The sequence below is a fragment of the Vibrio fluvialis genome (assembly GCF_900460245.1).
In the GTDB taxonomy this organism is placed as follows: Bacteria; Pseudomonadota; Gammaproteobacteria; order Enterobacterales; family Vibrionaceae; genus Vibrio; species Vibrio fluvialis.
In genome coordinates this window covers 2,649,991-2,707,661 of record NZ_UHIP01000001.1, presented here as the reverse complement: position 1 = coordinate 2,707,661, position 57,671 = coordinate 2,649,991, and the positions used below count along the sequence as shown (strand labels likewise).

The window sequence follows — 57,671 nt, the reverse complement described above, 5'->3', positions numbered from 1 at the left end:
AGGCGATGTTCAGTGGTGAAGCGATCAACCAGACTGAAGGCCGTTCTGTGCTGCACACCGCGTTGCGTAATCGCAGCAATACGCCAGTGATGGTGAAAGGCGAAGATGTCATGCCAGCAGTGAATGCTGTGCTTGAGAAAATGAAATCTTTCTCTGAACGTATCATTGGCGGTGAGTGGAAAGGCTTTACTGGCAAAGCGATCACTGACGTTGTCAACATCGGTATCGGTGGCTCTGACCTCGGTCCCTACATGGTGACTGAAGCGCTGACACCATACAAAAACCACCTGACCATGCACTTTGTGTCTAACGTCGATGGTACGCACATTGCAGAAACGCTGAAGAAAGTGAATCCGGAAACGACGCTGTTCCTGGTCGCTTCAAAAACCTTCACCACGCAAGAAACCATGACCAATGCGCACTCTGCGCGTGACTGGTTCCTGGCAACCGCTGGCGATGACGCACACGTAGCAAAACACTTCGCGGCGCTGTCAACCAACGCACAAGCGGTAGCGGAATTTGGTATTGATACCGACAACATGTTCGAGTTCTGGGACTGGGTTGGTGGTCGTTACTCTCTGTGGTCTGCAATCGGCCTGTCTATCATTCTGTCGATCGGTTTTGACAACTTCGTTGAGCTGCTGACGGGCGCGCATGAAATGGATAAGCATTTCGTTGAAACTCCGTTCGAAAGCAACATCCCAATGATCCTGGCGTTGATTGGTATTTGGTACAACAACTTCCACGGTGCCGAATCAGAAGCGATTCTGCCATACGATCAGTACATGCACCGCTTTGCAGCTTACTTCCAGCAAGGCAACATGGAATCTAATGGCAAGTTCGTTGACCGCGACGGCAACCCGGTGACTTACCAGACGGGACCAATCATTTGGGGTGAACCAGGCACGAACGGTCAGCACGCGTTCTACCAGCTGATTCATCAAGGCACGAAGCTGATCCCTTGTGACTTCATCGCACCAGCTCTGACTCACAATGCCGTCAGCGATCACCATCAGAAACTGATGTCGAACTTCTTCGCGCAAACAGAAGCGTTGGCATTCGGTAAATCAGCAGAAGTGGTGAAAGCAGAATTCATCAAAGCGGGTAAAACAGAAGAAGAAGTAGCGGCACTGATTCCATTCAAAGTGTTTGAAGGTAACCGTCCGACGAACTCTATTCTGGTGAAACAAATTACCCCACGTTCGCTGGGTAACCTGATCGCAATGTACGAACACAAAATCTTCGTTCAGGGCGTGATTTGGAACATCTTCACCTTTGACCAATGGGGTGTGGAACTGGGCAAACAGCTGGCAAACCAAATCCTGCCTGAACTGGCAGATGGCGCGCAAATCAGCTCTCACGACAGTTCAACGAATGGCCTGATCAACGCATTTAAAGCGTTTCGTGGCTAATTAGGCGATTCCGGGTCTAGGCCCGGAGTCACAGATAAAAAAAGCGGATGCCTTGGCATCCGCTTTTTATTGGAATTGAATCAGAAAGGTTATTCGAAACAGATTTCGATGAAGGCATTTCCCCACTGCGAGGCAAATGGCATGATGATGATCGAACCTTCACATTTGTGACGAATGGTGTGTCCCTTGCCGGAAACAACAACCGGGGTTGCCATATCAAAATCAAACCCACTTTCGGCCAGAATACGTTTCGCGCCGCCAGTGACCATGTTGGTGATTTCACCCACCATGTCCGTCACTTCTTCATTTAACCCGTTCGGTCGCTCGCCCAGCATATTCTGCATAATTTCCAGAGCCAGACTTTCATCGAAAGTGATCGACATGGAGCCGCGAGTTTGCTGCCCAACCATACCAATCAGGCCGGACACATCACCTCGGGCAATTTCGTCTTTTTTCAGACGAGGTTTCTGAGGCTTCAGTTCGAGAGAAGCCATCGTTTTTAACACGTTCAGCAGAGACGCTAAAAACGGGTTTACAAATTCAGCGCGCATAACCTTCTTCTATTGTTTCATTCTTTACTTCGAGGAACACGATTGGCATACACCATGAGACTCAATCACATGATTGACGATTTTAAAGCCGTGTTTCTCCGCGTTGTTTGCCAGCAAGGCTATCAGACTATCATCTTGCAATTCAATAACGTTGCCGCACTGGTCACAAATCAATAGCTGAGAAAAGTGCTTATGGGCATTACAGGAGCAGCAGGATATAAAGCTGTTGGTTGATTCCACCCGGTGTATGAAGCCTTGTTCCATCAGAAAATCCAGCGCCCGGTATACCGTGGGTGGTTTCGCCTGAGGTTCACTCTGCTTCAGATCTTCCAGCAATTCATAAGCACTGGAGGCTTTTTTGCTGGCACAGATGAGCTCAAATACCCGTTTTCGCTGAGAAGTCAGCCTGACACCTCGTGCCGCACATATTTCTTCAATCTGTTTGGTAAGCTTATTGTCCAAATCTATCACCATAACCGTCGGACTTTAGTAATCATATACTATTTCCGGATGAATATCGTTTTGCTCATCAATAAATCTGGCTTGATTCAAACACTAACAACGATATTCCCATAGATAAGCGCTAAGTTACCTTATCTTGCCGTAAAACGATACTACCGAAGAACTGTTGGCGATATAAACAGAAGCGATTACAATGCCAAACTTTCTTTTTGGTCACCCGGTGGCCGAATGCTTGTTGATTGAAATGGGGATGTTGAACCAATGACTCACTCATGTCGGCTTTCTGTGGCGCCAATGTTGGATTGGACTGACCGCCACTGCCGCTATTTCCATCGTTTGCTGTCATCGCAAACCTTGCTTTATACCGAAATGGTAACCACAGGTGCGATCATCCATGGAAAGGGTGACTTCTTGGCGTACAATGAGGAGGAACACCCGGTTGCGTTGCAGCTTGGTGGTTCGAACCCAGCGGATCTGGCGCGTTGTGCCAAACTGGCGCAGGAACGCGGTTACGATGAAATTAACCTCAATGTCGGCTGTCCGTCAGATCGCGTACAGAACGGCCGCTTTGGTGCTTGCTTGATGGCGGAACCTGATTTGGTTGCGCAGTGTGTCGCGGCGATGAAAGAGGTGGTGGATATTCCGGTAACGGTGAAAACCCGTATCGGTATCGACGATCAGGACTCGTATGAGTTTCTGACTAACTTCGTTACGTTGGTGTCTGAAAAAGGTGGCTGCGAGCAGTTCACCATTCATGCACGCAAAGCGTGGTTGAGCGGTTTGAGCCCGAAAGAGAACCGCGAGATCCCGCCGCTGGATTACCCTCGCGCGTATCAGCTTAAGCAGGATTTTCCACATCTGACCATCGCTGTTAATGGTGGGGTGAAGACGTTGGCTGAAGCCAAAGAACATCTCCAACATTTGGATGGCGTCATGATCGGCCGTGAAGCGTACCAAAGCCCATACTTGCTGGCAGAAGTGGATCAGCAAATCTTTGGTCTGGATACGCCGGTGAAGAAGCGTTCGCAGGTGGTGCAAGAAATGTATCCGTACATTGAGCAGCAACTGGCACAGGGGAGCTATCTGGGCCACATTACTCGTCATATGCTGGGCTTGTTCCAGAATATGCCGGGCGCGCGTCAGTGGCGTCGCCATATCAGTGAAAACGCACACAAAGCGGGCGCTGGTATTGAAGTGGTCGAGCAGGCGCTGGCCAAAATTCCTTATCAGGAGTTGGATGTGTAAATTTCGCCAATTTATGGTGACTTTAACCAATTAATAGAGGCCGTGGAAGTAGTGTTTTCACGGCCTTTTTATTTTTTCCTTTTTAGAACAGTCAATTACCGTGCTTGTTTTGCTTGGCGCGAAACGTGCAGTGTTGGAGTAAAAAGGAGAGCAATGATGATTGAGCTGATTTTTATTCTGGTCTTTGTGGCCAGTCTGTTGGTCACCGGACTCACGGTGTTTGGGGCGCTGATTGCTGCCGCTGTTGCCTTTGTGGTGCTGATGTTACTGAGCATGTTAGGGTTTGCAATTAAGTTGCTCCCTTGGATTATCGTGATTGCACTTGGTGTCTGGGTGTACCGCCACTATCAGCAAATTCCGCGTTAAGAATAGCGTCCTGTCCTTAACTAAGCTGGCTTGTGTGCTAATATGCCGATATTGAATATGGCTGAAAATGTGTACTTGGACAGGAGCGACAACAATGAATAAGCCAGCTATGGCGATAGTAACAACGGCGTTTTTATCGCTTTCTTCCACGGCATGGTGTGAGGATTCTTCGTACACTGTGAACGTGGGTGCTGAGATGTGGCGAGGAAGTACTAAGATTGACGAAATTCGCCGTGATACGGATTACGCTCCTTCTTTCCATGCTGCGGTCGAAAGTGATATCCGTTACCTGCCCAACGTCAGTGTGCGTTATACCAGTGTTGATGCAGACTATGCGTCTTATGACAAATGGGACTACACCTTCTATTACACGCTGCTTCATCATGAGCTGATGAACTTCGATGCCGGCGTAACGCTTACTCGCTACAGCAATACCGACTACCAAGCGCTGGATACCAGAACTTACGATTTTGATGAAACCACTTTTAACTGGTACGCGTCAGCGGCGCTGTCGATCCCGGATACCAATTTTGATGTTATCGGTCAGTTCGATGTTGGTAACAGCAGCGGGATTAAGAGTTCTGACGTGACGGCTGGGATTCAGTATCGACTGCCAATCCAAGAGGGCTTATGGACCATCAAAGGTGGCTACCGCGTCATCGATTTGGAATTTGAAGATCTCGCCAAGCAATCTCCAGATACCGAAACGTCCTACGTCTTTGTTGACGGTTGGTTTCTGGGTGCAGAGTTCCGCTTCTGAACCTCTTTCTCTTACTTTAAACGCCACCGCTTTCCGGTGGCGTTTTTGTTCTGTTAACGACAATCTCATCAGCAGAATTCGCAATCTTCCCGAAATAGACCATGCTTAATGTGATGGATCGGCAATATGAGTGAGAGTGGCGATGACTATCACGGAACTGAGAAACCTTTACCGCGAGAACCAACTTGTAGAAGCCATAATTGAACCCTCTTCAGAAGAAGGCGCGTGGATTGTGGAATTTCGTCACCAACGGGGAGGATTTGTGCTGCTGACTGGCACGAATGGCGAGGAGTGCCATTACATCGATCTTGACCAGGCTTCTAAATCGGCGATGGCGGTGGGATTTAAGCAGGTGAGAGTGGAATCTAAGTAAGGTGAAATGTTACCCGCCTTACTTCCAAAAAGTTATAAAACATGCTCATCTATTCTTTCTTGTTATTAAGAGGAGTGGTTAATCTATCGTCACGCAATGAATAAGGAAGTCGTGACAATGTCTTCAGGAAACACCATACCAAAAGAGCTAGCTGGGCTTGCAAGCCCACTCAACGACTCGCAGCTAAACCAGCTGCAACAAACGATTTCACAACTCTCACCTCAGCAAATGGCTTGGGTGAGCGGTTATTTCTGGGGGCTAAGCCAGTCTCAGACTCTGGGCGCTTCAGCACCTTTGACTCAGGCGGCTGCTCTGACCTCCGCAAAACCTGCAGGTAAGCTGACCATTATCTTTGCTTCGCAAACCGGTAACGCTAAAGGTGTGGCCGAAGCATTAGAACAGGAAGCTCAGGCTGCTGGTATCACGGTACAATTATTTGATGCCAGTGATTACAAAGGCAAAGATCTGGCGAAAGAAACGCATGTGATCTTTGTGGCTTCAACCAATGGTGAAGGCGAAGCGCCGGACAACGCGCTGGAGCTGCATGAATTCCTGCAATCGAAAAAAGCTCCGAAACTGCCAAACCTGCAATACGGTGTGATTGGCTTGGGTGACTCGAGCTATGAGTTTTTCTGCCAAACTGGTAAAGACTTCGATGCTTTCCTTGAAAAACTGGGCGCGAAACGCTTTATCGATCGCGTTGATTGTGATGTGGACTATGACGCTCCTGCTGCCGAATGGCGTGCTAAAGCACTAGAAAGTGTTAAAGAAGCGTTGGCGGGTAGCCAGGCGGAAGTGGTTCAGTTGCCCGTTGGCCAAGCCACGACTTCTCACTCTCAGTACAACAAACAAAATCCTTACACCGCGACATTGCTGACCAGCCAGAAAATCACTGGCCGCGATTCGGGCAAAGACGTGCGTCACATCGAAATCGATTTGGCAGACTCGGGTCTGACTTATCAACCGGGTGATGCGTTGGGCGTATGGTATGAAAACAGTGCAGAACTGGCGAATGCTGTGTTGGCGGCGGCAGGTTTGTCTGGTGTTGAAAGTGTCGAAGTTGATGGTGAGAGTTTATCGCTGCACAGCGCACTGGTCAGCAAATACGAAATCACGGGTTCGAATCCGCAGTTCGTCACTAAGTTTGCTGAGCTGTCTGGCAGTAAGAAACTGCAAAAGCTGGTGGAAGATAAAGACAAGCTACGTGAATACGCGGTAAACACTCAAATTGTCGATGTACTAAAAGAAAAGAAAACCAAGCTCTCAGCTGAACAATTGATTTCTCTGCTACGTCGCCTCACGCCACGTCTGTACTCTATCGCATCCAGCCAATCGGAAGTGGATGAAGAAGTGCACTTGACGGTGGGCATCGTGGAATACGATGTGGATGGCGAAGTTCGTCAAGGCGGCGCGTCCAGCTTTTTGGGGCAGCGTTTGGAGGAAGGTGAGTCGGTGAAAGTGTTCATCGAGCACAACAACAACTTCAAACTGCCGCAAGATGATTCAACGCCAGTGATCATGATTGGCCCGGGTACTGGTATTGCGCCGTTCCGCAGCTTTATCCAAGAGCGTGATAACCGCGGAGCGGATGGTAAGAGCTGGTTGTTCTTTGGCGATCGCACCTTCACCCAAGATTTCCTTTACCAAGTGGAATGGCAGAAATACCTGAAGTCGGGCGCGCTCACGCGCTTGGACGTCGCCTTCAGCCGTGACCAACATGAAAAAGTGTACGTGCAACACCGTGTGTTGGAGCAAGCTGAGCAGGTATGGCAATGGCTGCAAGATGGCGCCTACGTTTATATCTGTGGTGATGCCACACGCATGGCGAAAGATGTCCATGAAGCGCTGATCGTCGTCGCGCAGCAACAGGGTGGCCTGTCACGTGAAAAAGCAGAAGAATATTTCAATGAGCTTCGTAAAGCGAAACGTTACCAGAGGGATGTGTACTAATGAGCACCAAGATTGAAAACAACGTACAGGAAGTTCTTGGCGAAGTGCTCGGCTCGCTTTCTGATAATGAACGTCTCAAGCGCGAAAGTAATTTCCTACGCGGCACGATCGAACAAGATCTGCAAGATCGCATTACGGGCGGATTTACCGCTGATAACTTCCAGTTGATCCGCTTCCACGGCATGTATCAGCAGGATGACCGTGACATTCGCAACGAACGTACCAAACAAAAACTGGAGCCGCTGCACAATGTGATGCTGCGTGCTCGTATGCCGGGCGGCATCATCCAGCCAAAACAGTGGCTGGCGATCGATAAGTTTGCAACCGAACACTCTCTGTATGGCAGTATCCGTCTGACGACCCGCCAGACCTTTCAGTTCCATGGCGTTCTGAAACCGAACATTAAATTGATGCACCAGACACTCAACAGCATCGGAATCGATTCGATTGCGACCGCGGGTGACGTAAACCGTAACGTACTATGTACCTCAAACCCGGTGGAATCTGAGCTGCACCAAGAAGCGTACGAATGGGCATCGAGAATCAGTGAGCATCTGCTGCCAAAAACGCGCGCTTATGCCGAAATCTGGTTGGATGGTGAGAAAGTGGAAGCCACCGATGAGGAACCGATTCTGGGCAGTAACTACTTACCGCGTAAATTCAAAACGACCGTGGTGATCCCGCCACAAAATGACGTGGACGTGCACGCTAACGATCTTAACTTCGTGGCGATTGCGGACAACGGCAAGCTGGTTGGCTTTAACGTGTTGGTGGGCGGTGGTCTGGCGATGACGCATGGCGACACCTCGACTTATCCTCGTCGCGCTGATGACTTCGGCTTTATTCCACTGGATAAAACGTTAGACGTTGCTGCTGCCGTGGTCACAACACAACGCGATTGGGGTAACCGTTCAAACCGTAAGAACGCGAAAACCAAATACACGCTGGATCGTGTTGGCGTTGATGTCTTTAAAGCGGAAGTGGAAAAACGTGCGGGCGTGATGTTTGGCGATAGCCGTCCATACGAGTTCACTGAACGCGGGGATCGTATCGGTTGGGTAGAAGGCATCGATGGCAAGCATCACCTGACGCTGTTCATTGAAAACGGACGTTTGTTAGATTTCCCTGGCAAGCCACTTAAAACCGGTGTGGCGGAAATTGCGAAGATTCACCAAGGCGATTTCCGTATGACGGCAAACCAAAACTTGATCATCGCTGGTGTCCCGGCTGATCAAAAAGCCGCGATCGAAGCATTGGCAGTGTCACATGGCTTAATGGACAGCAGTGTCAGCGAGCAGCGTAAGAATTCGATGGCGTGTGTGGCGTTCCCAACCTGTCCGTTGGCGATGGCTGAAGCTGAACGCTTCCTGCCGGAGTTTGTCACTCAGGTCGAAGGTATTCTGGAAAAACACGCGCTGCCAAAAGAAGACAACATCATTCTGCGTGTCACTGGTTGTCCGAACGGTTGTGGCCGCGCGATGCTGGCTGAAATCGGTTTGGTGGGTAAAGCGCCTGGCCGTTACAATTTGCACCTCGGTGGCAACCGCGCGGGAACCCGTGTGCCGAAGATGTATAAAGAGAACATCACCGACAAACAGATCCTGGAAGAAATTGATACGCTGGTGGGCCGTTGGGCGAAAGAGCGTGAGGTGGGTGAAGGGTTTGGTGATTTCACGATTCGTACCGGCATCATCCAAGAAGTGATCGTGTCTAAGAGGGACTTTTATGCCTGAGATCGTCGCGACTCCTAATTTGACGGAGTTGTTAACGCTCACCAAGGCGGAGCAGGCGCTCCACTTGGCCGAAGTTAACGCGTATTTAGAAACGCTCACGGCGCAGGAACGTGTCGTTTGGGCTCTGGAAAACTTACCGGGTACTCATGCGGTCTCTTCCAGCTTTGGAATTCAGGCTGCAGTGATGCTGCATTTGGTGACGTCAGTCAACAAGGATGTCCCTGTGGTTTTGACCGACACGGGCTATTTGTTTCCGGAAACCTACCAGTTTATTGATCAACTGACGGAGCGTTTGAATCTGAATCTCAAGATTTACACCGCAGAGATGTCGTCCGCGTGGCAGGAAGCTCGCTTTGGTAAATTGTGGGAACAGGGCGTGACGGGGATTGAGCAATACAATCGCATCAATAAAGTGGAACCGATGCGCCGTGCGCTGCATGAACTTGAAGTTGGTACTTGGTTCTCGGGCTTGCGCCGTGAGCAATCGAAGTCACGGGCGACCTTACCGATTCTTGCGGTTCAAAATGGTGTCTTCAAATTCCTTCCGGTGATCGATTGGACCAATAAAGATGTCCACTATTACCTGAAAGACAACGATCTGCCGTATCACCCGCTTTGGGATGAGGGCTACCTGTCGGTTGGTGATACACATACCACGCGTAAGTGGGAACCGGGAATGAGCGAAGAAGAAACGCGATTCTTTGGTTTGAAGCGAGAATGTGGGCTGCATGAAGAGTCTCCTGAGCAAGATGGGTCAGGTATCTAATGTGTCTAATATAGAAAAAGCCGCGCTAGCGGCTTTTTCTATATATAAGAGGTGTGGGCTAACCGCGATCCAAGTGCTAAATAGAATAACTCTGTGGATAAGTTGTACGTATCATTGGGGTAAAGTTGGATAAATAAGGCTTTGAGCGTTAATTCATCACTTAAGTGTTATTTTTGCATTTTTTCAGAAAAAGTACTTGCCAGTGTGATTCGGATCTCTATAATGCCACCTCGTCGACAGGGCAAGGGCTCACAAGGGTTCAAGGCTAGTCAGACAGGCCAGAAAGAAAAACGAAATGATTTGAAAAAAGTGTTTGACACTGATGATTATCTCGCTAGAATGGCCGCCTCTTCCACGGTGACTCAGTCGCTGAAGTAGGAAGAAAGCTCTTTAACAATATAAACCTATCAATCTGTGTGGGCACTCGTTGATGATAATTGCAAAAGATTTATCAATGAACTGAGTGACCAATTTGATACTTCGGTATCGAGCACAGTCAATTCAACATTACATAGTAATGTTATCAGTATTCATTGAGCCAAAACTTTAATTGAAGAGTTTGATCATGGCTCAGATTGAACGCTGGCGGCAGGCCTAACACATGCAAGTCGAGCGGCAGCGACAACATTGAACCTTCGGGGGATTTGTTGGGCGGCGAGCGGCGGACGGGTGAGTAATGCCTGGGAAATTGCCCTGATGTGGGGGATAACCATTGGAAACGATGGCTAATACCGCATGATAGCTTCGGCTCAAAGAGGGGGACCTTCGGGCCTCTCGCGTCAGGATATGCCCAGGTGGGATTAGCTAGTTGGTGAGGTAAGGGCTCACCAAGGCGACGATCCCTAGCTGGTCTGAGAGGATGATCAGCCACACTGGAACTGAGACACGGTCCAGACTCCTACGGGAGGCAGCAGTGGGGAATATTGCACAATGGGCGCAAGCCTGATGCAGCCATGCCGCGTGTATGAAGAAGGCCTTCGGGTTGTAAAGTACTTTCAGCAGTGAGGAAGGAGGTATCGTTAATAGCGGTATCTTTTGACGTTAGCTGCAGAAGAAGCACCGGCTAACTCCGTGCCAGCAGCCGCGGTAATACGGAGGGTGCGAGCGTTAATCGGAATTACTGGGCGTAAAGCGCATGCAGGTGGTTTGTTAAGTCAGATGTGAAAGCCCGGGGCTCAACCTCGGAATTGCATTTGAAACTGGCAGGCTAGAGTACTGTAGAGGGGGGTAGAATTTCAGGTGTAGCGGTGAAATGCGTAGAGATCTGAAGGAATACCGGTGGCGAAGGCGGCCCCCTGGACAGATACTGACACTCAGATGCGAAAGCGTGGGGAGCAAACAGGATTAGATACCCTGGTAGTCCACGCCGTAAACGATGTCTACTTGGAGGTTGTGGCCTTGAGCCGTGGCTTTCGGAGCTAACGCGTTAAGTAGACCGCCTGGGGAGTACGGTCGCAAGATTAAAACTCAAATGAATTGACGGGGGCCCGCACAAGCGGTGGAGCATGTGGTTTAATTCGATGCAACGCGAAGAACCTTACCTACTCTTGACATCCAGAGAACTTAGCAGAGATGCTTTGGTGCCTTCGGGAACTCTGAGACAGGTGCTGCATGGCTGTCGTCAGCTCGTGTTGTGAAATGTTGGGTTAAGTCCCGCAACGAGCGCAACCCTTATCCTTGTTTGCCAGCGAGTAATGTCGGGAACTCCAGGGAGACTGCCGGTGATAAACCGGAGGAAGGTGGGGACGACGTCAAGTCATCATGGCCCTTACGAGTAGGGCTACACACGTGCTACAATGGCGCATACAGAGGGCGGCCAACTTGCGAAAGTGAGCGAATCCCAAAAAGTGCGTCGTAGTCCGGATTGGAGTCTGCAACTCGACTCCATGAAGTCGGAATCGCTAGTAATCGTGAATCAGAATGTCACGGTGAATACGTTCCCGGGCCTTGTACACACCGCCCGTCACACCATGGGAGTGGGCTGCAAAAGAAGCAGGTAGTTTAACCTTCGGGAGGACGCTTGCCACTTTGTGGTTCATGACTGGGGTGAAGTCGTAACAAGGTAGCGCTAGGGGAACCTGGCGCTGGATCACCTCCTTATACGAATGATTATTGCGATGAGTGTTCACACAGATTGATGGTTTATACGTTTTAGAGACGATACTGGGTCTGTAGCTCAGGTGGTTAGAGCGTTCGCCTGATAAGCGAGAGGTCGGTGGTTCGAGTCCACTCAGACCCACCAATCTTCCTCCCAGAGGATTGGCACACAGTATCAACACCTGATGGGGCTATAGCTCAGCTGGGAGAGCGCCTGCCTTGCACGCAGGAGGTCAGCAGTTCGATCCTGCTTAGCTCCACCATCTTTAAGCACATTTGCTTAAGTGTTCTTAAACATGGTTTTCAGTAGAAAATCTGCTCTTTAACAATTTGGAAAGCTGACAAAACAATCTTTTAAAAGATTGTTTGTAAAGTTCTCAATGTATTCCTTAACGGAATACACCAACAAACACATTCAAGTGTGCTTGGTATCGAAGCTTACTGTTTCAGTAAGTCTTCAAATTGAGTCCGGCAAAATCAGTCACACACTCATGAAAAATAAATGTGTGACACCTAGGTTGTTTAACAACAACCCGAAACTCCTTCGGGTTGTATGGTTAAGTGACTAAGCGTACACGGTGGATGCCTTGGCAGTCAGAGGCGATGAAGGACGTAGTAACTTGCGATAAGCTCAGATTAGGCAGTAACAGCCACTTGAGTCTGAGATTTCCGAATGGGGAAACCCAACTGCATAAGCAGTTATCATTAACTGAATACATAGGTTAATGAAGCGAACCGGGGGAACTGAAACATCTAAGTACCCCGAGGAGAAGAAATCAACCGAGATTCCGATAGTAGCGGCGAGCGAAATTGGATTAGCCCTTAAGCTTTACATGCGTCAGGTGAAGGTTCTGGAAAGGACCGCGAAACAGGGTGATAGCCCCGTAGCCGACAGCGCATGTTCAGTGAAATCGAGTAGGGCGGGACACGTGTTATCCTGTCTGAATATGGGGGGACCATCCTCCAAGGCTAAATACTCCTGACTGACCGATAGTGAACCAGTACCGTGAGGGAAAGGCGAAAAGAACCCCTGTGAGGGGAGTGAAATAGAACCTGAAACCGTGTACGTACAAGCAGTAGGAGCCTCTTCGTGGGGTGACTGCGTACCTTTTGTATAATGGGTCAGCGACTTATATTCAGTGGCAAGGTTAACCATTTAGGGGAGCCGTAGGGAAACCGAGTCTTAACTGGGCGTTCAGTCTCTGGATATAGACCCGAAACCGGGTGATCTAGCCATGGGCAGGTTGAAGGTTGAGTAACATCAACTGGAGGACCGAACCGACTAATGTTGAAAAATTAGCGGATGACTTGTGGCTAGGGGTGAAAGGCCAATCAAACTCGGAGATAGCTGGTTCTCCCCGAAAGCTATTTAGGTAGCGCCTCGGACGAATACTACTGGGGGTAGAGCACTGTTAAGGCTAGGGGGTCATCCCGACTTACCAACCCTTTGCAAACTCCGAATACCAGTAAGTACTATCCGGGAGACACACGGCGGGTGCTAACGTCCGTCGTGGAGAGGGAAACAACCCAGACCGCCAGCTAAGGTCCCAAATTACAGCTAAGTGGGAAACGATGTGGGAAGGCTCAGACAGCTAGGATGTTGGCTTAGAAGCAGCCATCATTTAAAGAAAGCGTAATAGCTCACTAGTCGAGTCGGCCTGCGCGGAAGATGTAACGGGGCTAAGCTGTAAACCGAAGCTGCGGCAATGCGATTTATCGTATTGGGTAGGGGAGCGTTCTGTAAGCCGTTGAAGGTGTGTTGTAAAGCATGCTGGAGGTATCAGAAGTGCGAATGCTGACATGAGTAACGACAAGGGGGGTGAAAAACCTCCCCGCCGGAAGACCAAGGGTTCCTGTCCAACGTTAATCGGGGCAGGGTAAGTCGACCCCTAAGGCGAGGCCGAAAGGCGTAGTCGATGGGAAACGGGTTAATATTCCCGTACTTCTTACAATTGCGATGGGGGGACGGAGAAGGCTAGGTGGGCCTGGCGACGGTTGTCCAGGTTCAAGTGCGTAGGCTTGAGGGTTAGGTAAATCCGGCTCTCTCTAAGGCTGAGACACGACGTCGAGCTACTACGGTAGTGAAGTCATTGATGCCATGCTTCCAGGAAAAGCCTCTAAGCTTCAGATTGTAAGGAATCGTACCCCAAACCGACACAGGTGGTCGGGTAGAGAATACCAAGGCGCTTGAGAGAACTCGGGTGAAGGAACTAGGCAAAATGGTACCGTAACTTCGGGAGAAGGTACGCTCTTGATGGTGAAGTCCCTCGCGGATGGAGCTGATGAGAGTCGCAGATACCAGGTGGCTGCAACTGTTTATTAAAAACACAGCACTGTGCAAAATCGTAAGATGACGTATACGGTGTGACGCCTGCCCGGTGCCGGAAGGTTAATTGATGGGGTTAGCGTAAGCGAAGCTCTTGATCGAAGCCCCGGTAAACGGCGGCCGTAACTATAACGGTCCTAAGGTAGCGAAATTCCTTGTCGGGTAAGTTCCGACCTGCACGAATGGCGTAATGATGGCCACGCTGTCTCCACCCGAGACTCAGTGAAATTGAAATCGCTGTGAAGATGCAGTGTACCCGCGGCTAGACGGAAAGACCCCGTGAACCTTTACTACAGCTTGGCACTGAACATTGAACCTACATGTGTAGGATAGGTGGGAGGCTTTGAAGACGTGACGCTAGTTGCGTTGGAGCCGTCCTTGAAATACCACCCTTGTATGTTTGATGTTCTAACTTAGCCCCGTTATCCGGGGTGAGGACAGTGCCTGGTGGGTAGTTTGACTGGGGCGGTCTCCTCCCAAAGAGTAACGGAGGAGCACGAAGGTGGGCTAATCACGGTTGGACATCGTGAGGTTAGTGCAATGGCATAAGCCCGCTTAACTGCGAGAATGACGGTTCGAGCAGGTGCGAAAGCAGGTCATAGTGATCCGGTGGTTCTGTATGGAAGGGCCATCGCTCAACGGATAAAAGGTACTCCGGGGATAACAGGCTGATACCGCCCAAGAGTTCATATCGACGGCGGTGTTTGGCACCTCGATGTCGGCTCATCACATCCTGGGGCTGAAGTCGGTCCCAAGGGTATGGCTGTTCGCCATTTAAAGTGGTACGCGAGCTGGGTTTAGAACGTCGTGAGACAGTTCGGTCCCTATCTGCCGTGGGCGTTGGAAGATTGAAGGGGGCTGCTCCTAGTACGAGAGGACCGGAGTGGACGAACCTCTGGTGTTCGGGTTGTGTCGCCAGACGCATTGCCCGGTAGCTAAGTTCGGAATCGATAACCGCTGAAAGCATCTAAGCGGGAAGCGAGCCCTGAGATGAGTCTTCCCTGATACTTTAAGTATCCTAAAGGGTTGTTCGAGACTAGAACGTTGATAGGCAGGGTGTGTAAGCGTTGTGAGGCGTTGAGCTAACCTGTACTAATTGCCCGTGAGGCTTAACCATACAACACCCAAGGGGTTTTGTAGTGGACTCAAAGCTAAGCGCATAAGAATGTGTTGAGAGAACGAAAAACAGCTTTCCGAATTTTAAGAATTTGCTTGGCGACCATAGCGTTTTGGACCCACCTGATCCCATTCCGAACTCAGAAGTGAAACGAAACAGCGTCGATGGTAGTGTGGGGTCTCCCCATGTGAGAGTAGAACATCGCCAGGCTTTAAATTGCACTTGCTTAACTTTTAAGCAAGTCACCATAGGGCTCTAAAAAACTTAGAGTTTTATGTTGACTTTCACGGTGTGAAGCGTAATATACGCGTCCTGCCTACGTGCTAACGCACTGAAAGCAAAGCTCTTTAACAATATAAACCTATCAATCTGTGTGGGCACTCGTTGATGATAATCGCAAAAGATTTATCAATGAACTGAGTGACCAATTTGATACTTCGGTATCGAGCACAGTCAATTCAACATTACATAGTAATGTTATCAGTATTCATTGAGCCAAAACTTTAATTGAAGAGTTTGATCATGGCTCAGATTGAACGCTGGCGGCAGGCCTAACACATGCAAGTCGAGCGGCAGCGACAACATTGAACCTTCGGGGGATTTGTTGGGCGGCGAGCGGCGGACGGGTGAGTAATGCCTGGGAAATTGCCCTGATGTGGGGGATAACCATTGGAAACGATGGCTAATACCGCATGATAGCTTCGGCTCAAAGAGGGGGACCTTCGGGCCTCTCGCGTCAGGATATGCCCAGGTGGGATTAGCTAGTTGGTGAGGTAAGGGCTCACCAAGGCGACGATCCCTAGCTGGTCTGAGAGGATGATCAGCCACACTGGAACTGAGACACGGTCCAGACTCCTACGGGAGGCAGCAGTGGGGAATATTGCACAATGGGCGCAAGCCTGATGCAGCCATGCCGCGTGTATGAAGAAGGCCTTCGGGTTGTAAAGTACTTTCAGCAGTGAGGAAGGAGGTATCGTTAATAGCGGTATCTTTTGACGTTAGCTGCAGAAGAAGCACCGGCTAACTCCGTGCCAGCAGCCGCGGTAATACGGAGGGTGCGAGCGTTAATCGGAATTACTGGGCGTAAAGCGCATGCAGGTGGTTTGTTAAGTCAGATGTGAAAGCCCGGGGCTCAACCTCGGAATTGCATTTGAAACTGGCAGGCTAGAGTACTGTAGAGGGGGGTAGAATTTCAGGTGTAGCGGTGAAATGCGTAGAGATCTGAAGGAATACCGGTGGCGAAGGCGGCCCCCTGGACAGATACTGACACTCAGATGCGAAAGCGTGGGGAGCAAACAGGATTAGATACCCTGGTAGTCCACGCCGTAAACGATGTCTACTTGGAGGTTGTGGCCTTGAGCCGTGGCTTTCGGAGCTAACGCGTTAAGTAGACCGCCTGGGGAGTACGGTCGCAAGATTAAAACTCAAATGAATTGACGGGGGCCCGCACAAGCGGTGGAGCATGTGGTTTAATTCGATGCAACGCGAAGAACCTTACCTACTCTTGACATCCAGAGAACTTAGCAGAGATGCTTTGGTGCCTTCGGGAACTCTGAGACAGGTGCTGCATGGCTGTCGTCAGCTCGTGTTGTGAAATGTTGGGTTAAGTCCCGCAACGAGCGCAACCCTTATCCTTGTTTGCCAGCGAGTAATGTCGGGAACTCCAGGGAGACTGCCGGTGATAAACCGGAGGAAGGTGGGGACGACGTCAAGTCATCATGGCCCTTACGAGTAGGGCTACACACGTGCTACAATGGCGCATACAGAGGGCGGCCAACTTGCGAAAGTGAGCGAATCCCAAAAAGTGCGTCGTAGTCCGGATTGGAGTCTGCAACTCGACTCCATGAAGTCGGAATCGCTAGTAATCGTGAATCAGAATGTCACGGTGAATACGTTCCCGGGCCTTGTACACACCGCCCGTCACACCATGGGAGTGGGCTGCAAAAGAAGCAGGTAGTTTAACCTTCGGGAGGACGCTTGCCACTTTGTGGTTCATGACTGGGGTGAAGTCGTAACAAGGTAGCGCTAGGGGAACCTGGCGCTGGATCACCTCCTTATACGAATGATTATTGCGATGAGTGTTCACACAGATTGATACGGTTTAAATGTGAAGAGTATCTTAGTGTCCCGTTCGTCTAGAGGCCTAGGACACCGCCCTTTCACGGCGGTAACAGGGGTTCGACTCCCCTACGGGATACCACGGGTCGTTAGCTCAGTTGGTAGAGCAGTTGACTTTTAATCAATTGGTCGCAGGTTCGAATCCTGCACGACCCACCATTTCCTGCCACAGGAAATCAAATAATGTGGGCGATTAGCTCAGTTGGGAGAGCACCTGCCTTACAAGCAGGGGGTCACTGGTTCGAACCCGGTATCGCCCACCACTCTCTAAGAATTTTTGGATAGGATAGCCAAACCACTTCAGTAAAACGGGTGTGGTTCGGATTTCTGACGCTGAGAATCCTTAGAAAGTGTTTCTTTCGATAGAAAGTGGCATAGCTCTTTAACAATTTGGAAAGCTGACAAAACAACAATTTATTGTTGTTTGTAAAGTTCTCAATGTATTCCTGAATGGAATACACCAACAAACACATTCAAGTGTGCTTGGTATCGAAGCTTACTGATTCAGTAAGTCTTCAAATTGAGTCCGGCAAAATCAGTCACACACTCATGAAAAATAAATGTGTGACACCTAGGTTGTTTAACAGCAACCCGAAACTCCTTCGGGTTGTATGGTTAAGTGACTAAGCGTACACGGTGGATGCCTTGGCAGTCAGAGGCGATGAAGGACGTAGTAACTTGCGATAAGCTCAGATTAGGCAGTAACAGCCACTTGAGTCTGAGATTTCCGAATGGGGAAACCCAACTGCATAAGCAGTTATCATTAACTGAATACATAGGTTAATGAAGCGAACCGGGGGAACTGAAACATCTAAGTACCCCGAGGAGAAGAAATCAACCGAGATTCCGATAGTAGCGGCGAGCGAAATTGGATTAGCCCTTAAGCTTTACATGCGTCAGGTGAAGGTTCTGGAAAGGACCGCGAAACAGGGTGATAGCCCCGTAGCCGACAGCGCATGTTCAGTGAAATCGAGTAGGGCGGGACACGTGTTATCCTGTCTGAATATGGGGGGACCATCCTCCAAGGCTAAATACTCCTGACTGACCGATAGTGAACCAGTACCGTGAGGGAAAGGCGAAAAGAACCCCTGTGAGGGGAGTGAAATAGAACCTGAAACCGTGTACGTACAAGCAGTAGGAGCCTCTTCGTGGGGTGACTGCGTACCTTTTGTATAATGGGTCAGCGACTTATATTCAGTGGCAAGGTTAACCATTTAGGGGAGCCGTAGGGAAACCGAGTCTTAACTGGGCGTTCAGTCTCTGGATATAGACCCGAAACCGGGTGATCTAGCCATGGGCAGGTTGAAGGTTGAGTAACATCAACTGGAGGACCGAACCGACTAATGTTGAAAAATTAGCGGATGACTTGTGGCTAGGGGTGAAAGGCCAATCAAACTCGGAGATAGCTGGTTCTCCCCGAAAGCTATTTAGGTAGCGCCTCGGACGAATACTACTGGGGGTAGAGCACTGTTAAGGCTAGGGGGTCATCCCGACTTACCAACCCTTTGCAAACTCCGAATACCAGTAAGTACTATCCGGGAGACACACGGCGGGTGCTAACGTCCGTCGTGGAGAGGGAAACAACCCAGACCGCCAGCTAAGGTCCCAAATTACAGCTAAGTGGGAAACGATGTGGGAAGGCTCAGACAGCTAGGATGTTGGCTTAGAAGCAGCCATCATTTAAAGAAAGCGTAATAGCTCACTAGTCGAGTCGGTCTGCGCGGAAGATGTAACGGGGCTAAGCTGTAAACCGAAGCTGCGGCAATGCGATTTATCGTATTGGGTAGGGGAGCGTTCTGTAAGCCGTTGAAGGTGTGTTGTAAAGCATGCTGGAGGTATCAGAAGTGCGAATGCTGACATGAGTAACGACAAGGGGGGTGAAAAACCTCCCCGCCGGAAGACCAAGGGTTCCTGTCCAACGTTAATCGGGGCAGGGTAAGTCGACCCCTAAGGCGAGGCCGAAAGGCGTAGTCGATGGGAAACGGGTTAATATTCCCGTACTTCTTACAATTGCGATGGGGGGACGGAGAAGGCTAGGTGGGCCTGGCGACGGTTGTCCAGGTTCAAGTGCGTAGGCTTGAGGGTTAGGTAAATCCGGCTCTCTCTAAGGCTGAGACACGACGTCGAGCTACTACGGTAGTGAAGTCATTGATGCCATGCTTCCAGGAAAAGCCTCTAAGCTTCAGATTGTAAGGAATCGTACCCCAAACCGACACAGGTGGTCGGGTAGAGAATACCAAGGCGCTTGAGAGAACTCGGGTGAAGGAACTAGGCAAAATGGTACCGTAACTTCGGGAGAAGGTACGCTCTTGATGGTGAAGTCCCTCGCGGATGGAGCTGATGAGAGTCGCAGATACCAGGTGGCTGCAACTGTTTATTAAAAACACAGCACTGTGCAAAATCGTAAGATGACGTATACGGTGTGACGCCTGCCCGGTGCCGGAAGGTTAATTGATGGGGTTAGCGTAAGCGAAGCTCTTGATCGAAGCCCCGGTAAACGGCGGCCGTAACTATAACGGTCCTAAGGTAGCGAAATTCCTTGTCGGGTAAGTTCCGACCTGCACGAATGGCGTAATGATGGCCACGCTGTCTCCACCCGAGACTCAGTGAAATTGAAATCGCTGTGAAGATGCAGTGTACCCGCGGCTAGACGGAAAGACCCCGTGAACCTTTACTACAGCTTGGCACTGAACATTGAACCTACATGTGTAGGATAGGTGGGAGGCTTTGAAGACGTGACGCTAGTTGCGTTGGAGCCGTCCTTGAAATACCACCCTTGTATGTTTGATGTTCTAACTTAGCCCCGTTATCCGGGGTGAGGACAGTGCCTGGTGGGTAGTTTGACTGGGGCGGTCTCCTCCCAAAGAGTAACGGAGGAGCACGAAGGTGGGCTAATCACGGTTGGACATCGTGAGGTTAGTGCAATGGCATAAGCCCGCTTAACTGCGAGAATGACGGTTCGAGCAGGTGCGAAAGCAGGTCATAGTGATCCGGTGGTTCTGTATGGAAGGGCCATCGCTCAACGGATAAAAGGTACTCCGGGGATAACAGGCTGATACCGCCCAAGAGTTCATATCGACGGCGGTGTTTGGCACCTCGATGTCGGCTCATCACATCCTGGGGCTGAAGTCGGTCCCAAGGGTATGGCTGTTCGCCATTTAAAGTGGTACGCGAGCTGGGTTTAGAACGTCGTGAGACAGTTCGGTCCCTATCTGCCGTGGGCGTTGGAAGATTGAAGGGGGCTGCTCCTAGTACGAGAGGACCGGAGTGGACGAACCTCTGGTGTTCGGGTTGTGTCGCCAGACGCATTGCCCGGTAGCTAAGTTCGGAATCGATAACCGCTGAAAGCATCTAAGCGGGAAGCGAGCCCTGAGATGAGTCTTCCCTGATACTTTAAGTATCCTAAAGGGTTGTTCGAGACTAGAACGTTGATAGGCAGGGTGTGTAAGCGTTGTGAGGCGTTGAGCTAACCTGTACTAATTGCCCGTGAGGCTTAACCATACAACACCCAAGGGGTTTTGTATTGGACTCAAAGCTAAGCGCATAAGAATGTGTTGAGAGAACGAAAACAGCTTTCCGAATTTTAAGAATTTGCTTGGCGACCATAGCGTTTTGGACCCACCTGATCCCATTCCGAACTCAGAAGTGAAACGAAACAGCGTCGATGGTAGTGTGGGGTCTCCCCATGTGAGAGTAGAACATCGCCAGGCTTTAAATTTAGACTCTTGAGTCTAACCAGTGCGGAGCGGTAGTTCAGTTGGTTAGAATACCGGCCTGTCACGCCGGGGGTCGCGGGTTCGAGTCCCGTCCGCTCCGCCACTTATTTAAGACCTCAGCAGCAATGCTGGGGTTTTTTGCTATCTGGGAGTTGCTAAACCTCCACACTCTCCAGCCTCACTGAGCGCTTCGCTCTCCTCTTTCTCTCGCCCTTACGCTTTGTCGCTCGCAAGCGTTATTCCTAACGGCTAACGGATTGTTACCTATCTAAGCTCTTACACCTTTGCTTTGTTGTCATCGCGCCTCTGTTTGGTAAAGATAGACTTCGCTACTCTTACTCTGTGTATTGGTAGGGTCTTATTTATACCGACTGTAATGGCATACCTGCCTCACTAGTATCAAACTCGACTAATCTCATGATCTACAAAGGAACATCGCTCATAGGCGTTTCTGGCTTTGGAGCTGACTTTTGGATAAGAACAGCGGCTCGTTTGTCCGGTTTAGATCTCCTGCCTGTCAGCAATATTCTTATATGCCTGAATCTTTCATTGATTGATGTGTATCCTGGTTATTTGTCAGTCGTGGTATGGCGAATTTTTATGACTCAGTCACTTTTGTTTCAAACAAGAGAGAAGATTAAAACTAATAATATTCATGTAGCTCTAGGCTCCATGTTCTGGCTGCAAATGAGAAATGAGGATCTTCGAGGAAGGAACAGTAGTGATGAACAAAGTAGGAAGGCGTGAAGATAAAGTGATGTGCGTGTTTAAGATAATAAAAAAAGCAGCAACGAAGTTACTGCTTTTCTACTTTGTATTAAAGGCGGGAGAGATTAAACGTTCTGTTCCTGCTGCTCTTTTGGTTGCGCTTCTTTGCTCAGAGCGACTTGTTGTTCCTGTTCCATCTCTTTTTCAGCTTTCTTAGCTTTTTCAATCATTGGCGTAATGGTTGAGCCTTGAACCAGAATTGAGAATACCACTACAGCGTAGGTCATCACCAGAATCAGTTCTTTTACATCGATCAGCTTGTCTGGAATGATCATCATGCCGGATGGAATCGACAATGCCATCGCCAGTGCAAGACCACCGCGTAGGCCGCCCCAAGTCAGAATTTTAATCGACCAAGGGTTGTATTTGCGGTAGCGCTTAAATCCAATGTAAGACACGAACACACTCAGGTAGCGAGCGCACAGTACGAGTGGAACCGCGATTGCCATCATGATCCAGTCTTCTTCGTGGAATTCAAACAGCAGCATCGACATACCGATCAGCAGGAACAGCACGCCGTTAAGGAATTCGTCAACCAGTTCCCAGAAGTGGTCCAAGTGTTCTTCACTCTCTTTAGAGAAGCCGATAAAGCGAGTCCAGTTACCGATCATGATGCCTGATACGACCATCGCCAGCGGCCCAGAAACGTGAATTACATCGGCGAAGACATAGCCTGCGGTTGGGATACCGATGGTGAGCAACAGCTCCATCGAGTGGTCGTCAGTGGCACTGATTAAGTAGTGGAACAGCAGACCTAGAAGGAAGCCGTAGAAGATACCGCCCATTGCTTCTTGAGCAAACAGACCGACAACACTGCCGACCGTTGGAGCTTCATGACCAAACGCGATAGTGAAGATCGTTACGAAGATAACCAGGCCAAAACCATCGTTAAACAACGATTCGCCTTCGATCTGAGTCGAAATACGTTTCGGAGCGTTGAGCTTTTTCACGATGGCCAGAACGGCGATAGGGTCGGTTGGGGAAATCAGTGCACCAAACAGCAGGCAGTAGACCAGATCAAAGTGAATACCGATAAGCTGACAGAAGGCATACAGACCAAAACCGATAAAGAAGGTTGAGAAGAGTGTCGCACCCAGCGCTAAAACCGTAATTTCCCACTTTTGATCTTTCAGGTTCGGCAGTTTGATGCCAAGACCACCGGCGAACAGCAGGAAGCCCAGAATACCTTTCAGCAGGAAGTTTTCGAAGTTAATACTGGTGACTGTTTCAGTGGCAATTTGAGTCAGATGAAACCAGTCATTTTGACCGGCGATAAGGATAAGTAAGGAAAGCAACATGGAACCTGCGGTGATCGCAATCGTGGTTTGCATCTTACCTATCTTACTGTTTAAAAAGGCGATCATCATTGCCGCAGCAGATAGAAAGCACAGAGTATAGTAGACCGACATTTTCTTCTCGTTGTGTAACAAAATATGAACGAAATTGTCCTTCGATGCTGGGTAAATAGCAAACACTTTTTTATGTACACTTTTATCAGTTCGAGGTGGAATAAGTTAGTGCCAATTAGCTATTTTAGACGTCTAGATTTCTAATCAATGTGTGATAGGATGTCGGAAAAGCAAAAAAGGAATGAGGCTGTATTGTGGGAACTAATGTAAGACACCAAATCGAATCGCAACTGCAACAGCGTATCTTACTGATCGACGGTGGTATGGGCACCATGATCCAGGGATATAAGCTGGAAGAGCAGGACTACCGCGGCGAACGTTTTGCCGATTGGCACAGCGACCTGAAAGGGAACAACGACCTGTTGGTGCTTACCCAGCCTCAGCTGATTAAAGAGATTCACTCGGCTTATCTGGAAGCCGGGGCGGATATTCTTGAAACCAACACCTTCAATGCCACCACCATTGCGATGGCTGACTACGACATGCAGTCGCTGAGTGCCGAGATCAACGTTGCAGCGGCGAAGCTCGCACGCGAAGTAGCGGACGAATGGACGGCGAAAACGCCGGATAAACCCCGCTATGTCGCCGGTGTTCTTGGCCCAACCAACCGCACCTGCTCTATCTCTCCGGATGTGAACGACCCGGGCTATCGAAATGTGACCTTTGAACAGTTGGTTGAAGCGTACTCGGAATCGACTCGCGCACTTATCAAGGGCGGCAGCGATCTCATCCTGATTGAAACCATCTTTGATACGCTGAACGCCAAAGCGTGCGCTTTCGCGGTCGAGTCGGTGTTTGAAGAATTAGGTATTGAGTTGCCGGTGATGATTTCGGGCACCATTACCGATGCCTCTGGCCGCACCTTATCGGGTCAGACGACCGAAGCTTTCTACAACGCGCTGCGTCACGTGCGCCCAATTTCCTTTGGCCTGAACTGTGCGTTGGGCCCTGACGAGTTGCGTCAATATGTGGAAGAACTGTCGCGCATTGCTGAGTGCCATGTCTCCGCGCACCCTAACGCAGGTTTGCCAAACGCCTTCGGTGAATACGATCTCTCGGCCGAAGAGATGGCCGAACATATTGAAGAGTGGGCAAAAACGGGTTTTCTGAACTTAGTGGGCGGCTGTTGTGGTACGACGCCTGAGCACATTGCTGCGATGGCGAAAGCCGTTGAAGGCGTCAAGCCTCGCGCTTTGCCGACACTCAACGTGGAATGTCGTCTCTCTGGCCTGGAGCCGCTGAACATCGCGAAAGAAACCTTGTTTGTGAACGTCGGTGAACGTACCAACGTGACGGGTTCAGCTCGCTTCAAGCGTCTCATTAAAGAAGAACAATACGACGAAGCGCTGGATGTCGCGCGTGAACAGGTCGAAAACGGCGCGCAAATCATTGATATCAACATGGACGAAGGCATGTTAGATGCTGAAGCCTGTATGGTGCGTTTCCTTAACTTGTGTGCGTCTGAGCCGGAGATTTCGAAAGTTCCGGTAATGGTCGATTCATCCAAATGGGAAGTTATCGAAGCGGGCCTGAAATGCATTCAGGGCAAAGGCATCGTGAACTCCATTTCCCTCAAAGAGGGCAAAGAGAAATTCGTTCAGCAGGCGAAACTCGTGCGTCGCTACGGTGCTGCGGTGATTGTGATGGCGTTCGATGAAGTTGGCCAGGCCGATACCCGTGAACGTAAACTAGAAATCTGTCGCCGCGCTTATCACATTCTGGTCGATGAAGTCGGCTTTCCGCCAGAAGACATCATTTTCGACCCGAACATCTTCGCGGTCGCAACGGGTATCGATGAACACAACAACTATGCGCTTGATTTTATTAACGCGGTAGCGGACATCAAACGCGATTTGCCGCACGCCATGATCTCCGGTGGCGTATCCAACGTGTCGTTCTCCTTCCGTGGCAATAACTATGTGCGCGAAGCGATCCACGCCGTGTTCCTGTATCACTGTTTCAAAAACGGCATGGACATGGGCATCGTGAATGCCGGCCAGCTGGAAATTTACGACAACGTGCCAGAGAAGCTGCGTGAAGCGGTCGAAGATGTGATTCTAAACCGTCATAACGATGCGACTGAGCGCTTACTGGAAATTGCCGATGAGTACCGTGAAAATGCGGTTGGCAAACAGGACGATGCTTCTGCGCTTGAATGGCGTACCTGGCCGGTCGCCAAACGTCTGGAACATGCGTTAGTCAAAGGGATTACCGAGTTTATTGTTGAAGACACTGAAGAAGCACGCGTCAATGCCAGCAAGCCGCTGGAAGTGATCGAAGGTCCGCTGATGGACGGCATGAACGTCGTCGGTGACCTGTTTGGTGAAGGCAAAATGTTCTTGCCGCAGGTGGTGAAGTCGGCGCGCGTGATGAAGCAAGCGGTGGCGCACTTAGAGCCGTTCATCAACGCTGAAAAGCAGTCAGGATCAACCAACGGCAAGATCCTGCTCGCGACAGTGAAGGGCGATGTGCATGACATCGGTAAAAACATTGTCGGTGTGGTATTGCAGTGTAATAACTACGAAATCATTGACCTTGGCGTGATGGTGCCGTGTGAACAGATCCTTAAAGTGGCACGTGAGAAAAACGTCGATATCATCGGTTTGTCTGGTCTGATTACACCATCGCTGGATGAAATGGTCCACGTAGCCAAGGAGATGGAGCGCCAAGGGTTTGATTTGCCGCTGCTGATTGGTGGTGCGACGACCTCGAAAGCGCATACTGCGGTGAAGATTGAGCAGAACTACCATCAGCCTGTGGTGTATGTAAACAATGCTTCGCGTGCGGTGGGGGTGTGTACTTCACTGCTGTCTGACGAACTGCGTCCGGCCTTTATTGAAAAATTGGACTTGGATTACGAACGCACACGTGATCAGCATGCGCGTAAAACGCCGAAGACTCGTCCGGTGACACTCGAGGAAGCACGTGCTAATAAGGCGCCGATTGATTGGGACAGCTACACACCACCCGTTCCGGCCAAACCCGGCGTTCACGTATTTGAACACGTTGAGCTGTCTACATTGCGTCAGTACATCGACTGGACGCCATTTTTCATGACCTGGTCGCTGATGGGCAAATACCCGGCGATCTTGCAACATGAAGAAGTGGGCGAAGAGGCTCTGCGTCTGTTTAAGGATGCCAACGAATTGCTGGACAAGGTTGAGCGTGAAGGCTTACTGAAAGCCAGTGGTATGTGTGCGCTGTTCCCGGCGGCGAGTGTGGGGGATGATATTGAAGTGTACCGCGATGAGTCGCGTACGGAAGTGGCCCACACCCTGTATAACCTGCGTCAGCAAACCCATAAGCCGAAAGGGGCGAACTACTGTCTGTCGGATTACATCGCGCCGAAATCGAGTGGTAAAAAGGATTGGATTGGGGCATTTGCGGTCACGGGCGGTATTGGCGAACGTGAGCTGGCGGATCAATACAAAGCGCAGGGTGATGACTACAATGCAATCATGATTCAGGCGGTGGCCGACCGTCTGGCCGAAGCGTTTGCTGAATATCTGCATGAAAAAGTGCGCAAAGAGATTTGGGGCTACGCGACGGATGAAAACCTGTCGAACGACGAGCTGATTCGCGAAAAATATCAGGGGATTCGTCCGGCACCTGGTTATCCGGCCTGTCCGGAACATACCGAGAAAGGCACCTTGTGGGAGATGCTCAAGGTTGAAGAGACGATTGGCATGTCGCTGACTACCAGTTATGCGATGTGGCCGGGCGCATCAGTGTCGGGCTGGTATTTCTCGCATCCGGATTCACGCTACTTTGCCATTGCGCAGATTCAGGATGATCAGGTGCAGAGCTACGCTGAGCGCAAAGGGTGGGATAACCTTGAAGCCGAAAAATGGTTGGGGCCAAATATCAACGGCTAAGCACTGAAACAACAAAGTACAGAAACAACAAAGGTCACCTGAGGGTGACCTTTTCTTTATGCGTTTTGCTAACGAAACCCAATTATAGCTCGAACAGATCCTGATGCAGTTTCTGAATCACATTCTTTGAAACAGGTGCATCAACCAAGAAGCAGAGGTTGTGATCGCTGGCGCCGTAACAGATCATGCGCAGGTTGAAGTCACCCAGAGTGCTGAACACTTGCTTGGCGTAGCCTTTGGTCTCCATCTGGTTGCCGATCAACGCCACCAAACACAGATTGTGTTCCACTTCGACTGTCGCCAGTTCTTCCAATTCGGCACGCGCTTCTTGAGGTAGTTCCGGCGCGCCACCAGACGTGTCGGTTTTATCCAGAGTCAGCGACACACTGATCTCTGAAGTCGTGATCAGATCGACGGAAATTTTGTACTTGGCCAGAACTTCAAACACTTTAGCCAGGAAGCCGTAGGCATGAAACATCTTGGCGCTGCGTAGTGTCACCATGGTCTGGTTGCAGCGCAGAGCCAGCGCGCGAAACTGTGGTGAGTTTTCCACTTCCTGACGAATCCAGGTACCGCCTTTTTCCGGTTCTTTAGACGAACCGACAAACACAGGAATGCCGTGACGAATCGCCGGAACCAGCGTGGAAGGGTGCAGGATTTTAGCGCCAAAATTGGCCATCTCAGACGCTTCGCTGAAACTGATCTCCGGGATTGGCGCAGCTTTAGGCGCAATGCGTGGGTCTGTGGTGTAGATGCCCGGTACGTCAGTCCAGATCTCGAGGCCGCTGGCTTCAACGGCTTCAGCAATCAAGGCTGCTGAATAGTCACTGCCGCCACGGCCCAGCGTGGTGGTGTTACCTTGCTCATCTGAGCCGATAAAGCCCTGCGTGACGACCACATGTTGCTGGCACAGCGGCACCAGCGTTTGTTTGGCCAGACGTTTGATCTCATCAACCTGCGGTTCCGCGCGACCATAATGATCATCGGTGCGTAAGACGTCACGAATATCAAAACGCACCGCATCGACGCCGCGTTCACGCATCAGCTGCGCCAGAATATAAGTCGACATCAGTTCACCGCAGGCAACCAGATGATCGGTCAGTTTCTTACTGGATTGGAACGAGGCCGCTTCAGCAGCGCTGGCCACGCTGTCTAAAATGGTGTGCACTTCTTTTTCGACCTGAGTCGGGTCCGCCAACTGGTCAATAATCGCATCATGAATATCCGCCAACTGCTTTACGATTGCCAGACGCTGTTCAGCTTCCTGCACACCGTTTGCCAATTCCACCAATAGATTGGTCACACCAGAGCAGGCGCTGCTGACGACCAGTTTGGTTTGTGGATTATTTTCGATGATGGCAGAGCAACGGCTCATCGCTTCAAAATTCGCAACACTTGTACCGCCAAATTTGGCGACATTGAATGCACTCACGGCATTTCTCCCAGACTTCCCAGAAATTAAAATGGTTGGTAATCCAACGTCCAATGTTTTGAAGAGAGTGTTCTTAGAGCAAAAAAGAGAGGTGTACTTTGAAAGGTTTCCTCAGAAGCTCTTCATCAGCATAGTACTGATGACAGTTGAAGGGATTCAGCCCGTTCAACCGACAAACCAGAACCACAATTCTGATCCATCTCGGCACTACTCCCCCTGAGTGTTCTGTATTGGAGTTGAGGCTCCACAAAACACCTGCCTGGGCAGTGCTCCTCTTCTGCTAGATAGCTCACACATTGAACGGGTTTATGTGCTTATTGTCAATCGTAAATTTCTCACTCAATGAAAATAATTATTCAGTGAATGTGACGCTGGTTCGACCTCTAGACCTCAGTCGAATTGTCGCGTTGGGGGATTTCGATTACCCTTGTTTTTCATCCCCCCAAGCAAGGAGCAATTATGACTATCCGTAGTTTCATTCCCCCACATCGTATTCTGATGGGCCCTGGCCCCTCGGATATTTCTCCGCAGGTTCTGCAGGCACTCAGTCGCCCAACGGTGGGCCATTTGGATCCACTGTTTGTGGGGATGATGGATGAACTCAAACAGCTGTTGAAATACGCGTTCCAGACTGAAAACGACTTTACCATTGCGGTTTCCGCACCGGGCAGCGCGGGGATGGAAGCGTGTTTCGTCAATCTGGTTGAACCGGGTGACAAAGTGATTGTGTGCCGCAACGGTGTGTTCGGTGAGCGTATGCGCGAGAACGTCGTGCGTTGTGGTGGCGAAGTTGTCGTTGTGGATGATGAATGGGGTAAACCTGTCTCGGTGGAGAAAGTGTCCGCGGCGATTGCGCAGCATCCGGATGCCAAAGTTCTGGCGTTCGTACATGCTGAGACTTCTACCGGTGCTTGCAGTGATGCCAAGGCGCTGGGCGCGTTGGCGAAACAGCATGGTATGCTGACAATTGTTGATGCGGTGACGTCATTGGGTGGTGTGCCTTTGCTGGTGGATGAATGGCAACTGGATGCGGTGTATTCCGGTAGCCAGAAGTGTTTGTCGTGTGTTCCGGGCCTTGCTCCGTTGACCTTTTCAGTCAAAGCGATTGAGAAGATACAGTCACGCACCACACCTATTCAGAGTTGGTTCCTCGATCAGAGCTTGGTTTTAGGGTATTGGAGCGGGCAGGGTAAACGCAGCTACCACCATACGGCGCCGGTGAATAGTCTGTATGCGCTGCATGAAGCGTTGTTGATCCTGAAAAATGAAGGGTTGGAGAATGCTTGGGCTCGTCATCGTAAGATGCACGATAAACTCAAAACAGGTTTGGAGCAGTTGGGACTGACGTTTGTGGTGGATGAAGCCAGCCGCTTGCCACAACTGAATGCGGTGTACATTCCTGAAGGTGTCGATGACGCTGCGGTACGCACCCATCTGCTCAATGAATACAACCTAGAGATTGGTGCAGGACTGGGGGCTTTGGCAGGCAAAGCGTGGCGCATAGGCGTGATGGGCTATGGTGCAAGAGCAGAAAATATAGCCTTGTGTCTCAAAGCCCTGGAAGAAGCGCTGACGCAATAAGTGACAATAAAAAAGGTGGCCGGAGCCACCTTTTTTATTCCTCGTCGCTCTCCTCGTACGATTGAGCTGTCGAGACCGCGCTCGAAGGCGGTACATATTGCACGTTGGCGAACTCTTTATCCGGAAACAGAAATTCAGCTTCAGTGCGGATCTGTTCAGCGCGGCTATGATCGCCTAATCCCTGATATGCAAGGATCAGATTGTTGTAAAACGCCGGGCGTGGCTTGTGTTTGATGATTGCCAATGACCAATCGATGTAGGGCTGAATATACTGCGGCTGTTGGTTGTACAAACCGATATTGAGGTACGTACTGTAAACATCCCAGTCGTAACGATCTTGCCAGACGACCGGATTCGTCACTTTGTTGAGAATTTCCGGATCCCTGGGTTGTGAGGTCTCAAACTTCGTCAGCACGTAATTGGTGTGCAGAGCGCTGAGCATGTAGATCGTTGTGAGAAACGGCAGCAGTATGCTGGCGATACGCAGTGCGGATTTACTGAACTTGCTAAAACGAGCGAAGCGATATTTGGCGACCCGTTGATCGATCCAAAACAACAGAATAATAAACGTAATCCAGTGAATGGCTGAGTGGTAAAACGGATATTCGAGCTGGCTGTGCAGTGTAATGGGTAACAACAGAGCAAACATAGCCAGTCGGGTGCCTTTCTTAGCGGACCGGATACGCATTAAGACGAATCCGGCTGCAATCGCCATACCCAGAATCGGCAGCAGGCCACCTTCTACACCCCAGTACAGCGTTTCATTATGCGGATGGTCCATAGATGGCAGGCCAGGATGATAATTGCTGTTGAGCTGGTGCTGACGAGCCGTGTAGAGCATATATTTGGCTTCGAAGTTCCCGTAGCCGTAGCCGGTAAAGGGCTTTTCAATCAGCATATCCAGCGCTTGCGGAAAAGTGTAGCGCCGCGGACTGTCTAAATCGGCTTTGTCGGCCGCAAGCTGACCATTATTTCCAACCTGTAAGGCGGCAAAACCAATCAACAAACCTGCGATACTGGCCAGAATCCAGTTGATAAATCGCTGACGCGGTGAAAAACGGTAGATATAAGGCAGGATCAGAGCGATACCTAATAGCGCCGATAACCAACCCGTACGAGAAGCCAGCACGACTAACAGCGGCAGCGTCATCACCGGAGTGAGATACAGCAAACTGACTTCGCTGAGGTGTTTGTTGTATTTCTTCGGCTGACGGGCCAGCAGGTAGCCAGACAGCACCAGTCCTGTCGCGAGGAAGCTCGCCATCACATTAGGTTGCTGGAAAATGCCGTAAGGTCGGTTGGCTATCGTATTGTAGCCAAAGATATTGCCCGGTTTGAGTTCAAAGTACTGGAACAAGCCAAAGGCGGCTTCAATCAGACAGGCCAGAACGATGTACCACAGCAGACGCTGTTTATGCTTATTACTGAAATAGAACTGCTGCAGCACCACAAATAGCAGCAATCCGGCCCACAGTCCGGTAATGCGGCTCAATGCTCCTTGCCAATAGGCGTTGGAGTAAAACATCGGCAGAGTCATGATCACACTGCTGATCAAAAACACCACCGTCAGTTTGGAATAACGCAGTTTGCGGTAGGTTGCGAGCTGATAGAGGCCAATGGCGAGGGCAAAGCTCAGCACTAGCCAGGTGGTGGCATTGAATGACAGCGCTAATCCGGCACCGCCCGGATTGGGCATAAAAAAGTGCATCGCGAGCAAGTACACGCAGCCTAACGCAATCAGAAAAGGTTTATTCAACGGAACACTGGGCGCTTGTGGTTCCAGTTGAGTGCCACTCAGTAACAATGTTGCCATAACGTCTCACAACCAAATGGAAAAAAGAAACCAGCGTCAGACCGCTGGTTTCGTCACTTTACCGCTTTTTTCTATTTCAACATAGGCTTAAGGAAGCGAGCCGTATGCGATCCTTCGACCTGCGCCACATCTTCCGGTGTACCTTGGGCGATGATTTCTCCCCCACCTTGTCCGCCTTCAGGGCCTAAATCGACAATCCAGTCGGCGGTTTTAATGACATCCAGGTTGTGCTCAATCACCACCACGGTGTTGCCGTTATCTCGCAGGCGATGCAATACATCGAGCAGTTGCTGAATATCATGGAAGTGCAGACCTGTGGTTGGTTCATCCAGAATATACAGTGTTTTGCCTGTGTCGCGTTTGGACAGTTCTCGAGCGAGTTTCACCCGCTGCGCCTCACCACCGGAAAGAGTCGTAGCGGACTGGCCAAGACGAATGTAAGACAGACCAACATCCATCAAGGTTTGCAGTTTACGGGCGATCACCGGTACTGGCTCAAAGAATTCGCGCGCGTCTTCCACGGTCATTTCCAGCACTTCATCGATGGTTTTGCCTTTGTAACGCACTTCCAGCGTTTCGCGATTGTAGCGCTTGCCCTTACATACATCACACGGTACATACACATCCGGCAGGAAGTGCATTTCCACTTTGATCACCCCGTCACCCTGACAGGCTTCACAACGCCCACCACGGACGTTGAAACTGAAGCGACCCGGTTTGTAACCTCGCGAGCGTGATTCTTGCGTGCCGGAAAACAGTTCGCGGATCGGAGTAAAGATCCCAGTATAAGTGGCCGGGTTTGAACGTGGCGTACGACCAATTGGGCTCTGGTCGATATCGATCACTTTATCGAAATGTTCCAGACCTTTGATCGACTTGTACGGTGCAGGTGTCGAGGTGGTCGCGTCATTCAGCGCAATGTGCGCAATATTAAAGAAGGTATCGTTGATCAGCGTCGACTTACCAGAACCTGATACCCCGGTAATACAACTGAACAGGCCCACCGGAATTGACAGATTGACGTTCTTCAGGTTATTGCCGGTCGCACCGATCAGCTCAACCGTTTTCTTGGCATCGCGTGGTACGCGCTGCTTCGGTACCTCAATGGCTTTAACGCCGCTCAGATACTGGCCTGTCAGCGAGTTTTTGTTGGCAATGATTTCTTCCACTGTGCCTTCTGCGACGACGGATCCGCCATGTACACCCGCACCCGGACCGATGTCAATCACGTGATCGGCCAAGCGGATCGCATCCTCGTCGTGTTCAACGACCAGAACGGTATTGCCCAGATCGCGCAAATGATTCAGTGTTTTCAACAGGCGTTCGTTGTCTCGCTGGTGGAGACCAATTGACGGTTCATCGAGTACGTACATCACGCCCACCAGACCGGCACCAATCTGGCTTGCCAGACGAATACGCTGCGCTTCACCGCCAGACAACGTTTCCGCACTGCGCGACAGATTGAGATAGTTCAGACCGACGTTGACCAGAAATTGCAGACGGTCGTTGATCTCTTTCATCACTTTTTCGGCAATCTGTGCACGCTGTCCTTCCAGAGTCAGCGTCTGGAAGAAAGCCAGAGCATCGGCGATGCTGAGCTCGACGATTTGCGGCAAAGTGGTGTCATTAACGAAGACGTTGCGCGCTTCAAGACGAAGGCGAGTCCCTTCACAGCTTGCACACGGTTTGTTGGAAATGTATTTCACTAGCTCTTCGCGTACTGAGCTCGACTCGGTATCACGGTAGCGGCGTTCCAGCGTGTTCAGAATGCCTTCAAACGGATGACGTTTAACGCGGATGTCACCACGATCGTTAATGTATTTGAATTCGACTTCCGTGCGGCCAGAACCTTGCAGGATGATTTCCTGTGTTTTCTTTGGCAGCTTGTTGAATGGCGTATGCAGATCAAACCCATAGTGATCTGCCAGCGACGTCAGCATCTGAAAGTAATAGTAGTTTTTCTGATCCCAACCACGAATGGCGCCTTGAGCAAGACTCAGGCTGGCATCCTGAATGACCCGGTCCGGATCGAAATATTGTTGAACCCCCAAACCGTCACAAGTCTGGCAGGCGCCTGCTGGGTTGTTGAATGAGAACAGACGTGGTTCAAGCTCTCGCATACTGTAACCACAATGCGGGCAGGCGAAATTGGCTGAAAACACGTGTTCTTCACCATCGCCTTCCATCGGTGCCACCACCACGATCCCGCCGGACAGTTCCAGTGCGGTTTCAAACGATTCAGCCAGGCGTTGCTGCAGATCGCTGCGTACTTTGAAACGATCCACCACCACTTCAATGGTGTGTTTTTTGTGTAGTTCCAGTGTCGGTGGATCGGAAAGATCGCAGGTTTCCCCATCGATGCGGGCGCGAATAAAGCCTTGCGCGGCCAGATTTTCCAAAGTTTTAACGTGTTCGCCTTTGCGCTCTTTCACGATAGGGGCCAGCAGCATCAGCTTGGAGCCTTCCGGCATCTCCAGCACTTTATCCACCATCTGACTGATGGTTTGCGCGGCCAGCGGCACTTTGTGTTCCGGACAACGTGGTTCACCAACGCGGGCGTATAACAGACGCAGGTAGTCATATACCTCGGTAATCGTACCGACGGTCGAACGCGGGTTATGGGAGGTAGATTTCTGTTCAATAGAAATTGCTGGTGATAGACCCTCAATATGGTCCACATCCGGCTTTTCCATTAATGACAGAAACTGACGCGCATAAGCTGACAGGGATTCGACGTAACGGCGTTGCCCTTCGGCATACAGAGTATCGAACGCGAGCGATGATTTACCCGAACCAGATAGGCCCGTGATCACAATCAGTTTGTCGCGCGGAATCGTCAGATTGATGTTCTTCAGGTTATGGGTACGAGCACCACGTACTTCGATTTTGTCCATCAGATTTGCTCTATGTCATACCAAGTCGAACAAGTATTACATAGAGTGAGATTTGTGCAAAGAAGTACTGGATAAAAAAACAGTTAAAAATAAAGCCATCTTAAAAGATGGCTTTATCGTTCTGAAACTAAGGCAGATTAAGCTTTCTTGGTGGAGTGCTTAGCCAGTTCAACTTTCTGTTCGTTTTTCTGATACAGATGTTCAAAGCAGTAGTTGGTTGCTTCGATGTAGCCTTCTACGCTACCACAGTCAAAGCGTTTGCCTTTGAATTTGTAGGCCAGAACGCAACCCGCTTGTGCTTGTTTCAGCAGAGCGTCCGTGATCTGAATTTCGCCACCTTTGCCCGGTTCCGTATTTTCGATCAGTTCAAAAATATCCGGAGTCAGAATGTAACGACCGATGATCGCCAGATTACTAGGGGCGGTACCCGGCTCAGGTTTTTCGACCATATCATCGACACGGAACAGATCGTCTTTGATCATCTCACCAGAAATTACACCATATTTATGCGTTTCATTTTCCGGGACTTCCTGAACGGCAACGATTGAGCAACGGAACTGTTTGTACAGGGCAACCATTTGCGCCAATACACCTTGCTCTTCGTTCACACACAGGTCATCAGCCAGAACCACAGCAAATGGCTCATCGCCAACCAGTTCTCGACCAGTCAGAATCGCATGGCCCAAGCCTTTCATTTCGCGCTGACGGATGTAAGTAAATTGTGCGGTATCGATGATCTGGCGGATATCAACCAACAGCTCTTCTTTGTTGGTACCACGGATCTGGTGTTCCAGCTCGTAGTTCATATCGAAGTGATCCATGATCGAATGCTTGCCGCGGCCAGTGACGATACACATACCCGTCATGCCCGCCTGAATCGCTTCTTCGACGCCATATTCAATCAGGGGTTTGTTGACAACAGGCATCATCTCTTTAGGCATGGATTTGGTGGCCGGTAAGAAACGTGTGCCGTAGCCAGCTGCCGGGAATAGGCATTTGTTAATCATAATTAAAGCCCTATTTTTCTTGGATTTGCATATTGGGGAGCAAAGATGGGAGGCACTTTATCATGTTCCGGGTGTGAACTTCAGCACATTCTCAGGTCGGGTCCAGAAAATGTGCTGATAACCTCAATTATGAGAGCAGGTTTTGGTTCGCCCAGGCGATGGCTTGGGTGCGGTTTTTCACCGAGAGTTTTTTGAATATCTGATAGAGGTGAGATTTGACGGTAAATTCGCTGATAAATAAGCTTTCTGCCATCTGCATATTTGATGCGCCCGTTTTTAGACTGCGCAAAATCTGTAGTTCTCGCGTGGTGAGTTCGATGGTGGCCTTGGTATGGTGATTCTGAAAAATGTGGCGATAGTAGTGCAACAGTTGGCTACTGACATGACGAGGCAACCAATTCTGGCCGTTGATGATTTCTGCCAGTCCACGCGCAATCTGTTCAGGCTCGCTGGGTTGGTAGAATAAGCCTTTAAGGTTGCCGAAACTGAGCAGGTCGTCGGTACACAAACGCTTGCCAACTTGAAACAGAATGGTTTCCAGATGCGGACTGGTCAGGCGCAGTGGTGCCAGCCGCTGGCGGATTGCGTCATGTTCGTCATAATTAAGTAACAGGATTTTATGTTTGTCAGCCTGATAGGCCTGCAGCAACTGCTCCGGTTCGATTTGAGGAACCGGAATTGCCAGTAGGTCGAAAGCCGATTGCAGGACAGGCGGCGCGGAAGCTGTCTGATCCAGACAGAGGTAATATATGGTTCGGGCGTAGTTAGCTCGTTGCATGATCTCAATTCAGGGTGATAGTCGTTTGGATAAATGCACGATGCCGAAAAATATTTATGGAGGCGAATTTATACTGAGCGTTTGCGTGATGTCTCAATATGCGAAGTAAATGAGTAGCTTGTCAGCGATAAAAAACATCGAACTGGGCCGAAAAAATCGTGACATTGAAGGGCATTCCCGTTTGTGAGCAAAGAACACATTTGTTGAGTGATTGGTACACACTTCAAAGCATGTTATCCTTGCCGACTATTTCAAAAAAACCTATTTGAAAACGGAGCAAAAAATGGCAACCCGTGGCGTGAATAAAGTAATTTTGGTTGGCAACTTGGGTAGTGATCCGGAAGTTCGCTACATGCCAAGCGGTGGCGCAGTTGCGAACATCACTGTAGCCACGTCAGAATCATGGCGTGATAAAGCAACCGGCGAACAGCGTGAGAAAACAGAATGGCACCGTGTCGCTCTGTATGGAAAACTCGCAGAAGTCGCAGGTGAGTATCTGCGCAAAGGTTCTCAGGTTTATATCGAAGGCCAGCTGCAAACACGTAAGTGGCAAGATCAAAGCGGTCAGGACCGCTACTCAACCGAAATCGTTGTACAGGGCTACAATGGCACTATGCAGATGCTCGGTGGCCGTCAGCAAGGTGGTATGCCTGCTCAGGGTGGCGGTATGAACCAGCCACAGCAAGGCGGTTGGGGACAGCCTCAACAACCAGCCATGCAGCAGCACAAACCAATGCAGCAGCAGGCACCGCAGCAATCTCAGCCGCAATACAATGAACCGCCAATGGATTTTGATGACGACATCCCATTCTAAGCGTTCCGTTTCTGAAAAAAGCCGCGAAATTCGCGGCTTTTTTATATAGTTAACTATCCAACTGTTCCATTAAGTGTTTGAAACCCGACCGGGTCTTGTTTCCTCAACCGATGAATAGGAAGGGAATTCAGTTTCATGCGGTATACCCCGACTCTTAAATTGAGTACGCGTTTAGTCGCGTTTGTCACGCTGATCGTTACCAGTGCGATGTTCATTTTGTTCATCGGCGGAACGCTTTCATTCCAGCGCATGGGACAGGAATATCTCAACCATTACCTGCAAGGGATCGTGGAAGTCGTGGATAAAGAGCTGGAAGATCCAGACGCCGCCTATTCCATGCAGCGTTGGATGCCGAAAATGTTGCAGGCATCCAATATTGTTGAAATGCAGCTCTCTTCCCAAGCGGGAACGATTTATCGCTTCAAAGACACCTCGTCCAAGGCGGATCCGGATCGCCTTTACTCGATCGATTTACCTTTGGCCCGCAATCAGGGTTACTCCGTGCATTTCAAAGCCGTGCCACCTTACCTCGGATATGGTTATTCGATGGGGGCAATGTGGTCGATTTCTCTCGCTGTGGCGCTGATTGTGTTCTGTCTGGTACGTGGTGTGAAGTGGCTGAGAGAGCAGTTATTGGGCTCAGAATTGCTCGAAGAGCGTGGGCGTATGATTCTCGCTGGCAGAGTGGAGCAGTTTGCCAAGGGGGATGAACGCGAATGGCCTTATACCGCCAGCGAAGCGTTGGATGTGCTGATTGAAGAGCTGCAAGATGCCCGTCAGGAGCGCAGCCGGTTTGATACTTTTATCCGCAGTCAGACCTTTTTGGATCAACTGACGGGGGCTGCAAACCGCGTATTGTTTGACAGTAAACTCGAATCGGCATTGCTGGAGAGCGGCGCTCGTGGCGGTGTGATCATGATTCGTATTGATGAGCTGGATGTGGCGCGCGAAGAGCAGGATAAGCGCACCATCGACGAATTTGTCGTGGAAGTTGGCGAGTGCATTTCCAACGTCATTGCCCGTTATCCGGATGTCATTTTGTCGCGCTACTATGAATCGGTGTTTGCGATATTCATGCCTCATCAGGGCTCAAAAGATGTCGCCCATGTCGCGACTCAGTGTCTCAAACTGATTGAGCGTATTTCCCCGCCTCATCCACTGGATGCCGAGAACTGGTTCCATATTGGCGTCAGCATGTATCAGGAAGGCGAGCGTCGTGGCCGGGTGATCGATGAAGCGGAAACCGCACTTAAAAGCGCAGGGCTGCAAGGCTGCAACGCCTGGAGCCGGTTTAAAAAAGTGGCGAAAGTGGAAGACGAACGAGGCAGTGTTCGCTGGAGATCGCTGTTCGATCAATGTCTTACACCCGAGAAAATCAGACTTTTCCGGCAACCGTGCTATTTAACCAAGCCCTTGAATGGACTAACATTGGCCCACAATGAGTTGTTTGTTCGCATCTACGACCCTGAACAAGGCATACTCAAAGCGTCACGTTTCAGCTCGGCTCTGGAAACTGTCGGCTATGAAATGGTGCTGGATCGGGCTGTTTTCACCCGCGTATTGCAACTGCTCAAGATTCCAGAGTTCACCGGGAATTATTCGTTGAACATGTACGTGACTCCGTTTGCGGATAAGCGCTACCTGCGTTGGTTCCGCAATGAACTGATGCAATTGCCACACAGTTTACGCTCACGTTTGTCGTTTGAATTTGCCGAAGGTCATCTGGTACAACATCTTGACTACATGCGCCCGGTACTGAAGATGATGGCAGGCTTAGGTTGTGAGCTGGTGGTTGGGCAGGCTGGCCGAACCATAGTCGCGACGCACTACATTAAAGACCTCAACATTACCTATTTGAAGCTGCATCGAAGCCTGATCAAAAATATCGACCAACGTCATGAGAATCAGCTGTTTGTACGCAGTATGATTGGTGTCTGCGGTGGAACTCAGACAAAAGTCATCGCGGTCGGGGTCGAAAATGAGACAGAATGGCAAACGCTGTTGTCGTTAGGGGTCGATGGAGGCCAAGGGCGATTGTTTGAAGCGGAGCAGGCTTTGCTGCCCGCACCGCCAAGTCCAGCCGAAACCCACGTCAAACCGGGCAAACGTAATCGCTGGCGAACGAAGTAAATGACGAATGAAAATTGATGCTCTGATAAAGAAACTGACACACAAAAGAACCCATAGCCGCTCAATTTTCGCAGTGGTTCAGCCGGACTCAATCTATTTTTCCTCATCGGCTGAGCTCTCCCTACCGGAACACTACCCACTCTCGAATCACTCGTGGCCCCAAGCCCTGATTCAGGCCTTGAAACAGAGTGGCGCCAAAGGCGTCACCGTGGATGTCGTGCTCCATTCCCAGCTTTATCAAAGCTACCAGATTGAAAAGCCAGCACTTCCGCGTGAAGAGTGGCCAGCAGCGCTGCCATTTTTACTCAAAGATTTGATCAGCGAGAAAGTCACCGAAGTCGTGGCGGATGCGCATCCGTTGACAGGAAGCAGTAAGGTCCAGGCTTACGTGATGGCACGCAAACAGGTATTGGAAGTGGCTGCATTGCTGGAAAGTCTCGGCTGTGAACTGGGGCGCCTGCTGCCGGAGCAGGAAGTGTGGGCGCATTGCTTACCGGAACAGTCGCATTTTCTGTTGTTGCAACGCAGCAAAGGCGGCCACTTTAAACTGGATGCTTTCGTTGACAAGCAGTGTCATTTTCAGCGCACACTGAGAGGTGTCGTTGCACCGATCACGGGGGTCGCAAGTTCCGCGTTGCAGTTGGACGGACTGGCGCTGGAGCTGCAACGTTCGATTGATTATCTCTCTTCTCAGCTCAAAGGCGTGGCGCTGCATCATCTGAAGGTATGCTGTGACGACGAAGATCATGTCGAGCTGGTGCAAGCACTAAACGAACGGTTAAGTGTTAAGGTTTCTCCGCTGTCGAATGACGGCGCTCAGGCCTTGTCCGGACAGGTGCTGGCACAACACACCTCAATGGCACCGGGCGATACGCTCAATTTTTATCAGGATCACCTGAAACCGAAGAAAGATTACTTTTCTCTCTCTGCTGTGATCGGTGTTTGGGGCGTAGCATTGGCACTAATGCTGGTGGTCTCAGGCATCTACCGTTTCAATATCGTAAAGCAGGGTGAAGCATTAGCAGGCGTTGAGCAACAGGCTGCTCAGCTGAGCCAGCAAGTCAGTGATCTGAAGAAGCAGGTGGATCGGCATCAGCCGTCAGCAAGCAAGGTGGCCGCCGTGGCCCGACTGAAAAAAGAGATTGCAGCCAAGCAGGCTTCCCTCAATGCCATCAGTGACTTTGACCATTCTCTGCAAGTGGGGTATTCCGGAGTCATGGATGCACTGGCTAAGCTGGCGCGTCGCGATATTTCACTCAAGCAAATTGAAATGGATAAGCAGCGCTTTGACATTCAGGGGCTGGCACGCGAAGCGAAAGTGATTCCGAACTGGATTGCAGAGTTTCAGAGCGAGTTGCACCTGGTTGGGCGCAGTTTCGATCAACTGGTCATCGGCCGTAATGACGAAGATGTGGTAACGTTTGAATTGAAAACCAAACAAGGAGCGAAGCGATGAAACAGCGCTGGAGCGTCTGGAGTGACGCATTCGCTAAACGCTCGCAACGAGAAAAACTGCTGATTAGTTTGTGTGGCTTAGTGGCGGTAGTGTTTATTTCTCTGACCCTGCTGGTTGATCCGCTGGTGGCTCAATATGGGCAGCAGCAGACCCGGTTGCAAGGGCTCATCTCGTCGAACCAGAGCGCGCAACTGACCATTCAACAGCTGCAGGTCGCGCTGAAAAAGAATCCGGATGAGAGCATCGATAAAGAGTTTGCAACGCTGCAGGAACAGAGTCAGTCGCTGTCTATGGAGCTGGCTAACTCTACTGAAACCTTAGTTTCTCCGACACAGATGGCGACGCTGTTGCAAACAGTGCTCGACAACAGCACCAAGCTGAAATTGATTAGCCTGCAGTCATTGCCTGCTGAACCCATCGTTCCTTCGAAAGACGACCCGAGTGCAGTTAAGTACTATGTGCATCCGGTGCGCCTTGAGTTGACTGGCAACTATTTCGCGATTCGGGATTATCTGCTCGCGCTGGAAAGCCTGCCAGTGAAATACTATTGGCGCAGTTTCAAGTATCAGGTCGAAACCTATCCTCAGGCCAGATTGATTTTACAGGTCTATACATTGGGATCGCGAGAGGAGTTCATCGGTGGTTAAAGTTGGCATCCTACTGAGTACGCTCATGATCAGCGGTTTGGCTTTCGCGGCCGAAGACCCGACTGCGCCGTTAGGCTACGCTCCCAGTCAGGCGCAGAGGACGGCTCGTCAGCATCCTTTGCCTGAACTGCAAAGTATTGTGTGCCAGCAACAATGCTTAGCCATTCTCAGTGACCAGGTTGTGACGGTAGGGCAAACAGTTCGTGGCTATCACGTGGCTGGCGTGACGGAATCAACGGTGACGTTGACTCGTGGTGGCAAGCGTTGGGAGCTTGAGCTTTTCTCCCTGAATATCAAGAATTAAGGTATGAATGTGCATATGCGTAAACTGGTTATCGGTGTGATGATCACCACCTTAGTGGGCTGTTCTATGGGGCATCGCGATCCTGTGGAAGTCAAGCAATCGCTGAATCAGTCGATCAACGATGCCAACAGCCGCAACCTGGATCAGCTTCCAGCCTCTGTGGAAGCTGATCTCATGCCGGATTTGAATGAAACCAATGCTAACGCAACGCCGCACCTCAAGCGTTTTCGTATTCAGGCGAATAACGTTGACGCTAAGGCGTTTTTTGCCAGCCTGGTGCAAAACAGCGAATACAGTGTGGCGCTTCATCCTGCTGTCGAAGGGCGGATTACGGTCAATCTGACCGACGTTACGTTGGATGAAGCTCTGAACGTGGTGCGTGATTTGTACGGTTATGACATTGAAAAAGTCGGCAAAGTCATTCAGGTTTATCCGGCCGGTTTGCGCACCGTGACTATTCCGGTGGACTACCTGCAGTTTAAGCGCAGCGGGCGCTCGCTGACGGCGATCACCACGGGCACGATTACCAACACTGACACCAGTTCCAATAACACCAGTTCATCGAGTTCAACCTCATCGAGCTCAAGTAACAACAGCAGTTCGAATAGCACCACCACGGCACGTGGCGGTACGGAAATTGAGACGCTGAGCGAGAGTGACTTCTGGCCTCAATTAGAGAAAGCCGTCTCGCGCTTGATTGGTAGCGGACGCGGGCAGAGTGTGGTGGTGACGCCGCAAGCGGGAGTGCTGACTCTGCGGGCCTATCCGGATGAAGTGCGCGAGGTGCGCCAGTTCCTCAACGTGTCACAACAACGCATGCAGCGTCAGGTGATTCTGGAGGCAAAAATTCTGGAAGTAACGCTGACCGACGGCTATCAACAAGGTATCAACTGGTCGAATATGTCGATGGGCAACGGCAAAGTGGTCATCGACCGCATCGGTGCGGCGACTTCAACCTTGCCCGGATTGGATACCATCGGAACCCTGCTTTCGGGTCAGACTAACATCACCGTTTCCGATGGCAGTTTTGAATCGGTACTGAGTTTTATGTCGACGCAAGGCGACCTCAATGTTCTCTCCAGTCCTCGTGTGACCGCAGCCAATAACCAGAAAGCGGTGATCAAAGTTGGCAGTGATGAGTACTACGTGACCGACCTAAGTAGTGTGGTCGGTTCGGGCGATAATACCGAGGCGGCGCCGAACGTAGAGCTGACGCCGTTCTTCTCCGGTATCTCTCTCGATGTGACGCCGCAGATCGACGATAAAGGCAACGTCTTGTTGCATGTCCATCCCAGCGTAATTGAGGTCGAGCAACAGGATAAAGAGATCACCTATAACGACAGCACGTTTACCCTGCCACTGGCACGCAGTTCGATTCGTGAGTCGGATTCGGTGATTCGCGCGCAGGACGGTGATGTGGTCGTAATTGGCGGTCTGATGAAGACCAACACCACCAATAAAGTGTCAAAAGTACCATTTCTGGGCGATATCCCCGCACTCGGACATCTGTTCCGCAGCACCAGCGAACTGACAGAAAAAACCGAGCTGGTGATATTGCTCAAGCCGACGGTGGTTGGCGTGAACACGTGGCAGAAAGAGCTCGAACGCTCACGCGATCTGCTGCAAGAGTGGTTCCCGGACGCTGAGTAATGCTTATGTATCTGGCACACTTTGGCCTGGATCAAATGCCGTTTCATCTCACTCCGGACACCCGTTTTTTCCTCGGTCTGGCGCCACATTTTGAAGCGATTCAAACCGTTGGCGCGGCACTGGAAATGGGCGAAGGGGTGATCAAAATAACGGGCGAGGTCGGCACCGGAAAAACCATGGTCTGCCGCATGCTGCTGACGCATCTGGCGCAGGACATTGTTCTGCTCTATCTACCCAATCCTGCGCTCAATGGCTCTGAACTGCGCCGCGCGGTCGCAACCGAACTCAAACTGAACGTGCCAGATGACCGCGATTTGGTGGAACGAATACAGACCGAACTGATGGCGTTGCATTTTGCGGGTAAACGAGTGATAGCCATGGTCGATGAGGCGCAGGCATTGTCGGATGACGCCCTGGAAACACTGCGTCTGTTTGGCAATCTGGAAACGGAAAACGCCAAGTTGCTGCAAATCGTGCTGATCGGTCAGCCGGAACTCGACAGCCGACTTGCGCAGCATCATCTGCGTCAGTTTCGCCAGCGTATTACCTTCAGTGCGCAGCTCCGGCCGCTAACACTGGAAGAAACCGTTGCGTACATCGATAACCGGCTACACAAGTCCGGAGCAAGCGGTGAGCTGTTTACGCTGAATCAGAAGAAAGCGTTGTGGCGGGCTTGTCGCGGTATTCCGCGTCTGATCAACCAAGTGTGTCATAAGGCACTGTTGCTGACCTATTTCGCTCAGCAACCTAAAGTCAGTAATCAACAGTTATACAGTGCGGTTCACGACACGTTTGATACCTGTAAACCGAAATTCAAAACCCCGCAGCTATGGGGATGGAGTCACTGATGAGTGAAATCAACAAAGCGCTGTCGCAGCTCGCAACGAAGCATCATGCAACGTTGGAGCATATTCAGGCGGCTGACGTTCCGTCAGTGACCAAACGTCCCGCCTGGATTTGGGCGATTGGCGGTTTCGGCCTCAGTTTGGCCGTCGGTGGCTGGGCTGTTTCGCAGCAGGCGTCCGTCGTGGCAGAGCCGATTCAAACCTCAATCAGCGTACCGGTTATTCCGGTGTCGGCATCGCAGCCGTCGCCGACACAAAAAACACACACCAGCCGGGTGAATATCTACCACGCGGACAAAGAGACGGTCACACCGCTGGTAGCTGAACCACCTTTGGCGGAGCGCGATGTGTTGACAGGTGTTGTCAGCCAACAAGCCAGCGCTCAAAAGCTCGTTTCGCCTCCTGTTTTACTGGCCAGCACAGTGACGGCGCCAGCCACGATGGCTCACTCACAAGCTGAAAGCGAATCCGTGCAGATGTCGATTGAACAAGTTGAGCTGACGCCCTTGCAACTGGCTGAAAAGGCGGTAGCGCGGGCCAGTAAGGCTTTGGACAGTAACGATTTTGAATCGGCAGTCAGCGCATACACAGAAGCTCTGCGCTATACGCCGGATGATGAACGTGTGCGTCAGAAGCTCGCTGCGCTCTATTATGGCAAAGGTGACGTCAGACGCGCTTTTGACCTGCTGCAATCAGGGATTGAGCTTAATCACAACGGTGAAACGCTGCGCATCGCGTTAGCGAAACTGTTGATGAAAGAGAATCAGACCGAAGCGGCGCTCTCGCCGCTGTCGTATTTGCCGCAAAGTCCTTCAGCGGAATACCTGTCGCTGCGCGCAGCGCTGGCACAGAAGAGTAAGTTTAACGATATCGCCTTGGAAAGTTACCAGTTACTCACCCAAAAAGAAGCCAACAATGGGCGTTGGTGGCTCGGGCTGGCCATTCAGCAGGAGCGTGCTTTCCAGCTGTCCGAGGCAAAGCAATCGTATCTGCAGGCACAAAACAAAGTGGGGCTGTCGGTTCAATCACAAGCTTTTATTCGCGATCGACTCAACGTGCTGGCAAGCCTAGAGGAGACCTCGAATGCAAATTAAACTGCGTAAACGTCTCGGGGATTTGCTGGTTGAAGAAGGCATTGTTTCTGAGCAACAAGTCGAACAGGCCCTGAGCGCTCAGCGCCAGACAGGCAGCAAACTCGGCAGCACGCTGATTGAGTTGGGGTTCCTGACTGAACAGCAAATGCTGACGTTCTTGTCGCAGCAACTCTCACTGCCGCTGATTGATCTCAACCGCGCGCATGTCGATATCGATGCGGTTCAACTGCTGCCGGAAGTGCATGCCCGTCGCCTGCGGGCATTGGTGATTGGCCGCAGCGGTGAGACGTTGCGGGTTGCGATGAGCGATCCGGCGGATTTATTTGCGCAGGAATCGCTACTCAACCAGCTGCCAAACCACAGTTTTGAATTTGTTATTGCTCCAGAAAAGCAGCTGGTGGAAGGGTTCGATCGCTACTACCGTCGTACCAAAGAAATCGCCTCTTTCGCAGAACAGTTGCACGCAGAGCATCAGGTGAACGACGCCTTTGATTTCACCATCGGCGATGATGACAGTGAAGACGTAACCGTCGTGAAACTGATCAACTCGCTGTTTGAAGATGCAATTCAGGTCGGGGCTTCGGATATTCATATCGAGCCGGAAGCCAACCTGCTGCGCTTGCGTCAGCGCATCGACGGGGTGCTACATGAAACCCTGCTCAATGAAGTGAACATCGCTCCTGCATTGGTGCTGCGCCTCAAACTGATGGCGAATCTGGATATTTCCGAAAAACGTCTGCCTCAGGATGGCCGTTTTAACATTCGAGCCAAAGGTCAGTCCGTGGATATTCGTATGTCCACCATGCCTGTTCAGTACGGCGAATCGGTGGTGATGCGTTTGTTAAATCAGACATCGGGTGTTCGTAAGCTGGAAGAGTCGGGAATTCCGGATGATCTGTTGGTACGGTTGCGTCGCCAGCTCAAGCGTCCGCATGGCATGATTTTGGTCACCGGCCCGACGGGCTCCGGTAAAACCACCACACTTTACGGCGCGCTATCGGAACTTAACACGCCGGGGAAAAAGATTATCACCGCAGAAGACCCGGTGGAATATCGCATTGAACGGGTAAACCAAGTGCAGGTGAATCCGAAGATCGATCTGGATTTCTCTACCTTGCTGCGCACCTTCCTGCGTCAGGATCCGGACATTATTCTGGTGGGGGAAATGCGCGATCAGGAAACGGTGGAAATCGGCCTGCGCGCCGCACTGACGGGTCACTTAGTCTTATCGACGCTGCACACCAACGACGCCGTCGACAGCGCCTTACGTCTGATTGATATGGGTGCGCCGGGCTATCTGGTGGCCAGTGCCGTGCGAGCGGTGGTGGCTCAGCGTCTGGTGCGCAAAGTGTGCCCGGACTGTAAAACTCACGATGAACTGGATGATGCCCGACAGCAGTGGCTGGAAGTACGCTTTCCGAATCAGGTGGGCGCGAAATTTGTGCGTGGGCGTGGTTGTCAGAACTGTAACCTGACCGGTTACCGTGGCCGGGTCGGTGTGTTTGAAATGCTGGAGCTGGAGCATCATATGATGGACGCGCTGCGTGCCAATGATGCGGTTGCGTTTGGCCATGCGGCCCGGGCTTCAAAAGAGTACAAGCCGCTGCTTGCATCTGCGATGGAACTGGCGCTGAAAGGCGTGGTGAGTCTGGATGAAGTGATGGCGTTGGGCGAAGGCGATGCTTCCGGTGTTGCTCAGGCCATTTATCTGTAGGGCTCATTATGCCAACGTATCAGTATTCAGGACGTAATGCCGATGGCAGCAAGGCATCCGGTGTCATTGATGCCCCATCTGAAGAAGTGGCGGCGGAGAACCTGCTTAACCGCGGCGTGATCCCCACGGCAATCTCAGCCGGAAAAAACGCGAGCAAAGCGAGTGTTGATTGGCGGGCTCTGCTGATGCCTGCGATTCCGCTCGAAGTGTTGGTGATTTTTTGTCGTCAGCTCTACAGTCTGACCAAAGCCGGGGTACCGCTGCTGCGTTCAATGAAAGGATTGACGCAGAACTGTGCGAACAAGCAGTTGCAACATGCACTGGAAGAGGTGTGTGCCGAGCTGACAAATGGTCGCGGCCTCTCGGCATCAATGCAGATGCATCCGGGCGTATTCAGTCCGCTGTTTGTCTCGATGATCAATGTTGGCGAAAACACAGGCCGGCTTGATCAGGCTTTACTGCAACTGGCGAATTATTACGAACAAGAGTTAGAGACACGCAAACGAATTAAAACGGCGATGCGCTATCCGACGTTTGTGGTGAGCTTTATTGTGATTGCGATGTTTATCCTTAACGTCAAAGTGATCCCGCAGTTTGCCTCGATGTTTAACCGCTTCGGCGTTGAGTTGCCACTGCCAACCCGCATTCTGATCGCGATGTCCGATTTTTTCGTTAACTACTGGATGGCGATGCTGGCGGCGATTGTCGCGATGTTGTTTGCATTTCGCGCCTGGCTGAATACTGCCTCCGGACGCGAGAAATGGGACAAGATACGACTGCGAATGCCGATTGTTGGCAGTATCGTCAATCGCGCCCAGTTATCCCGTTTTTCTCGTACCTTTTCTTTAATGTTGCGCGCGGGTGTGCCGCTTAATCAATCGTTGGCCTTGTCAGCGGAAGCGTTGGACAACAAGTTTCTGGAAGCGCGCCTGATGGAAATGAAAGCGGCGATTGAGGCGGGGAGCAGTGTTTCGGCAACAGCGATCAATACCGGGATTTTCACGCCACTGGTGATTCAGATGATCGCCGTCGGCGAAGAGACCGGACGCATTGACGAGTTGCTGCTGGAAGTGTCGGATTTTTACGATCGCGAAGTGGACTACGATCTGAAAACTCTGACCGCACGTATTGAACCGATCCTGCTCGTGATCGTTGCCGCCATGGTTCTGGTACTGGCATTGGGTATCTTCCTGCCGATGTGGGGCATGCTGGATGCGATTAAGGGACGTTAACGGTGAAAGAGGAACGCTCTCGGCTGATTCTCTGGGCGCTGGTGGTGTGCAGCTTGATCGCAGCGTTGCTAATGGCTTGGCAACCTGTTAATCGCGAGCTGGAAAATACCGCGCTGGCGCTGGCCAATAAACGCATTATTGAGCGCGCCAATACTTACAAACAGGAATGGCTGCTGCGTGGTCGCCCGGCATCACTTGAGTTTGACGGGAAAGTATTAACTTTTTCTGCGTCAGGCTGGGTTTTCCCGCGAGAGGGGGAAAAAGTCGATTGTTCGATGCTATTCAACTGGCTTTATCCGGATGAAAAGATACTGAATTCGTTGCCAGATATTCATGGTGAAAATGTGGGGGCGGGCTATATCTGTTATTTTGATTTTTATGATCATCAAACCATAAAAATAATTTTAAAAAACAACAGGTTTTCATCGTTCGTCATAAGTTCGGCATGATGCAAAAATTTGACGTTCTTCGGATGTTTTGTTCGAAATGTTAAGCCTATAATAGGCTTCGTTTGCAAGTGTGATAGGATTGGGCATGTATAAAAAACAATCTGGTTTTTCTTTGGTGGAATTGGTCATCGTGATTGTTGTTGTCGGGCTTTTGGCCGTTGCAGCATTACCTCGTTTTCTGGATGTGACCGATGAAGCAAAAAAAGCCAGCATTGAAGGGGTTGCAGGTGGATATGCAACCGGTGTATTGTCCGCGCGAGCGCAATGGGAAGCCAAAGGGCGCACGACAGCAACGATAGGCTCGGAACGCTATAACACCGTTAACTATGACGGCGTTGATTTCTGGCTCTCCCGCTCCGTTGACAGCAGTGGTACCGATACCGATTTTCGCGACGGCTATCCGTTTGCACTGAATAGCGATAACACCAGCTTTCCAAGCAGCCTGAGCGATCAGGATTGCATTGATTTGATGGAGAATCTGCTGCAAAACCCACCGAGTGTCGACACGGTCAGCAATGCCAGCAGTAACTCCAATGTCAAGTACTCAGCTCAGGCTGATAGCAGTAATTGGACTTGTACGTACGTGCAGCTAGAAGGCAAAACAGCCCATCAGTTTATGTACGAAGTAAAGACGGGCCGTGTCACGGTCACATTGCAATAATTCTTTATATTTTGAGCTAAGAGAGAGAGTCATAATGAAAAGACAAGGCGGTTTTACCCTTATCGAGTTGGTCGTGGTTATCGTAATTCTGGGTATTCTCGCAGTGACTGCGGCCCCACGTTTCCTGAACCTGCAAGATGATGCGAGAAAAGCGGCACTTCAGGGATTAAAAGGGGCAATGGATGGGGCTGCTGGTATTGTCTATGGCAAAGCAGCCGTGACTGGTGTGGATACAAGTAGTGATAGTTCTGTAAGCGCTGGCGGTGTAACAGTAGCAACTGTTTATGGATATCCAGCTGCAACATCTGCTGGTATTGGTGCCGCAGTTACAGGTCTTTCAACCGACTGGTTGCTAAACGGCCCAGCAGACAATGCAATTCAATATTCTTTCAAAGGCAATACTAAGTGGGAAAAAACCACGGCTGGTTGTAACGTTACTTACAATCAGGCTACGAGTTCAGCGGAAGCTAGCACTATTATTTACTCAGACGGTTGTTAATCTAAATAAAGGCCAGCCTAGCTGGCCTTTATTGTCGGTCTGATTTGATTGATTTTGTCTGCTAGGTGCAATCTGGCAGGTGAGTTTTATATACGACTCTTCACACTTCTACTTAAACCGAGAACGCGATGCGAGCATACTCACGTAAAGCAGGCGGTTTTACCTTAGTCGAGCTTATCGTCGTTATTCTGCTGGTCGCTATTCTGTCCGCCTATGCAGCCAGTCGTTTTATCGGTGTCTCCAGTTTCTCCGCTTATGCGGCTAAAGAGCAGGCTGTCTCCATCATTCGTCAGATACAGGTGAGTCGTATGCAGTCCAATCTTTCGGAGGCGGATCTGCAGTCAAATGGCCACTATGTGTTGCAGGTCAGCAGTTCTTGTCTCGGCTCTGTTGCCGCCTGTGCGCTGTCGAACGACGACCAACGCAGCGATGTGTTGCGAGGCAATAACCTGTCGTTCGCTTCTTCTGTTGCGCTGAGCAGCCAGCGCATCCAGTTCGATCTATTGGGAAATCCGCAAAATGAAGCGGCAGCGGGGGTAACGATTACCATTACGGCGCCGGACAGTTCTGCGTCAGTGTGCATTAATTCGCAAGGTTATGTGGCGGGGGGAGCATGCTGATGAAGCCAATCAAAGGATTTACACTGGTTGAAAGTATTGTCGCGATGGTGATCATTGGCCTCGCGATGGTGGTGTTGATCAGCTTTTTGTATCCTCAGGTCGAGCGCTCAGCGACTCCTCATTACCAGACTCGGGCCGCGAATTTGGGCCAAAGCCTGATGAGTCAGATTCTGGCCCGTGGATTTGATCAAAACAGTGATTTTGATGGCGGTGCCATTCGGTGTGGAGAATTCGGAACAACATGTACAGCGCCGGAACAATTAGGTGCAGATAAAGATCAGGGTGAAATTTCTCCAGCACAGTTCAATGATGTCGATGACTATATCGGCTGCTGGTATGGTGACAACGTTTCAGAGTGTGGCTCGGAGACAACGAAAAATCCGTTAACCAATATTCTCGGGACAAACGTTGTGGCGAACTATCGACACTTCACGGTATTTATTGCGGTCGATTACGTCAACAGCGCCTTTCAACCTGTGTCTGCGATTACGGATATGAAGCGCATCGAACTGACGATCGATACCGGCAATTATGGTCGTTACACGTTTGTGGCTTACCGGGGGAATTACTGATGCGCACCCGTGGCTTTACCTTGATAGAAATGATCCTGACCATTATTGTCGGCTCAATTCTGGTGCTTGGTATCGCAGGTTTTGTCGAGCTCGGTAGCAGGGGCTATGCCGATACCGTGGCGCGTCAGCGGATTCAAACCCAAGCCAAGTTTGTACTGGAGAAAATGGCGCGGGAGTTACGCCACGCCATCCCGAACAGCCTTGCAATTTCGACCGATACTGCGTCCCAGCAGTGTTTGTCGTTCTATCCGATCGTCTATTCCGGATTTTATGCACTTGATGAAGCCGATGAGAAACAACTCTCGTTTATCGTGGGGAATGTCTCTGGCAGTACGACAGCGTTGAATTTTGACGGCCTGACAATGATCATCAACCCAAGCAATCAGGATGAATTCAGCTCGGGGGCAGGAATCGCATTGAGCGGCAGTGACACGACGATTAGTTTGAGTTCGCCACTGGCCATGGCCAGTCAGTCGGTCGCACAGCGCTTTTACATGTATCAAAATATGGTCGAGTACTGCCTGAATTACAGCGCGCAGACGATCACCCGTAATTTAGTTCAGGTTGCCGATAGCCTAGAATCTGGTTCGTTCAGCTACGATGAACCGACACTGCAGCGTGGTGGTGTGGTGCATTTGTCGCTCGGACTGGCACAAAACGGAGAGTCGAGCCATTTTGAACAAGATGTGCAGGTGCTGAATGTTCCCTAGAATGAAAAAACAGGCAGGAAACCTATACATCGTCGCGATTTTTGTCATCGTGGTGATGGGCTTCCTTGCGGCCGCACTCAGCCGTATGGAGTGGTCAAATCAAGATGCACTGTCGCGAGACTTACTGGGCACCAAAGCCTGGTTTGCGGCTCATTCGTTAAATGAATTTGCCTTAACTCAACTTTATCCGGTGGGCGCCTCTGCGGCCGTGAGCAGCGTGTGTGAGGATAACTGGAGCCGTGTCGTCAGTGCGGCGGGAAACTTGATAGCACAATATTCAGGCTGTTCTGCATCACTTGCATGTAACAAGCTTGGCGAGCTTAACGATGAAGGCATATTTAAAGTTGAAAGCAGTGTTCTCTGTGGAACCGGACTCTATCAGGTCGAGCGAGTCCAGGAAGTGTTGGTGAAGGAGTGATGGTGAATAGTCAACGATATCTGCGTGTCATGGTTCTGCTCGGGGCTTTGTTGTGGTCCTCGTTGAGCTTTGCTTTCACTTCGGGTGCCTGTAGCACGCTGCGCTCTGATGGTAACTTCGGCGTTACCTTCTCTATTGATAATGCTCGGTTAAACGAAACCGTTAACGCGATCAAAGGCGTTGGCAACAACACCAAAGTGACCATTCCGTTGTGGAGCAATGATACGTCAGTCAGCTCTCCAATCATTCGGGATAGTGAAACCGAATTAGGGGGAAGTTATCAAATATGGCTGAAGTACGAGCAGAATAACAACCAGAACAAAACGGGTGTCCTCAGTTATTATTTGCTGAGATTTGGTCAGTGGGAACTGATTGGTACACCGCAGTTTGCGGATCTGCGCAACCTCGATTCGGTTAACATTGATGTGATCAGCAGTGATGTGGACGAAATGGCGTGTGAGGAGACATCTCAACCGCCCTTTGAACCGACTTTGGACATCTGTGATTATTTTCCTGATTCGTTTCAGTCTAACTCTTTCTACAATGGTTCACGCTATGCAGGAACATTTGAGCTGAACGGCGACCGGAATACATTGGTATTACCTAAAAGAGCCCCGTTGGCTTTCAACCAGATTGCCGTAGCTGGTCATGACAGTGGCTGTGTCTACAATGGTTCATCGCCAGAGAGTTGTCTATACGATGCCGCAATTACCTATCCCGGCTTTCCTGGCGATTTGCCCGACTTTCAATCTGGTACTCAAGAGATTGTCTGTAACGATGGCTGTCAGCAATCGCTCACTCAAGGCAAATATAAAAAAATAGAAATCGGTAGTAATCACAGTACAGTCACATTGCAAAGTGGCGAATATTGGGTTGATGAATTAATTTTCTCAACCAACGATGCCTCCCTGAAAGTGCAAGGTAAAGTCTATCTGCATTTTCGATCGTTAAAAATGTCTGGTGACAGGGTGAGTATTAACTCTGGCGGTTCTCCTGAAAACCTCTGGATGTTTGGTCATATTGGGGCGGCACCGATTACTATCAGCAACAATGATGTCTCAATTACGGCAATGTTGTTTTTAGACGCCCCCAGTTTTACCAATTCAGATGGTTTGATTGCTCAGGGGGCAAGGCTGAAATTCACCGGATCTCTCACTGCGTCACGAATCAAAGTCACTAACAACGACTCTACCTTTACCGGCCATGTTGCGAGCGCATGTGATACCACCGTGGACTCGTCGTACGCGCTGACCCTTCAACCTGCCGAAGCTTACTCACTTATCTGCGCTGCGCAGCGTCTCGAGTTTCAGGTGGTTGATAACAATAACCAAGCGACCGGCGATTTTACCGGAACGATTTCGGTGAGCCCTGCCTCTGCTAGCCTTGCTTTGATTCAAGGAAAAGGCTCTGGCAGCAATGGGAGCTACACAGCGAATGCGAACGGTGAACTCTGGCTGGATTTAACCGCCAGTTCCAGTCAGACGGTGACAATTACTGGCGTCCTGAACCCGCAAGGCGACAGCGCTTCTGTATCGGGAATCTATCATTTTGTGCCATATAAACTCTCTGCCTCGGATCAGTACGTGATCGCGAATAAACCGCAAACGGTCGAGGTGAAAGCACTGGCGTGTGATGACAATGGCGGTGTGGTGGATATCAACTATGGTGGAACGCCAACGGTCAGTTCTGCTTGGGTTGCGCCCACATCTGGTGCGGGTGAACTGAACTTCGCGCCAGCGTTTACTCAGGGGGCTGCCAGCAGTGAACTGACGATGGAAGATTCCGGGATCAAAACCGTCACCATGGCCGACAGCAGTTTTGATTGCTCTGGATTGACCGACTGCCCGGTGGAAGGCTCCGGAACGTTGCAAGGCAGTTTTACCGTCTACTCGCGCCCGTGGACGTTAGCCATTTGCTCCCCAAATGGCAGTACTATGGACGGTGACATCACCAATCCTGACAGCCTTGCCTTTACTTCGGCGGGCAATCTGTTTGCCCTGAATATTCGCCCGCTGCGTTGGGTCAGCAGTTCCGGTGACGACAGCTCGCCGCAAGCGGGTGGCAGCGCGATTGAAACGTCGGCCTATTGCAGCTCTGCGGTCACGCAAAACTTCTTTTCAGATAATAGTCAGTTAGCCGCCTTAGCCGTGCTCAGCCATCAGGTTGCGCAGCCTGCCGATGGCAATGATGGCACGTTAGATGGCACGCTTGAGCAACTCAACACAACGGGTATCAATAGTACCTACTTGTCGTTTTCGGGGTTGAGTTGGAGCGAAGTCGGTGTGCTGCGCGTTAACGCGGACATCTCAGGCTCTTACCTTGGTATGACGGTCAATCAGGGCTATCGCGATATCGGCCGCTTTTATCCAGCGTGGTTAAGCATCACCGAAAATAGCTGGGACTATGCTGATGACCACAATGGTTTTGTGTATATGAATCAGACGATTCCGTATCGCTTCACCGTTGAAGCGCAAAATATGCAGAGTGACGCCACGACCAACTACAGCGCATTTTCACAAGCCTTAATTGCTGATGTGAAGCTGCTGGCCGTAGATAGTGATGGCGAGGAACTGAGTGACCGTATCGACGAGTATGACCTGCAACTGTGGGATGGTGCTGGTGACGGCGCTTGGTCTGGAGCTACGCTGTCGGTCAGCAATGATTTTACCTTCTTAAAACAGCAGCAATCGGCGTCGCCTTATACCACCAGTGTCGATGGGCCATATCAAAGCGGATTTGGCCTACGCGTATCGGATAAAGTGGATGGTGTCGATTTTGTGTCTCCGGACTTGGAACTGAAGGCTTCCACGACGCTACTGGATACCGGTAAGCGCTTTACCACTCAGCCTGATATTCGCTACGGGCGGATGGTGCTCGGGGACGTCGGCGGTACGTCGGTGAGTACGATTAATGTACCTTTGCGAGTGGAATATTGGCAGGGCCACCGCTTTGCGATCAACGCAGATGATTCCGGATCCTATTTCGCTACACCTAACGAATACGTCTGTAAGCAAACGGTCTGGCCAACCTCCGGCAGTGGCTCGAGTTCCAAACTCATCGGCTCCGATACGTCTTCCAGCTGGGCGAAAGTGGCTTCGGGCAAGAGTTCAGTGGTGTTTGCCACACCGGCTTCTTCCGATGAAACGGCCGATGTACGCGAACAGGTGCGCTTCTGGCTACGTCTGGATGATGACGCTCACTCTTCGCCCCAACTTTCAGAGAGTGGTGTTAACTGCGGTGCGCAATATACCTCTCAACCTTGGTTGCAGTACAACTGGCGCGACAAAGGGGATGAGGATCCGTCGGCGGTCGTGACCTTTGGTATTCATCGTGGCAACGACAAAGTGATTTTTCGCGGTGAGACCCGCCTGACCGGACAGTGATTCGCGATTTTTTCTAACCCAAGTTAGGAATCTGTTAGAAATTGCGTGTTTCAGTCCATGTTTATACGTCAATGCCTTGCTGTGATGGCAAGGCATTGGTACATTTAGTGCAATTTTCATCTTCATATCTTGCAGGACGAGCGAAGAATATGTTCAAAAAACTTCGTGGCATGTTTTCAAACGACCTATCTATCGATTTAGGTACAGCCAACACACTTATTTACGTCAAAGGACAGGGCATTGTTCTTGATGAGCCTTCAGTAGTCGCCATTCGCCAAGACAAAGGTCGCGGCGGAAAAACCGTCGCAGCCGTTGGTCACGCTGCAAAACAAATGTTAGGTCGTACGCCGGGCAATATTTCTGCCATTCGTCCGATGAAAGACGGCGTTATCGCTGACTTCTACGTGACTGAAAAAATGCTGCAACACTTCATTCGCAGCGTGCACGACAACAGCATTCTGAAACCAAGCCCACGCGTACTGGTTTGTGTTCCTTGTGGTTCGACTCAGGTTGAGCGTCGTGCGATTCGTGAATCGGCACTGGGTGCAGGTGCTCGTGAAGTTTACCTGATCGATGAGCCAATGGCGGCCGCGATCGGTGCTGGTCTGCGTGTTTCTGAACCGACGGGTTCAATGGTGGTCGATATCGGTGGCGGTACAACCGAAGTGGCGGTTATCTCGCTGAACGGCGTGGTTTACTCGTCATCTGTTCGTATCGGTGGTGACCGTTTTGATGAAGCGATCATTAACTACGTGCGCCGTAACTACGGTAGCTTGATCGGTGAAGCAACCGCAGAAAAGATCAAACACGAAATCGGTTCAGCGTACCCAGGCGATGAAGTTCAGGAAATCGAAGTCCGTGGTCGTAACCTGGCTGAAGGTGTGCCACGTAGCTTTACGCTGAATTCGAACGAAATTCTGGAAGCGCTGCAAGAGCCACTGACTGGTATTGTATCTGCCGTGATGGTTGCGTTGGAACAGTGTCCGCCAGAGCTGGCTTCTGATATTTCAGAAAACGGTATGGTGCTCACTGGCGGCGGCGCGCTGCTGAAAGATCTGGATCGCCTGCTGACGGAAGAAACGGGTATTCCTGTCGTTATCGCTGAAGATCCACTGACCTGTGTGGCTCGTGGCGGCGGTAAAGCTCTTGAAATGATCGATATGCATGGTGGTGATCTCTTTAGCGACGAGTAATGGCTTGTCAGGCGCTCGCAAGGGCGCCCGAATACACTCTAGGATTGTTATAAGATGAAGCCAATATTTGGTCGTGGACCATCCCTTCAGCTGCGCCTGTTTTTCGCGGTTGTTTTGTCAGCCAGCCTTATGCTGGCTGATAGTCGTTTAGGCGCATTCTCACATGTGCGTTTTTTACTCAATAGCTTAGTCGCTCCAATTCAGTATGCTGCCGACCTGCCGCGCAGCATGTTTGATGGTTTCTACGAAAATTTCAATTCCCGTCAGCAACTGATGGAATCGAACCGTGCCCTCAAACGGGATGTGCTGACGCTGAAAAGCGATTTGATCCTGTTGGATCAGTATCGCGAAGAAAACCAACGCCTGCGCAAGTTGCTCGGTTCCTCGTTTGTCCGTGATGAAAAGAAAGTGGTCACGGAAGTGATGGCGGTGGACACCTCGCCGTATCGTCATCAGGTAGTGATCGATAAAGGCCGGGTTGATGGTGTTTATGAAGGTCAGCCGGTGATCAACGAAAAAGGTATTGTTGGCCAGGTCACGTTCGTGGCGGCGCACAACAGCCGCGTGCTGCTGCTGATTGACCCAAACAACGCCATTCCGGTGCAGAATATTCGTAACGACATTCGTGTTATTGCCTCAGGCAACGGCCAGACGGATGAGATTCAGCTTGAGCACATCGCAACCAGCACAGATATCGAAGTGGGTGACCTACTGGTGACTTCCGGTCTGGG

General features: G+C 50.6%; 39 protein-coding genes, 6 tRNA genes, 6 rRNA genes and 1 riboswitch (2 of these 52 only partly in view). Of the genes, 43 read left to right on the top strand and 8 right to left on the bottom strand.

Annotation, left to right across the window (positions count from 1 at the left end):
- Nucleotides 1-1,412 carry the 3' portion of a glucose-6-phosphate isomerase gene (gene pgi / locus DYA43_RS12700; RefSeq protein ID WP_055453706.1) on the top strand. It extends 241 nt beyond the left edge of the window, so the window shows 1,412 of its 1,653 coding nt (coding positions 242-1,653); its start codon lies off the left edge, out of view; its stop codon occupies nt 1,410-1,412.
- An 89-nt stretch (nt 1,413-1,501) separates the two neighbouring features.
- Here pgi and DYA43_RS12695 read toward each other — a convergent pair whose 3' ends face one another.
- Together DYA43_RS12695 and zur are read right to left on the bottom strand one after the other, a co-directional pair.
- On the bottom strand, nt 1,502-1,963 hold the full coding sequence (locus DYA43_RS12695) for a chemotaxis protein CheX (protein WP_020433733.1): 462 nt from the start codon (nt 1,961-1,963) through the stop codon (nt 1,502-1,504).
- Between the two features lie 24 nt (nt 1,964-1,987).
- On the bottom strand, nt 1,988-2,437 hold the full coding sequence (gene zur / locus DYA43_RS12690) for a zinc uptake transcriptional repressor Zur (protein ID WP_061056948.1): 450 nt from the start codon (nt 2,435-2,437) through the stop codon (nt 1,988-1,990).
- Nucleotides 2,438-2,686: 249 nt separating this feature from the next.
- On the opposite strand from zur, the gene dusA reads away from it, so the two are divergent.
- The 20 genes from dusA (at nt 2,687) to DYA43_RS12580 (ending at nt 21,739) form a co-directional block, all read left to right on the top strand.
- Entirely contained in the window at nt 2,687-3,670 is a 984-nt protein-coding gene (dusA, locus tag DYA43_RS12685) for a tRNA dihydrouridine(20/20a) synthase DusA (protein ID WP_081094786.1), read from the top strand.
- 156 nt (nt 3,671-3,826) lie between these two features.
- Nucleotides 3,827-4,036, top strand: coding sequence for an envelope stress response protein PspG (pspG, locus tag DYA43_RS12680; RefSeq protein WP_032080834.1), 210 nt, complete (start codon nt 3,827-3,829; stop codon nt 4,034-4,036).
- 94 nt (nt 4,037-4,130) lie between these two features.
- Entirely contained in the window at nt 4,131-4,796 is a 666-nt protein-coding gene (locus DYA43_RS12675; RefSeq protein ID WP_020332701.1) for a TIGR04219 family outer membrane beta-barrel protein, read from the top strand.
- A gap of 142 nt (nt 4,797-4,938) precedes the next feature.
- Complete coding sequence (locus tag DYA43_RS12670) at nt 4,939-5,169, top strand: hypothetical protein (protein WP_024374468.1); 231 nt, start codon at nt 4,939-4,941, stop codon at nt 5,167-5,169.
- A gap of 96 nt (nt 5,170-5,265) precedes the next feature.
- Nucleotides 5,266-7,119, top strand: a complete 1,854-nt coding sequence (locus tag DYA43_RS12665) for an assimilatory sulfite reductase (NADPH) flavoprotein subunit (RefSeq protein WP_172465284.1) — start codon at nt 5,266-5,268, stop codon at nt 7,117-7,119.
- Nucleotides 7,119-8,852 (top strand): assimilatory sulfite reductase (NADPH) hemoprotein subunit, encoded by a 1,734-nt coding sequence (gene cysI, locus DYA43_RS12660; RefSeq protein WP_061056946.1) that lies wholly within the window; start codon nt 7,119-7,121, stop codon nt 8,850-8,852. Before DYA43_RS12665 ends, cysI begins: the two co-directional genes overlap by 1 nt.
- Nucleotides 8,845-9,618 (top strand): phosphoadenylyl-sulfate reductase, encoded by a 774-nt coding sequence (locus DYA43_RS12655; protein ID WP_061056945.1) that lies wholly within the window; start codon nt 8,845-8,847, stop codon nt 9,616-9,618. The genes cysI and DYA43_RS12655 overlap by 8 nt, the downstream gene beginning before the upstream one ends.
- Nucleotides 9,619-10,165: 547 nt before the next feature.
- A 16S ribosomal RNA gene (locus DYA43_RS12645) occupies nt 10,166-11,718 on the top strand.
- Nucleotides 11,719-11,783: 65 nt separating this feature from the next.
- A tRNA-Ile gene (locus DYA43_RS12640) sits at nt 11,784-11,860 on the top strand.
- 42 nt (nt 11,861-11,902) lie between these two features.
- Nucleotides 11,903-11,978: transfer RNA gene (locus DYA43_RS12635), tRNA-Ala, on the top strand.
- A gap of 292 nt (nt 11,979-12,270) precedes the next feature.
- Nucleotides 12,271-15,158 (top strand): 23S ribosomal RNA (locus DYA43_RS12630).
- 94 nt (nt 15,159-15,252) lie between these two features.
- Nucleotides 15,253-15,368, top strand: a 5S ribosomal RNA gene (rrf, locus tag DYA43_RS12625).
- A gap of 294 nt (nt 15,369-15,662) precedes the next feature.
- Nucleotides 15,663-17,215 (top strand): 16S ribosomal RNA (locus DYA43_RS12620).
- A gap of 67 nt (nt 17,216-17,282) precedes the next feature.
- Nucleotides 17,283-17,358 (top strand) — tRNA-Glu (locus tag DYA43_RS12615).
- Between the two features lies 1 nt (nt 17,359).
- Nucleotides 17,360-17,435 (top strand) — tRNA-Lys (locus tag DYA43_RS12610).
- A 28-nt stretch (nt 17,436-17,463) separates the two neighbouring features.
- A tRNA-Val gene (locus DYA43_RS12605) sits at nt 17,464-17,539 on the top strand.
- A gap of 350 nt (nt 17,540-17,889) precedes the next feature.
- Nucleotides 17,890-20,777 (top strand): 23S ribosomal RNA (locus DYA43_RS12595).
- Between the two features lie 93 nt (nt 20,778-20,870).
- A 5S ribosomal RNA gene (gene rrf / locus DYA43_RS12590) occupies nt 20,871-20,986 on the top strand.
- Together the 16S, 23S and 5S rRNA genes with 6 tRNA genes alongside form the textbook arrangement of a ribosomal RNA operon.
- Nucleotides 20,987-21,018: 32 nt before the next feature.
- Nucleotides 21,019-21,095 (top strand) — tRNA-Asp (locus tag DYA43_RS12585).
- Nucleotides 21,096-21,409: 314 nt separating this feature from the next.
- Nucleotides 21,410-21,739 (top strand): hypothetical protein, encoded by a 330-nt coding sequence (locus DYA43_RS12580; protein ID WP_061056944.1) that lies wholly within the window; start codon nt 21,410-21,412, stop codon nt 21,737-21,739.
- Between the two features lie 86 nt (nt 21,740-21,825).
- Here the strand turns inward: DYA43_RS12580 and DYA43_RS12575 are convergent, their stop codons facing one another.
- Complete coding sequence (locus tag DYA43_RS12575; RefSeq protein ID WP_020433257.1) at nt 21,826-23,169, bottom strand: cation:proton antiporter; 1,344 nt, start codon at nt 23,167-23,169, stop codon at nt 21,826-21,828.
- Between the two features lie 194 nt (nt 23,170-23,363).
- Here DYA43_RS12575 and metH point away from each other — a divergent pair, with 194 nt between their 5' ends.
- A complete protein-coding gene (gene metH, locus DYA43_RS12570) occupies nt 23,364-27,044 on the top strand; it encodes a methionine synthase (protein ID WP_061056943.1) in 3,681 nt (1,226 codons plus the stop codon).
- Nucleotides 27,045-27,126: 82 nt separating this feature from the next.
- Here the strand turns inward: metH and lysC are convergent, their stop codons facing one another.
- Nucleotides 27,127-28,476, bottom strand: a complete 1,350-nt coding sequence (lysC, locus tag DYA43_RS12565) for a lysine-sensitive aspartokinase 3 (RefSeq protein ID WP_020433254.1) — start codon at nt 28,474-28,476, stop codon at nt 27,127-27,129.
- 107 nt (nt 28,477-28,583) lie between these two features.
- Nucleotides 28,584-28,761, bottom strand: a riboswitch (Lysine riboswitch).
- Nucleotides 28,762-28,935: 174 nt separating this feature from the next.
- On the opposite strand from lysC, the gene DYA43_RS12560 reads away from it, so the two are divergent.
- On the top strand, nt 28,936-30,057 hold the full coding sequence (locus tag DYA43_RS12560; RefSeq protein ID WP_020433253.1) for a pyridoxal-phosphate-dependent aminotransferase family protein: 1,122 nt from the start codon (nt 28,936-28,938) through the stop codon (nt 30,055-30,057).
- A gap of 34 nt (nt 30,058-30,091) precedes the next feature.
- On the opposite strand, the gene DYA43_RS12555 is transcribed toward DYA43_RS12560, so the two are convergent.
- The 4 genes from DYA43_RS12555 to DYA43_RS12540 all read right to left on the bottom strand — a co-directional run bounded on the left by DYA43_RS12555 (nt 30,092) and on the right by DYA43_RS12540 (nt 36,549).
- Nucleotides 30,092-31,870 carry a PglL family O-oligosaccharyltransferase gene (locus DYA43_RS12555; RefSeq protein ID WP_061056942.1) on the bottom strand — a complete coding sequence of 593 codons (1,779 nt, stop codon included), beginning with the start codon at nt 31,868-31,870 and terminating at the stop codon, nt 30,092-30,094.
- A gap of 71 nt (nt 31,871-31,941) precedes the next feature.
- A complete protein-coding gene (gene uvrA / locus DYA43_RS12550; protein ID WP_061056941.1) occupies nt 31,942-34,764 on the bottom strand; it encodes an excinuclease ABC subunit UvrA in 2,823 nt (940 codons plus the stop codon).
- A gap of 137 nt (nt 34,765-34,901) precedes the next feature.
- On the bottom strand, nt 34,902-35,771 hold the full coding sequence (galU, locus tag DYA43_RS12545) for a UTP--glucose-1-phosphate uridylyltransferase GalU (protein WP_020433248.1): 870 nt from the start codon (nt 35,769-35,771) through the stop codon (nt 34,902-34,904).
- A 127-nt stretch (nt 35,772-35,898) separates the two neighbouring features.
- Nucleotides 35,899-36,549 (bottom strand): LuxR C-terminal-related transcriptional regulator, encoded by a 651-nt coding sequence (locus DYA43_RS12540; RefSeq protein ID WP_024374534.1) that lies wholly within the window; start codon nt 36,547-36,549, stop codon nt 35,899-35,901.
- Nucleotides 36,550-36,832: 283 nt separating this feature from the next.
- Here DYA43_RS12540 and DYA43_RS12535 point away from each other — a divergent pair, with 283 nt between their 5' ends.
- From DYA43_RS12535 to mreC, 20 genes are all read left to right on the top strand, one after another.
- Nucleotides 36,833-37,363, top strand: coding sequence for a single-stranded DNA-binding protein (locus DYA43_RS12535; protein ID WP_020332215.1), 531 nt, complete (start codon nt 36,833-36,835; stop codon nt 37,361-37,363).
- Between the two features lie 135 nt (nt 37,364-37,498).
- On the top strand, nt 37,499-39,493 hold the full coding sequence (gene csrD / locus DYA43_RS12530; RefSeq protein ID WP_020433244.1) for an RNase E specificity factor CsrD: 1,995 nt from the start codon (nt 37,499-37,501) through the stop codon (nt 39,491-39,493).
- Between the two features lie 7 nt (nt 39,494-39,500).
- On the top strand, nt 39,501-40,949 hold the full coding sequence (locus DYA43_RS12525) for a hypothetical protein (protein ID WP_061056940.1): 1,449 nt from the start codon (nt 39,501-39,503) through the stop codon (nt 40,947-40,949).
- Nucleotides 40,946-41,596: an MSHA biogenesis protein MshJ gene (locus DYA43_RS12520; RefSeq protein ID WP_020433242.1), complete on the top strand. Its 651-nt coding sequence runs from the start codon at nt 40,946-40,948 to the stop codon at nt 41,594-41,596. Before DYA43_RS12525 ends, DYA43_RS12520 begins: the two co-directional genes overlap by 4 nt.
- Before the next feature lie 25 nt (nt 41,597-41,621).
- The gene (locus tag DYA43_RS12515; RefSeq protein WP_172465299.1) at nt 41,622-41,900 is read left to right on the top strand and encodes an MSHA biogenesis protein MshK; all 279 of its coding nucleotides are present in this window, start codon (nt 41,622-41,624) and stop codon (nt 41,898-41,900) included.
- A gap of 15 nt (nt 41,901-41,915) precedes the next feature.
- Nucleotides 41,916-43,550: a pilus (MSHA type) biogenesis protein MshL gene (gene mshL, locus DYA43_RS12510; protein WP_020433239.1), complete on the top strand. Its 1,635-nt coding sequence runs from the start codon at nt 41,916-41,918 to the stop codon at nt 43,548-43,550.
- 5 nt (nt 43,551-43,555) lie between these two features.
- The gene (locus DYA43_RS12505; protein ID WP_047460061.1) at nt 43,556-44,398 is read left to right on the top strand and encodes an ExeA family protein; all 843 of its coding nucleotides are present in this window, start codon (nt 43,556-43,558) and stop codon (nt 44,396-44,398) included.
- Nucleotides 44,398-45,489: a tetratricopeptide repeat protein gene (locus DYA43_RS12500; protein ID WP_061056938.1), complete on the top strand. Its 1,092-nt coding sequence runs from the start codon at nt 44,398-44,400 to the stop codon at nt 45,487-45,489. The genes DYA43_RS12505 and DYA43_RS12500 overlap by 1 nt, the downstream gene beginning before the upstream one ends.
- Nucleotides 45,479-47,203, top strand: a complete 1,725-nt coding sequence (gene mshE / locus DYA43_RS12495) for an MSHA fimbrial ATPase MshE (RefSeq protein ID WP_061056937.1) — start codon at nt 45,479-45,481, stop codon at nt 47,201-47,203. Before DYA43_RS12500 ends, mshE begins: the two co-directional genes overlap by 11 nt.
- Before the next feature lie 8 nt (nt 47,204-47,211).
- Complete coding sequence (locus DYA43_RS12490) at nt 47,212-48,435, top strand: type II secretion system F family protein (protein ID WP_061056936.1); 1,224 nt, start codon at nt 47,212-47,214, stop codon at nt 48,433-48,435.
- 2 nt (nt 48,436-48,437) lie between these two features.
- Nucleotides 48,438-48,884: a hypothetical protein gene (locus DYA43_RS12485; RefSeq protein WP_061056935.1), complete on the top strand. Its 447-nt coding sequence runs from the start codon at nt 48,438-48,440 to the stop codon at nt 48,882-48,884.
- A gap of 85 nt (nt 48,885-48,969) precedes the next feature.
- Nucleotides 48,970-49,545 (top strand): prepilin-type N-terminal cleavage/methylation domain-containing protein, encoded by a 576-nt coding sequence (locus tag DYA43_RS12480; RefSeq protein WP_061056934.1) that lies wholly within the window; start codon nt 48,970-48,972, stop codon nt 49,543-49,545.
- Between the two features lie 34 nt (nt 49,546-49,579).
- Entirely contained in the window at nt 49,580-50,044 is a 465-nt protein-coding gene (locus DYA43_RS12475) for a type II secretion system protein (RefSeq protein WP_061056933.1), read from the top strand.
- Nucleotides 50,045-50,172: 128 nt separating this feature from the next.
- On the top strand, nt 50,173-50,664 hold the full coding sequence (locus DYA43_RS12470) for a type II secretion system protein (RefSeq protein ID WP_061056932.1): 492 nt from the start codon (nt 50,173-50,175) through the stop codon (nt 50,662-50,664).
- Entirely contained in the window at nt 50,664-51,236 is a 573-nt protein-coding gene (locus DYA43_RS12465) for a type IV pilus modification PilV family protein (RefSeq protein WP_061056931.1), read from the top strand. The genes DYA43_RS12470 and DYA43_RS12465 overlap by 1 nt, the downstream gene beginning before the upstream one ends.
- The gene (locus tag DYA43_RS12460; RefSeq protein WP_061056930.1) at nt 51,236-51,946 is read left to right on the top strand and encodes a PilW family protein; all 711 of its coding nucleotides are present in this window, start codon (nt 51,236-51,238) and stop codon (nt 51,944-51,946) included. The genes DYA43_RS12465 and DYA43_RS12460 overlap by 1 nt, the downstream gene beginning before the upstream one ends.
- A complete protein-coding gene (locus DYA43_RS12455; RefSeq protein ID WP_061056929.1) occupies nt 51,936-52,364 on the top strand; it encodes a hypothetical protein in 429 nt (142 codons plus the stop codon). Before DYA43_RS12460 ends, DYA43_RS12455 begins: the two co-directional genes overlap by 11 nt.
- Nucleotides 52,364-55,747 (top strand): DUF6701 domain-containing protein, encoded by a 3,384-nt coding sequence (locus DYA43_RS12450; RefSeq protein WP_061056928.1) that lies wholly within the window; start codon nt 52,364-52,366, stop codon nt 55,745-55,747. The genes DYA43_RS12455 and DYA43_RS12450 overlap by 1 nt, the downstream gene beginning before the upstream one ends.
- Nucleotides 55,748-55,896: 149 nt before the next feature.
- Nucleotides 55,897-56,940: a rod shape-determining protein gene (locus DYA43_RS12445; RefSeq protein WP_020332232.1), complete on the top strand. Its 1,044-nt coding sequence runs from the start codon at nt 55,897-55,899 to the stop codon at nt 56,938-56,940.
- Between the two features lie 54 nt (nt 56,941-56,994).
- Nucleotides 56,995-57,671 carry the 5' portion of a rod shape-determining protein MreC gene (gene mreC / locus DYA43_RS12440; protein WP_020332233.1) on the top strand. The gene runs 211 nt beyond the window's last position, so only the first 677 of its 888 coding nucleotides appear in the window; the start codon lies at nt 56,995-56,997; its stop codon lies off the right edge, out of view.

What these genes read in the sequence shown, in the direction of transcription:
- uvrA (WP_061056941.1), bottom strand. Translation starts at nt 34,764, where the DNA reads ATGGACAAAATCGAAGTACGTGGTGCTCGTACCCATAACCTGAAGAAC.
- zur (WP_061056948.1), bottom strand. Translation starts at nt 2,437, where the DNA reads ATGGTGATAGATTTGGACAATAAGCTTACCAAACAGATTGAAGAAATA.
- DYA43_RS12560 (WP_020433253.1), top strand. Translation starts at nt 28,936, where the DNA reads ATGACTATCCGTAGTTTCATTCCCCCACATCGTATTCTGATGGGCCCT.
- galU (WP_020433248.1), bottom strand. Translation starts at nt 35,771, where the DNA reads ATGATTAACAAATGCCTATTCCCGGCAGCTGGCTACGGCACACGTTTC.
- DYA43_RS12480 (WP_061056934.1), top strand. Translation starts at nt 48,970, where the DNA reads ATGTATAAAAAACAATCTGGTTTTTCTTTGGTGGAATTGGTCATCGTG.
- DYA43_RS12450 (WP_061056928.1), top strand. Translation starts at nt 52,364, where the DNA reads ATGGTGAATAGTCAACGATATCTGCGTGTCATGGTTCTGCTCGGGGCT.
- DYA43_RS12525 (WP_061056940.1), top strand. Translation starts at nt 39,501, where the DNA reads ATGAAAATTGATGCTCTGATAAAGAAACTGACACACAAAAGAACCCAT.
- DYA43_RS12665 (WP_172465284.1), top strand. Translation starts at nt 5,266, where the DNA reads ATGAATAAGGAAGTCGTGACAATGTCTTCAGGAAACACCATACCAAAA.
- DYA43_RS12460 (WP_061056930.1), top strand. Translation starts at nt 51,236, where the DNA reads ATGCGCACCCGTGGCTTTACCTTGATAGAAATGATCCTGACCATTATT.
- DYA43_RS12535 (WP_020332215.1), top strand. Translation starts at nt 36,833, where the DNA reads ATGGCAACCCGTGGCGTGAATAAAGTAATTTTGGTTGGCAACTTGGGT.
- DYA43_RS12675 (WP_020332701.1), top strand. Translation starts at nt 4,131, where the DNA reads ATGAATAAGCCAGCTATGGCGATAGTAACAACGGCGTTTTTATCGCTT.
- DYA43_RS12670 (WP_024374468.1), top strand. Translation starts at nt 4,939, where the DNA reads ATGACTATCACGGAACTGAGAAACCTTTACCGCGAGAACCAACTTGTA.
- DYA43_RS12580 (WP_061056944.1), top strand. Translation starts at nt 21,410, where the DNA reads ATGATCTACAAAGGAACATCGCTCATAGGCGTTTCTGGCTTTGGAGCT.
- DYA43_RS12505 (WP_047460061.1), top strand. Translation starts at nt 43,556, where the DNA reads ATGTATCTGGCACACTTTGGCCTGGATCAAATGCCGTTTCATCTCACT.
- DYA43_RS12445 (WP_020332232.1), top strand. Translation starts at nt 55,897, where the DNA reads ATGTTCAAAAAACTTCGTGGCATGTTTTCAAACGACCTATCTATCGAT.
- dusA (WP_081094786.1), top strand. Translation starts at nt 2,687, where the DNA reads ATGACTCACTCATGTCGGCTTTCTGTGGCGCCAATGTTGGATTGGACT.
- pspG (WP_032080834.1), top strand. Translation starts at nt 3,827, where the DNA reads ATGATTGAGCTGATTTTTATTCTGGTCTTTGTGGCCAGTCTGTTGGTC.
- DYA43_RS12695 (WP_020433733.1), bottom strand. Translation starts at nt 1,963, where the DNA reads ATGCGCGCTGAATTTGTAAACCCGTTTTTAGCGTCTCTGCTGAACGTG.
- DYA43_RS12555 (WP_061056942.1), bottom strand. Translation starts at nt 31,870, where the DNA reads ATGGCAACATTGTTACTGAGTGGCACTCAACTGGAACCACAAGCGCCC.
- DYA43_RS12515 (WP_172465299.1), top strand. Translation starts at nt 41,622, where the DNA reads ATGATCAGCGGTTTGGCTTTCGCGGCCGAAGACCCGACTGCGCCGTTA.
- mshL (WP_020433239.1), top strand. Translation starts at nt 41,916, where the DNA reads ATGCGTAAACTGGTTATCGGTGTGATGATCACCACCTTAGTGGGCTGT.
- DYA43_RS12655 (WP_061056945.1), top strand. Translation starts at nt 8,845, where the DNA reads ATGCCTGAGATCGTCGCGACTCCTAATTTGACGGAGTTGTTAACGCTC.
- DYA43_RS12470 (WP_061056932.1), top strand. Translation starts at nt 50,173, where the DNA reads ATGCGAGCATACTCACGTAAAGCAGGCGGTTTTACCTTAGTCGAGCTT.
- DYA43_RS12500 (WP_061056938.1), top strand. Translation starts at nt 44,398, where the DNA reads ATGAGTGAAATCAACAAAGCGCTGTCGCAGCTCGCAACGAAGCATCAT.
- DYA43_RS12490 (WP_061056936.1), top strand. Translation starts at nt 47,212, where the DNA reads ATGCCAACGTATCAGTATTCAGGACGTAATGCCGATGGCAGCAAGGCA.
- DYA43_RS12540 (WP_024374534.1), bottom strand. Translation starts at nt 36,549, where the DNA reads ATGCAACGAGCTAACTACGCCCGAACCATATATTACCTCTGTCTGGAT.
- DYA43_RS12465 (WP_061056931.1), top strand. Translation starts at nt 50,664, where the DNA reads ATGAAGCCAATCAAAGGATTTACACTGGTTGAAAGTATTGTCGCGATG.
- mshE (WP_061056937.1), top strand. Translation starts at nt 45,479, where the DNA reads ATGCAAATTAAACTGCGTAAACGTCTCGGGGATTTGCTGGTTGAAGAA.
- DYA43_RS12575 (WP_020433257.1), bottom strand. Translation starts at nt 23,169, where the DNA reads ATGTCGGTCTACTATACTCTGTGCTTTCTATCTGCTGCGGCAATGATG.
- DYA43_RS12475 (WP_061056933.1), top strand. Translation starts at nt 49,580, where the DNA reads ATGAAAAGACAAGGCGGTTTTACCCTTATCGAGTTGGTCGTGGTTATC.
- csrD (WP_020433244.1), top strand. Translation starts at nt 37,499, where the DNA reads ATGCGGTATACCCCGACTCTTAAATTGAGTACGCGTTTAGTCGCGTTT.
- DYA43_RS12520 (WP_020433242.1), top strand. Translation starts at nt 40,946, where the DNA reads ATGAAACAGCGCTGGAGCGTCTGGAGTGACGCATTCGCTAAACGCTCG.
- cysI (WP_061056946.1), top strand. Translation starts at nt 7,119, where the DNA reads ATGAGCACCAAGATTGAAAACAACGTACAGGAAGTTCTTGGCGAAGTG.
- DYA43_RS12455 (WP_061056929.1), top strand. Translation starts at nt 51,936, where the DNA reads ATGTTCCCTAGAATGAAAAAACAGGCAGGAAACCTATACATCGTCGCG.